Origin of the sequence: Actinoplanes derwentensis (assembly GCF_900104725.1) — a bacterium.
GTDB classification, from domain to species: domain Bacteria; phylum Actinomycetota; class Actinomycetes; order Mycobacteriales; family Micromonosporaceae; genus Actinoplanes; species Actinoplanes derwentensis.
On the sequence record NZ_LT629758.1, the window covers coordinates 229,387 to 286,743 of the forward strand.

Annotated in this window: 52 protein-coding genes and 1 pseudogene (1 of these 53 only partly in view); 26 read left to right on the forward strand and 27 right to left on the reverse strand. The window is 70.3% G+C overall.

What is annotated here, in order from left to right; genetic code table 11:
* The first annotated feature begins 31 nt into the window (after positions 1-31).
* Positions 32-685 (forward strand): HAD family hydrolase, encoded by a 654-nt coding sequence (locus BLU81_RS00990; protein ID WP_269460975.1) that lies wholly within the window; start codon positions 32-34, stop codon positions 683-685.
* 32 nt (positions 686-717) lie between these two features.
* On the opposite strand, the gene BLU81_RS00995 is transcribed toward BLU81_RS00990, so the two are convergent.
* From BLU81_RS00995 to BLU81_RS51905, 4 genes and pseudogenes are all read right to left on the reverse strand, one after another.
* The gene (locus BLU81_RS00995) at positions 718-1,353 is read right to left on the reverse strand and encodes an HAD family hydrolase (protein ID WP_197686092.1); all 636 of its coding nucleotides are present in this window, start codon (positions 1,351-1,353) and stop codon (positions 718-720) included.
* 88 nt (positions 1,354-1,441) lie between these two features.
* Positions 1,442-2,251: a LuxR C-terminal-related transcriptional regulator gene (locus tag BLU81_RS01000; protein ID WP_092540735.1), complete on the reverse strand. Its 810-nt coding sequence runs from the start codon at positions 2,249-2,251 to the stop codon at positions 1,442-1,444.
* A 217-nt stretch (positions 2,252-2,468) separates the two neighbouring features.
* A complete protein-coding gene (locus BLU81_RS51900) occupies positions 2,469-3,254 on the reverse strand; it encodes a RecB family exonuclease (RefSeq protein ID WP_373873261.1) in 786 nt (261 codons plus the stop codon).
* Positions 3,255-3,437: 183 nt separating this feature from the next.
* Positions 3,438-3,680, reverse strand: a pseudogene (locus BLU81_RS51905) (RecB family exonuclease); the annotation flags it as partial.
* A gap of 386 nt (positions 3,681-4,066) precedes the next feature.
* Between BLU81_RS51905 and BLU81_RS01010 the strand changes: the two are divergent.
* The 12 genes from BLU81_RS01010 (at position 4,067) to BLU81_RS01065 (ending at position 16,367) form a co-directional block, all read left to right on the forward strand.
* A complete protein-coding gene (locus BLU81_RS01010) occupies positions 4,067-5,200 on the forward strand; it encodes a site-2 protease family protein (protein WP_092556406.1) in 1,134 nt (377 codons plus the stop codon).
* A gap of 21 nt (positions 5,201-5,221) precedes the next feature.
* A complete protein-coding gene (locus BLU81_RS01015; protein WP_092540737.1) occupies positions 5,222-6,193 on the forward strand; it encodes a tRNA (adenine-N1)-methyltransferase in 972 nt (323 codons plus the stop codon).
* Positions 6,194-6,256: 63 nt separating this feature from the next.
* Positions 6,257-6,847 (forward strand): hypothetical protein, encoded by a 591-nt coding sequence (locus tag BLU81_RS01020; protein WP_092540739.1) that lies wholly within the window; start codon positions 6,257-6,259, stop codon positions 6,845-6,847.
* A 338-nt stretch (positions 6,848-7,185) separates the two neighbouring features.
* Complete coding sequence (gene arc / locus BLU81_RS01025; RefSeq protein WP_092540741.1) at positions 7,186-8,967, forward strand: proteasome ATPase; 1,782 nt, start codon at positions 7,186-7,188, stop codon at positions 8,965-8,967.
* A 98-nt stretch (positions 8,968-9,065) separates the two neighbouring features.
* Positions 9,066-10,301 (forward strand): acyltransferase family protein, encoded by a 1,236-nt coding sequence (locus BLU81_RS01030; protein WP_157751073.1) that lies wholly within the window; start codon positions 9,066-9,068, stop codon positions 10,299-10,301.
* Between the two features lie 47 nt (positions 10,302-10,348).
* Positions 10,349-11,866 (forward strand): depupylase/deamidase Dop, encoded by a 1,518-nt coding sequence (dop, locus tag BLU81_RS01035; protein WP_092540745.1) that lies wholly within the window; start codon positions 10,349-10,351, stop codon positions 11,864-11,866.
* Between the two features lie 101 nt (positions 11,867-11,967).
* Complete coding sequence (locus BLU81_RS01040) at positions 11,968-12,183, forward strand: ubiquitin-like protein Pup (RefSeq protein WP_092540747.1); 216 nt, start codon at positions 11,968-11,970, stop codon at positions 12,181-12,183.
* Between the two features lie 143 nt (positions 12,184-12,326).
* Positions 12,327-13,166 (forward strand): proteasome subunit beta, encoded by an 840-nt coding sequence (gene prcB / locus BLU81_RS01045; RefSeq protein ID WP_092540749.1) that lies wholly within the window; start codon positions 12,327-12,329, stop codon positions 13,164-13,166.
* A 40-nt stretch (positions 13,167-13,206) separates the two neighbouring features.
* Positions 13,207-14,013: a proteasome subunit alpha gene (gene prcA, locus BLU81_RS01050; protein ID WP_092540751.1), complete on the forward strand. Its 807-nt coding sequence runs from the start codon at positions 13,207-13,209 to the stop codon at positions 14,011-14,013.
* A 77-nt stretch (positions 14,014-14,090) separates the two neighbouring features.
* A complete protein-coding gene (gene pafA, locus BLU81_RS01055; protein ID WP_092540753.1) occupies positions 14,091-15,449 on the forward strand; it encodes a Pup--protein ligase in 1,359 nt (452 codons plus the stop codon).
* 24 nt (positions 15,450-15,473) lie between these two features.
* Positions 15,474-15,674, forward strand: a complete 201-nt coding sequence (locus BLU81_RS01060) for a hypothetical protein (RefSeq protein WP_092540755.1) — start codon at positions 15,474-15,476, stop codon at positions 15,672-15,674.
* 45 nt (positions 15,675-15,719) lie between these two features.
* Positions 15,720-16,367, forward strand: coding sequence for an O-methyltransferase (locus BLU81_RS01065; RefSeq protein WP_092540757.1), 648 nt, complete (start codon positions 15,720-15,722; stop codon positions 16,365-16,367).
* Between the two features lie 262 nt (positions 16,368-16,629).
* Here the strand turns inward: BLU81_RS01065 and BLU81_RS01070 are convergent, their stop codons facing one another.
* On the reverse strand, positions 16,630-17,712 hold the full coding sequence (locus BLU81_RS01070; RefSeq protein WP_092540759.1) for a DUF3866 family protein: 1,083 nt from the start codon (positions 17,710-17,712) through the stop codon (positions 16,630-16,632).
* Positions 17,713-17,799: 87 nt separating this feature from the next.
* Here BLU81_RS01070 and BLU81_RS01075 point away from each other — a divergent pair, with 87 nt between their 5' ends.
* The 5 genes from BLU81_RS01075 (at position 17,800) to tatC (ending at position 21,484) form a co-directional block, all read left to right on the forward strand.
* The gene (locus BLU81_RS01075) at positions 17,800-18,789 is read left to right on the forward strand and encodes a helix-turn-helix transcriptional regulator (protein WP_092556408.1); all 990 of its coding nucleotides are present in this window, start codon (positions 17,800-17,802) and stop codon (positions 18,787-18,789) included.
* A complete protein-coding gene (locus BLU81_RS01080; protein WP_092540761.1) occupies positions 18,786-19,751 on the forward strand; it encodes a helix-turn-helix transcriptional regulator in 966 nt (321 codons plus the stop codon). Before BLU81_RS01075 ends, BLU81_RS01080 begins: the two co-directional genes overlap by 4 nt.
* Before the next feature lie 15 nt (positions 19,752-19,766).
* Positions 19,767-20,009, forward strand: coding sequence for a hypothetical protein (locus BLU81_RS01085; RefSeq protein ID WP_092556410.1), 243 nt, complete (start codon positions 19,767-19,769; stop codon positions 20,007-20,009).
* Positions 20,010-20,143: 134 nt separating this feature from the next.
* Positions 20,144-20,521, forward strand: a complete 378-nt coding sequence (gene tatA / locus BLU81_RS01090; protein WP_092540763.1) for a Sec-independent protein translocase subunit TatA — start codon at positions 20,144-20,146, stop codon at positions 20,519-20,521.
* A 9-nt stretch (positions 20,522-20,530) separates the two neighbouring features.
* Positions 20,531-21,484, forward strand: coding sequence for a twin-arginine translocase subunit TatC (tatC, locus tag BLU81_RS01095; protein WP_092540765.1), 954 nt, complete (start codon positions 20,531-20,533; stop codon positions 21,482-21,484).
* 157 nt (positions 21,485-21,641) lie between these two features.
* Here tatC and BLU81_RS01100 read toward each other — a convergent pair whose 3' ends face one another.
* Positions 21,642-22,034: a hypothetical protein gene (locus BLU81_RS01100; protein ID WP_092540767.1), complete on the reverse strand. Its 393-nt coding sequence runs from the start codon at positions 22,032-22,034 to the stop codon at positions 21,642-21,644.
* A 152-nt stretch (positions 22,035-22,186) separates the two neighbouring features.
* Between BLU81_RS01100 and BLU81_RS01105 the strand changes: the two genes are divergently transcribed.
* Together BLU81_RS01105 and BLU81_RS01110 are read left to right on the forward strand one after the other, a co-directional pair.
* Positions 22,187-23,134 carry a diacylglycerol kinase family protein gene (locus BLU81_RS01105; RefSeq protein WP_092540769.1) on the forward strand — a complete coding sequence of 316 codons (948 nt, stop codon included), beginning with the start codon at positions 22,187-22,189 and terminating at the stop codon, positions 23,132-23,134.
* 31 nt (positions 23,135-23,165) lie between these two features.
* Complete coding sequence (locus BLU81_RS01110; protein WP_092540771.1) at positions 23,166-23,354, forward strand: hypothetical protein; 189 nt, start codon at positions 23,166-23,168, stop codon at positions 23,352-23,354.
* Here the strand turns inward: BLU81_RS01110 and BLU81_RS01115 are convergent.
* Positions 23,345-24,088: an HAD family hydrolase gene (locus BLU81_RS01115; RefSeq protein ID WP_373873260.1), complete on the reverse strand. Its 744-nt coding sequence runs from the start codon at positions 24,086-24,088 to the stop codon at positions 23,345-23,347. The genes BLU81_RS01110 and BLU81_RS01115 overlap by 10 nt on opposite strands.
* Positions 24,089-24,168: 80 nt before the next feature.
* On the opposite strand from BLU81_RS01115, the gene BLU81_RS01120 reads away from it, so the two are divergent.
* The 3 genes from BLU81_RS01120 (at position 24,169) to BLU81_RS01130 (ending at position 28,708) form a co-directional block, all read left to right on the forward strand.
* Positions 24,169-26,913 carry a DEAD/DEAH box helicase gene (locus tag BLU81_RS01120; RefSeq protein ID WP_092540775.1) on the forward strand — a complete coding sequence of 915 codons (2,745 nt, stop codon included), beginning with the start codon at positions 24,169-24,171 and terminating at the stop codon, positions 26,911-26,913.
* A 407-nt stretch (positions 26,914-27,320) separates the two neighbouring features.
* The gene (locus tag BLU81_RS01125) at positions 27,321-28,151 is read left to right on the forward strand and encodes an ATP-binding protein (protein WP_092540777.1); all 831 of its coding nucleotides are present in this window, start codon (positions 27,321-27,323) and stop codon (positions 28,149-28,151) included.
* Positions 28,152-28,312: 161 nt separating this feature from the next.
* Entirely contained in the window at positions 28,313-28,708 is a 396-nt protein-coding gene (locus tag BLU81_RS01130) for an STAS domain-containing protein (RefSeq protein WP_231953946.1), read from the forward strand.
* Between the two features lie 128 nt (positions 28,709-28,836).
* Here BLU81_RS01130 and BLU81_RS01135 read toward each other — a convergent pair whose 3' ends face one another.
* The 3 genes from BLU81_RS01135 to BLU81_RS01145 are packed head-to-tail and all read right to left on the reverse strand — an operon-like array spanning position 28,837 to position 31,773.
* Positions 28,837-29,631, reverse strand: a complete 795-nt coding sequence (locus tag BLU81_RS01135; protein ID WP_092540778.1) for a hypothetical protein — start codon at positions 29,629-29,631, stop codon at positions 28,837-28,839.
* 56 nt (positions 29,632-29,687) lie between these two features.
* Positions 29,688-30,071 (reverse strand): VOC family protein, encoded by a 384-nt coding sequence (locus BLU81_RS01140; RefSeq protein WP_092540780.1) that lies wholly within the window; start codon positions 30,069-30,071, stop codon positions 29,688-29,690.
* A gap of 10 nt (positions 30,072-30,081) precedes the next feature.
* The gene (locus tag BLU81_RS01145) at positions 30,082-31,773 is read right to left on the reverse strand and encodes an AMP-dependent synthetase/ligase (RefSeq protein ID WP_231953948.1); all 1,692 of its coding nucleotides are present in this window, start codon (positions 31,771-31,773) and stop codon (positions 30,082-30,084) included.
* A gap of 178 nt (positions 31,774-31,951) precedes the next feature.
* Between BLU81_RS01145 and BLU81_RS01150 the strand changes: the two genes are divergently transcribed.
* Positions 31,952-32,725, forward strand: coding sequence for an inositol monophosphatase family protein (locus tag BLU81_RS01150; protein ID WP_373873257.1), 774 nt, complete (start codon positions 31,952-31,954; stop codon positions 32,723-32,725).
* On the opposite strand, the gene BLU81_RS01155 is transcribed toward BLU81_RS01150, so the two are convergent.
* The 8 genes from BLU81_RS01155 to BLU81_RS01190 form a co-directional block, all read right to left on the reverse strand.
* A complete protein-coding gene (locus BLU81_RS01155) occupies positions 32,722-33,375 on the reverse strand; it encodes an FHA domain-containing protein (RefSeq protein ID WP_092540784.1) in 654 nt (217 codons plus the stop codon). The two genes, BLU81_RS01150 and BLU81_RS01155, sit on opposite strands and share 4 nt — an antisense overlap.
* A complete protein-coding gene (locus BLU81_RS01160) occupies positions 33,372-34,637 on the reverse strand; it encodes a vWA domain-containing protein (RefSeq protein WP_092540786.1) in 1,266 nt (421 codons plus the stop codon). Before BLU81_RS01160 ends, BLU81_RS01155 begins: the two co-directional genes overlap by 4 nt.
* 12 nt (positions 34,638-34,649) lie before the next feature.
* Positions 34,650-35,564 carry a PP2C family protein-serine/threonine phosphatase gene (locus BLU81_RS01165; protein WP_231953950.1) on the reverse strand — a complete coding sequence of 305 codons (915 nt, stop codon included), beginning with the start codon at positions 35,562-35,564 and terminating at the stop codon, positions 34,650-34,652.
* A 215-nt stretch (positions 35,565-35,779) separates the two neighbouring features.
* Positions 35,780-38,068, reverse strand: coding sequence for a serine/threonine-protein kinase (locus BLU81_RS01170; protein ID WP_092540790.1), 2,289 nt, complete (start codon positions 38,066-38,068; stop codon positions 35,780-35,782).
* Positions 38,065-39,255: a hypothetical protein gene (locus BLU81_RS01175; RefSeq protein ID WP_157751075.1), complete on the reverse strand. Its 1,191-nt coding sequence runs from the start codon at positions 39,253-39,255 to the stop codon at positions 38,065-38,067. The genes BLU81_RS01170 and BLU81_RS01175 overlap by 4 nt, the downstream gene beginning before the upstream one ends.
* Positions 39,252-40,178, reverse strand: coding sequence for a glutamate ABC transporter substrate-binding protein (locus BLU81_RS01180; protein ID WP_231953952.1), 927 nt, complete (start codon positions 40,176-40,178; stop codon positions 39,252-39,254). Before BLU81_RS01180 ends, BLU81_RS01175 begins: the two co-directional genes overlap by 4 nt.
* Positions 40,175-41,452 (reverse strand): hypothetical protein, encoded by a 1,278-nt coding sequence (locus BLU81_RS01185; protein WP_092540794.1) that lies wholly within the window; start codon positions 41,450-41,452, stop codon positions 40,175-40,177. The genes BLU81_RS01180 and BLU81_RS01185 overlap by 4 nt, the downstream gene beginning before the upstream one ends.
* Positions 41,453-41,550: 98 nt before the next feature.
* Entirely contained in the window at positions 41,551-43,104 is a 1,554-nt protein-coding gene (locus BLU81_RS01190; protein WP_092540796.1) for a long-chain-fatty-acid--CoA ligase, read from the reverse strand.
* A 142-nt stretch (positions 43,105-43,246) separates the two neighbouring features.
* Here BLU81_RS01190 and BLU81_RS01195 point away from each other — a divergent pair, with 142 nt between their 5' ends.
* Positions 43,247-44,494, forward strand: a complete 1,248-nt coding sequence (locus tag BLU81_RS01195) for an EAL and HDOD domain-containing protein (RefSeq protein ID WP_231953954.1) — start codon at positions 43,247-43,249, stop codon at positions 44,492-44,494.
* 10 nt (positions 44,495-44,504) lie between these two features.
* On the opposite strand, the gene BLU81_RS01200 is transcribed toward BLU81_RS01195, so the two are convergent.
* On the reverse strand, positions 44,505-44,954 hold the full coding sequence (locus BLU81_RS01200; RefSeq protein ID WP_092540798.1) for a hypothetical protein: 450 nt from the start codon (positions 44,952-44,954) through the stop codon (positions 44,505-44,507).
* Positions 44,955-45,094: 140 nt separating this feature from the next.
* On the reverse strand, positions 45,095-45,682 hold the full coding sequence (locus BLU81_RS01205; RefSeq protein ID WP_092540800.1) for a peptidase associated/transthyretin-like domain-containing protein: 588 nt from the start codon (positions 45,680-45,682) through the stop codon (positions 45,095-45,097).
* A 134-nt stretch (positions 45,683-45,816) separates the two neighbouring features.
* Between BLU81_RS01205 and BLU81_RS01210 the strand changes: the two genes are divergently transcribed.
* Complete coding sequence (locus BLU81_RS01210; protein ID WP_092540802.1) at positions 45,817-46,974, forward strand: Rieske 2Fe-2S domain-containing protein; 1,158 nt, start codon at positions 45,817-45,819, stop codon at positions 46,972-46,974.
* Between the two features lie 118 nt (positions 46,975-47,092).
* Here BLU81_RS01210 and BLU81_RS01215 read toward each other — a convergent pair whose 3' ends face one another.
* The 7 genes from BLU81_RS01215 to BLU81_RS01245 all read right to left on the reverse strand — a co-directional run.
* Positions 47,093-47,878, reverse strand: a complete 786-nt coding sequence (locus BLU81_RS01215) for an ABC transporter permease (protein ID WP_092540804.1) — start codon at positions 47,876-47,878, stop codon at positions 47,093-47,095.
* Positions 47,875-48,825 (reverse strand): ATP-binding cassette domain-containing protein, encoded by a 951-nt coding sequence (locus BLU81_RS01220; RefSeq protein WP_092540806.1) that lies wholly within the window; start codon positions 48,823-48,825, stop codon positions 47,875-47,877. Before BLU81_RS01220 ends, BLU81_RS01215 begins: the two co-directional genes overlap by 4 nt.
* Positions 48,826-48,957: 132 nt before the next feature.
* The gene (locus BLU81_RS49415; protein WP_092540808.1) at positions 48,958-52,698 is read right to left on the reverse strand and encodes an AfsR/SARP family transcriptional regulator; all 3,741 of its coding nucleotides are present in this window, start codon (positions 52,696-52,698) and stop codon (positions 48,958-48,960) included.
* Positions 52,699-52,888: 190 nt separating this feature from the next.
* Entirely contained in the window at positions 52,889-53,965 is a 1,077-nt protein-coding gene (locus BLU81_RS01230; protein WP_231953956.1) for a bifunctional glycosyltransferase family 2/GtrA family protein, read from the reverse strand.
* Positions 53,962-54,900, reverse strand: coding sequence for a phosphodiester glycosidase family protein (locus BLU81_RS01235; protein ID WP_092540810.1), 939 nt, complete (start codon positions 54,898-54,900; stop codon positions 53,962-53,964). The genes BLU81_RS01230 and BLU81_RS01235 overlap by 4 nt, the downstream gene beginning before the upstream one ends.
* A gap of 63 nt (positions 54,901-54,963) precedes the next feature.
* The gene (locus BLU81_RS01240) at positions 54,964-55,878 is read right to left on the reverse strand and encodes a helix-turn-helix domain-containing protein (RefSeq protein WP_231953958.1); all 915 of its coding nucleotides are present in this window, start codon (positions 55,876-55,878) and stop codon (positions 54,964-54,966) included.
* A gap of 170 nt (positions 55,879-56,048) precedes the next feature.
* Positions 56,049-57,357, reverse strand: partial view of a carbohydrate-binding domain-containing protein gene (locus BLU81_RS01245; protein WP_092540812.1) — the 3' portion only. Its footprint extends 497 nt past the window's final position; the window shows 1,309 of its 1,806 coding nt (coding positions 498-1,806); its start codon lies off the right edge, out of view; the stop codon is at positions 56,049-56,051.

Genomic DNA, 57,357 nt, shown 5'->3' on the forward strand with positions numbered 1-57,357 from the left:
GTGCGGCCCGGTCGCCGCCCAGAATGGGCCGGTGAAACCTGCCGCGGTCCTCTTCGACATGGACGGGACACTGGTCGACAGCGAGCGCGTCTGGGGCCTGGCTCTGGCCGAACTCGCCGTCCACGCCGGTGGCGTCCTCTCCGACCGTGCCCGCCTCGCCATGGTGGGCACCAGCATGGGCACCAGCATGCAGCTCTTCCGTGACGATCTCGGCCTGCCGGACCGGCCCGAGGAGCCGGACGTGCGATGGCTGACCGAGCGGGTCCGCGCACTGTTCGCCGAGGGGCTGGTCTGGCGACCAGGGGCGATGGAGCTTCTTGCGGCCGTACGGGCGGCAGGGATCCCGACGGCCCTGGTCACCTCCACGGGGCGCAGCCTCGTCGAAGTGGCGCTGAAGACCCTCGGCCCGGCGAACTTCGACGTCGTGGTGTGCGGCGACGAGGTTCAGAGACCCAAACCCGACCCCGAGCCGTACGTGACGGCCGCAGCCCTGCTCGGCGTCCCCATCACCGCCTGTGTAGCCGTCGAGGACTCACCCAGCGGCGTGGCCAGCGCAGTAGCGGCGGGCGCCCGGGTGCTGGCGGTACCGGCCGAACTGGAGCTGGCCCCCGTCGACGGCGTACACCTGCGCACGACCCTGACCGGCGTCGACCCGGTCTTCCTGGCCACCCTGCTGACCGTCTGACCCCGACCGGTCACGGCCTGGACGGGCTCGCGTCAGGAAGTGGGGACGAGGCGCAGCGCGGTGACGATGTCCTCGGCGACGTGTGCGGGCTGGTAGCCGGACTCGGTCCATCGGCGGCCGTTGGCGACCCAGATACTGGTCAGCCCCAGACCCGCAGCGCCGGCGATGTCGGCGTGGGCGCTGTCACCGATCATCCAGGCGCCGTCCAGAGAAGCTCCGACCGTTGCCGCGGCAGCGCGGAAGATCTCCGGTTCGGGCTTGCGGTGGCCGGCCTGTTCGGAGATCACCCAACCGTCCACGAGCCGGTCCAGCCCGGTGTTGACGATCTTCGCCCGCTGCTGGGCGGTGCGACCATTCGTGACGATGACCGTGGTCCAGCCGGTCAATCGCCGCAGCTCGTCGGCGACCTGCGGGGCGAGGACCACCCGATTCGCGGCACCGGTGTCCAGGAGCCCCCGGATCGCGGTCGACGAGACATGCGGGAAACGGGCGTTCATCGCGGCAGCGACCGCAGCCCGCGAGGTGAAGCCCCCGCCGTCGGCCGCCATCACCCAAGGCAGATCCCCGGCGGGCAGACCGCGCTCATCCAGGAACCCGGCCACGGCGTCACCGAAGGCCGCATCCCGGTCGATCAGCGTGTTGTCCAGATCCATCAGCAGCAGTCCCACAAGCCCAGTCTGGCGGGTCGAGCCTGGCCGAGGGGATCCCGGGCCTTGATGAAGGGGCGGGCGGTTCCGGCTTTCGCCCGGTCGGTGGTCAGTGTTGCGGGCGGACCAGGCCGGTCTCGTAGGCCAGGATCACGGCCTGGGTGCGATCCCGGAGACGTAGTTTGGTGAGGACGTGGCCGACATGCGTCTTCACCGTGGTCTCGCTGACACCCAGGGCTTCGGCTATCTCACTGTTGCTGCGGCCTCGTGCGACGTGGACCAGAACCTCGCGTTCACGGCCGGTGAGCGGGGCCAGACGAGACAGAGCGTTCGTGTCCGGCACTGCGGAAAGCGCGGTGGCCAGCCGGTCCAGCACCCGGGCGAGCACCTGCGGGGCGATGACCGCGCCACCGGAGGCGACGGCGTGAACGGCTGCCACCAGTTCGTCCGGTGGGGAATCCCTGCAGAGGTAACCGGCGGCACCGGCCGACACCGCGGCGACCACCTCGTCATCGGTGTCGGCGCTGCTCAGGACCAGCACCCGAACCGCGAGCCGAGCCTCGGCGATCGCCCTGGTGACGGCCAGACCGTCCATCCGGGGCAGGGCCACATCGGTGATCAGTACGTCCGGCAGCAACCGCCGGGCCAGATCGACCGCCTCCACGCCATCACCGGCCTCCCCGGCGACGACGATCTCCCGCCGTCCGCCGACCGGGCTGTCCGCTTCCCCGGTGGTGGCATTCTGCTGGTTGTTCACCTGATCGCCGGTTTCGTCGGGGAGTGGGAACGCCCGGCGATCGGCTGTCCGGACACCGCGGGGGTGAGCCGGTGACCGGTGACCCTCGGTGAGTACCGCCCGCAGGCCGGCCCGTTGCAGGGGCGTGGCATCCGCGATCAGAACCCGCAGCGGCCCTGTCATCGGGTGCTGCCTGAGAAGCGATCAGTTGGCGATGGTCCATGAACCGCCGACACTGCGGCACCAGGATTCCGTCGGACGCGGTGAGTGACCGCCGGAGTGCTCATAATGCCGCATATTCCCATATCTTTACCCATACGGGACGGTCTTCCGGTACGTAGCAAGGGCGGCGGACAGGACGCCCCCACCGAGGGAGCGGACAGTCGGTGGCCGGGTGGGGTCAGCCAAGGGGGTCGTCCCGGAGGAGGGTGCCGGGACGGGCTGGTTCGGTATCGGGGGTGAACGGGGCGATGGTGATCGTCTGGGGGTAGGGGGGTGGGGTGCCGCCGAACTCGGGGCACCGGGACTGGTGGCTGCACCAGCCGCACAGGCGGCTCGGCTTCGGGCGGAAGTCCTCGTTCTGCTTCGCTCGTTCGATGGCCTGGGAGAGGGCCAGCAGGGTGCGCTCGAAACGCTCCAGCTCGCCCTGGTCGGGGCTGTAGTCGAGGGCCTCGGCGTCCTTCAGGTAGAGCAGTCGCAGGGCGCGGGGGACCACGCCGCGGGTGCGCCACAGGACGAGGGCGTAGAACTTCAGCTGGAACAAGGCCCGGCCCTCGAACGCCTCTCGAGGGGCGCCTCCGGTCTTGTAGTCGACCACCCGGAGGTCTCCGGCGGGGGAGATGTCGAGGCGGTCGATGTAGCCGCGCAGCAGCAGTTCGCCGTCGCCGATCATCGTGGAGATCAGGGTCTCCCGCTCGGCGGGCTCCAGGCGGCGCGGGTCCTCCACCGCGAAATAGCCGCCCAGCAGGTCACGGGCGCTCGTCAGGAACGCGGCGATCCGGGCTGCCTCGGCCTCACCGTCGGGAATGTCGATCAGCGTGGCCTGGCCGGTCGCGTCGGCCTCCGCGGCGTCGGCCGCCGGATCGCGGACCAGCTCACCGCCAGCGGGGGCGTTGTCCGCGCCGGTGCCGGAAAGCGGGACGCTGGAGGGCGAGGTGTCGGCAGAAGCGGTCCGGGACGGCGACATGCTGGGAGACGAAGCGTCGGCGATGGGCAGGCCGGAGGGCGATACGTCAGCGGCGGAGACGCTGAGAGGTGAGGTGTCGGCCGGGGGCGGGCCGGTGACGGCTGGGCCGGTGGCCGGGGAAGTGCCGTCGGTGGTGCGGGCGCGGGGGGACGGGGCCGGGCGGCCCCGGGGTGTTGGCTCGGTGGCGAACAGGCCGGACAGGCCGGGCTCCTCGACGAGCAGGCGCTCCCAGGAGGGGGTGACCAGGGCGACGGCTGCCTCCGGGGTGCGGTCGGCGGCGGGCAGGTCGAAGAGCCGCTCCAGGACGGCATGGACCAGCGTGCCGCGGACCTGGTCGGCTGACGGGATTTCGGGCAGCTTGTCGATGCTGCGGAAACGGAACAGCAACGGGCAGGTCTTGAAGTCGGCGGCCCGGGACGGCGACAGCGACGGGCCGGACGGTGCCTCGGGCCGCGGCCCACGTCCGGCGGGAGCGGTCGCGGCGCCGGTGACGGCCTGGCCTGAGCCGGGGACCGGGGGGAGCGCCTGGGCTGAGCCGGAAGGCGCGGGGGTGAGCTGGGCCGAGGTGGAAGGCGCGGGGGTGGGCTGGGCTGGGGCGGAGGGGGTCTCGGGTGCGGCAGTGGCGGCCGGGCCCGGAACGGGGGCGGTGGCCGCCGGGTCGGCGGGCTGCGGGGGCGGAGACACCGGCTGAGCCGCCGTGGGGGAGAGCGCCGTCATGGGAAAGAGGCTAGGCCAGGGGTATGACGAAAAACGCGGGGTGGGTCCCGCGCCCGGTGGTCCGTAGCATCGAACGTGTGGACGACAGCCGGGCGATGACGCCGCTGCCACCGGGGCGGGGGCGGCCGGTGGGGCGGGTCGCGGGCATTCCGGTGTATGCGAGCGCGTCGATGCTGCTGCTCGCGGTGCTGGTCACGATCGTGTACGGCGACTACGCCCGGGAGGAGCTGGGCCTGGCGCAGCCGTGGGCGTACCTGCTGGGATCGGGTTTTGTGGTGTGTCTGATCGGTTCGGTGTTGTTGCACGAGCTGGGGCACGCGCTGATCGCCCGCCGGTTCGGCATCGGGGTGCGCCGGATCACTCTGGAGTTGCTGAGCGGGTGGACGGAGATGGACCGGGACGCGCCGACGCCGCGGGTGGACGCGCTGGTGTCGCTGGCGGGGCCAGCGGTCTCGCTGCTGCTGGGCGGGGCGGCCACGGCGGTGATGCTGGTGCTGCCGGAGCGGGCGCTGACTCGGGAGGTGGCGTTCCAGTTGGCGTTGAGCAACGTGCTGGTGGCGTTCTTCAACGTGTTGCCGGGGCTGCCGCTGGACGGTGGCCGGGCGTTGCGGGCGCTGTTGTGGGCGGTGCTGCGGGACCGGAACCGGGCTACCGTGGTGGCCGGCTGGGCGGGCCGGGGGCTGGCGGTGGTCACCGCGGCGGTGGTGCTGCTCCTGCAGCAGCTGGGTGTCGTCACCATGTTGGGGCTGATCTTCGTGCTGCTGGTGGTGCTGACCCTGTGGCAGGGCGCGGGGCAGTCGATCCGGCTGGGCCGGATGACCGGGCGTTTCCCACTGATCGATCTCGGCGCGCTGGCCCGGCCGCTGTTGACGGTGCCGGCCGGCACGCCGTTGGGGGAGGCGCAGCGGCGCCGGGCGCAGGATCCGCGGCCGGACGTGGTGCTGGCGGTCGCCGACGCGGCGGGTAGCCTCACGGCACTGGTCGATCCGGTCGCCGCCGAGCGGGTGCCGGTCGGCCGGCGTCCCTGGGTGAGTGTGGAGAGCGTGGCCCGGTCCCGTGACGCGCTGACCGTGCTGCCTCTCGGGCTGACCGGTGAGCAGGTGGTCCGGGCGCTGCAGGCGCACCCGGGTGTGCAGTACCTGGTGACCGCAGGCGAGGATGTCGTGGGCGTCCTGCGGGTCGCCGACGTGGCCGCCGTGCTGGAACCCCGGCGCGCGAGCCGGAATTAGCAGCCTCCTGAGAGAAGATCAGTGACCACAACCCCAGCCCCCGTCGTCGACGACGTTCCCGCGCACCGCGGGCCGTTCCGGACGGGCGACCGCGTTCAGCTCACCGACCCGAAGGGCCGGATGCACACGATCGTGCTGGAGCCCGGTAAGGCGTTCCACACGCACCGCGGCGCCCTGTCGCACGACGAGCTGATCGGCCTGCCCGACGGCAGCGTGATCACCGCGGCCAGCGGCACCGCGTACCTGGCGCTGCGTCCCCTGCTCAGCGACTACGTGCTGTCGATGCCGCGCGGCGCGCAGGTGATCTACCCGAAGGACGCGGCGCAGATCGTCGCCATGGGTGACGTCTTCCCCGGTGCGAAGGTTCTGGAGGCGGGCGCCGGGTCGGGTGCGCTGACGTGTTCGCTGCTGCGGGCCGTCGGCAGCTCCGGCGAGGTGCACAGTTACGAGCTGCGGGAGGACTTCGCGGCGGTCGCCCGCAAGAACGTGGAGGCGTTCTTCGGTGGCCCGCACCCGGCCTGGCACCTGCACGACGGTGACGTGGCCGGCAACGACATCACCGGTTTCGACCGGATCATCCTGGACATGCTGACTCCGTGGGAGACCCTCGACATGGTCGAGAAGTCGATCATCCCGGGCGGGGTGTTCATCGGCTACGTGGCGACCACGCCGCAGCTGTCGGAACTGGTGGAGGCGCTGCGCGAGCGCGGCGGCTGGACCGAGCCGCGGGCCTGGGAGTCGCTGGTCCGGGACTGGCACGCCGATGGTCTCGCGGTCCGCCCGGACCACCGGATGATCGCGCACACCGCCTTCCTGGTGTCGGCCCGCAAGCTGGCTCCGGGGGTCACCGCGCCGCCGCGGCGCCGCAAACCGAGCAAGGGCGCCGAGGCGTATGCCGCCAAGAAGGCGACCCGGGCCGCACTCGCCGCGCAGCAGAGCGAAGCGCCGCAGATCGACATCGCCGCGCCGCAGAGCGACGCCCCCGGGGAGTGACGCTCGCCTCTGGGTTCCGGTAGGTTCCCTCGAGGGTCAGCGATCGGAGACAGGAGTGGCGCGATGAGTTCTCCGCCGTTCGGCGGCAGCAACGAGATGCCGGCGGTCTTCCCGGACTGGTCGCCCTATCCGGATCTGGACTCGGCGGCCCGTGCCTACCTGCGTGATCCGGAGGTTGCTCTGGAGGCGCTGTTCGGGGTGTTGCGCGGGGCCTCGGTGCTGTGTTTCACCCTGGAGCGGTTCGTCAACGAGGTGAACGGGGTGTGGCAGGAGGTCGTCGTCTGTGACGGCAGCCGCCTGGTGCTCTGGCATGGCGAGGACGTGGCGCCCGGTGACGGTCCGGTCGGTGCGATGACCTCGTCGTTGCGGGTGGTGCCGTTGTCCACGGTGACCGAGGTGGGCTGCCGGCGGCGGCTCACCCGCACCCCGAACGGGCAGGCCCGGGTCGACAGCATCGACGTCTACCTGCTGCTCAGTTCGGTCGACGACGCGGTGCCGCCGCCCGGTGTGGGCGAGGAGGAGGGCCGGGCGCCGCTGCGGCACGACGCGCTGCGGTTCGGCAAGACCCTCGACGACGGCGGTCCGGGACAGATCGCCCGTCTGGAGGAGTTCTCCCGGGTGGTGGCGTCTCTGGTGGGCCGTCCCACCCTCTGAGCTCACTCCGATTCACTCCGAGTACTTCCGGCCGACTCGCCCGTGTGGTCTTTCGCATAGGCGGGCCGGCCGGTGGCCGTTCGGCCCGGCTCCAGCTCTCCGAAAGAACCGGCGCAGTGGTCGCCGTCGATGCGTTTGCGCAGCTCACCAGTGTCAGTGCTGACGCCCGCCTCGCACAACCCGCCAGGACCGCCAGGGCCCGAACTCTGTCCGACCGGCTCATCGGTGGTCGCACCAATCGATCAAGAGTCGGTGACGAGGGTGTTGCATGGGTCGAAAACCGCTTCGCAACGGTTAGTGTTATCCCAAGACGTTCGAGCCCCCCGGGGAGGTGGGACGTGGCACGTAGCGACGAAGCGGACTCCCGCGCCGCGCGAGCGGAGAAGGAAGTCAACGATCTCTCGAGTCAGGTCGCGTTTCTGCAAGAGGAACTCGCTCTGGTCCGGCGGAAGTTGACCGAGAGCCCCCGACACGTCCGGCAGCTTGAGGAACGGCTCGCGGCAACGCAGGCGCAGCTATCCCGAGTGACCGAGAACAACGAGCGGCTCGTGGCGACCCTCAAGGAAGCCCGCGCCCAGATCGTCACTCTCAAAGAAGAGATTGACCGGCTCGCCCAGCCGCCCAGCGGTTACGGCGTTTTCCTGGCAGCCCACGAGGACGGCACGGTGGACGTGTTCACCGGCGGCCGCAAGCTGCGGGTGGCGGTCTCGCCGTCTCTCGCGGCCGACGAGCTCCAGCGGGGCCAGGAGGTCCTGCTGAACGACGCGCTCAACGTCGTCGACGCGTTCGGGTTCGAGCGCACCGGCGAGGTCGTCTCGCTCAAGGAGGTCCTGGACAACCCGTCCGGCGGCCCTCGCGACCGGGCACTGGTGACGTCGCACTCCGACGAGGAGCGCATCGTCTTCCTCGCCGACTCGCTCGACGTCAGCAAGCTGCGCGCCGGCGACTCGCTGATGATCGAACCCCGTTCGGCGTACGCCTACGAGCGGATCCCGAAGAGCGAGGTCGAGGAACTCGTCCTCGAGGAGGTCCCCGACGTCGACTACACCGACATCGGTGGTCTGCACTCCCAGATCGAGCAGATCCGCGACGCGGTGGAGCTGCCCTTCCTGCACGCCGACCTGTTCCGGGAGCACCAGCTGCGCCCGCCGAAGGGGATCCTGCTCTACGGCCCGCCCGGCTGCGGTAAGACCCTGATCGCCAAGGCGGTGGCCAACTCGCTGGCCAAGAAGATCGCCGAGCGGCGTGGCGAGGAGAAGCACACCAGCTACTTCCTCAACATCAAGGGCCCGGAGCTGCTGAACAAGTACGTGGGCGAGACCGAGCGGCACATCCGCCTGGTCTTCCAGCGGGCCCGTGAGAAGGCCAGCGAGGGCACCCCGGTCATCGTGTTCTTCGACGAGATGGACTCGATCTTCCGGACCCGTGGGTCAGGCGTCTCCAGCGACGTCGAGAACACCATCGTCCCGCAGCTCCTGAGCGAGATCGACGGTGTCGAGGGCCTGGAGAACGTGATCGTCATCGGCGCCTCCAACCGGGAAGACATGATCGACCCGGCCATCCTGCGCCCCGGCCGTCTCGACGTGAAGATCAAGATCGAGCGCCCGGACGCCGAGGCGGCGAAGGACATCTTCGCCAAGTACATCCTCTCGGAACTGCCGTTGAGCTCGGACGATCTGACCGAGCACGACGAAAACCGGGCCGCTACGGTCGCCGCGATGATCGAGGCGGTCGTGCTGCGGATGTACACCGAGACGGAGGAGAACCGCTTCCTGGAGGTCACCTACGCCAACGGTGACAAGGAGGTCCTGTACTTCAAGGACTTCAACTCCGGCGCGATGATCCAGAACATCGTCGACCGCGGCAAGAAGATGGCGATCAAGGAGTTCCTCACCTCCGGCAAGAAGGGCCTCCGGCTGCAGCACCTGCTCGACAGCTGCGTCGACGAGTTCCGGGAGAACGAGGACCTGCCGAACACCACCAACCCCGACGACTGGGCCCGCATCTCCGGTAAGAAGGGTGAACGGATCGTCTACATCCGTACGCTCGTCTCCGGCGGTAAGGGTGCCGAGGCCGGCCGGTCCATCGAGACCGCGAACAACACCGGTCAGTACCTGTAACGACATCACGGCACACGGGCGCGGGAGATCATCTCCCGCGCCCGTTGTCGTCCCGAGGCAGGCCGGGTCCCCGCCGGACCCGGCCTCGTTCAACCCGTGTGACAGCAACCCGCCTCGCTTGGCTCGACGCCCTCCGCGGCTGGGCCGCAGCCGTCGTCGCGCTCTTCCACCTCAGCCCGGTGGTCCTCGGCTCCGAACTGCACCTGCGGATCTTCCACGTCATCGACCTCGGCAAGTACGGCGTCCTGCTCTTCTTCCTGGTCAGCGGTTACGTCATCCCGATGTCCCTGGAACGGCACGGCGACCTGCGCCGGTTCTGGGCCGGGCGGCTGCTGCGGATCTACCCCGCCTACCTGCTCGCGATCGCCGTCAGTCTGGCCCTCGGTGCCGCCGGAGTGCTGCGCCTGCCCGGCCAGCTCGCCGAGGAGACCACCACCAGCGTTCTCGGGCACCTGACCATGCTCCAGGACCTGCTCGGCACCCAGGGCGCGCTCCGGCCCTTCTGGACACTCACCTACGAGATGATCTTCTACCTGGTGGTGGCCGGGATCTTCGTCTGGGGACGGCACCTGCGGCGCCCCACCGCACCGGGGACACCACGGCGCCGCCCGGCGGTGGCGTGGTGGGCCACCGGGCTGACCGCCGTGGCCATCCTGGACCTGCCCGGCGACCTGCTGGGTGCCACCGCCGCCGAACGCCGGATCAGCGCGATCGTGGTGACCGCGCTGATGGTGACCGCGCTCGGTGCGTACACAATCGGCTCGAAGGTCGTCGTTCTGACCGCCGGGGCCGCCAGCCTCGCCCTTCTCGCCCTGCCGCTGGTCAACGGCCATGCCACCGAACAGGTGACCAGCGCGTCGTCGGCCCAGGCCACCCAGATGCTCGCGGTGATGTTCGCCGGCACCGTGATCCACCGCGCCCAGCACCGGCGGATCGGCCGGCCCGCCGCCCTCGTCGTCCTGCTGATCGTCCTCGGCGGAACCGCCGTCACGATCGGACCCGTCGTCGGGGCGGCCGTCGCCGGCACCTGCACACTCGGCCTGGCCCTGCGCGCTCGGCGGATCCCGGTGGCCCTCACCTGGCTCGGCACCGTCAGCTATTCGCTCTATCTGCTTCACATCCCGGTCCTGGTCCTGGTCCGGCAGGTCACGGGGCAACCGCTGCTCGTCGCCGCCGCCTTCGTGACCGGCTCTCTCACCGCAGCGTGGGCGTGTCACCGATGGGTGGAACGGCCCGCACAAGCCCTGGCCCGGCGCGTCCCGGTGAGAAAAGTCGCCACGGAAGGTACGGGCGCGTGCACGGGCAGCTTCGGAAAGCGCTACGAGAGCGTCTAGGCTCGATACATGAGCAGGCGCAGCTTCGTGGCGGACAGGGTGGTCGCATGAGCGTTCGCAGGATTATGGGTACTGAGGTCGAGTACGGCATTTCGGTCCCCGGTCAGCCCGGTGCCAATCCGATGGTCACGTCCTCCCAGGTGGTCAACGCCTACGGCGCCCGCCCCGAGCTCAACCGCAACGGCCGTGCCCGCTGGGACTACGAGGAGGAGTCGCCACTGCGCGACGCCCGCGGGTTCACCTACTCCGGAGCCGCCTACGACCCCGCCGAAGCCCTCGCCGACGAAGACCTCGGTCTGGCCAACGTGATACTGACCAACGGCGCCCGGCTGTACGTCGACCACGCCCACCCCGAGTTCAGCACCCCCGAGGTCACCAACCCGCTCGACATCGTCAAGTGGGACAAGGCCGGCGAGCGGGTGATGGCCGAGGCGTCGCGCCGGGCCGCCACGATTCCGGGCACCCACCGCATTCAGCTTTACAAGAACAACACCGACAACAAGGGCGCGTCGTACGGTGCCCATGAGAACTATCAGATGCGGCGGCAGACCCCGTTCGCCGACATCGTCGCTCACCTGACCCCGTTCTTCGTCACCCGGCAGATCTTCTGCGGAGCCGGCCGGGTCGGCATCGGGCAGGACGGCAGCGGCGCCGGTTTCCAGATCTCGTCCCGGGCCGACTTCTTCGAGGTCGAGGTCGGGCTGGAGACCACGCTCAAGCGGCCGATCATCAACACCCGCGACGAGCCGCACGCCGACGCCGACAAGTACCGCCGGCTGCACGTGATCATCGGCGACGCCAACCTGTCGGAGATCTCCACCTACCTCAAGGTGGGCACCACCGCCATGATCCTCAACATGATCGAGGAGAAGGTGTTCACCGGCGAGCTGGGCATCGCCGACCCGGTCAGCGAGCTGAAGAACGTCAGCCACGACCCGTCGCTCAAACACCTGATGCGGCTGCGTGACGGCCGCCGGCTGACCGCGCTCGACCTGCAGTGGGCGTACTTCGAGCGGGCCCGCCAGTTCGCCGACGACCGGTACGGCGCCGACATCGACGAGCAGACCGCCGACGTGCTGGACCGTTGGGAGGACGTCCTCGACAAGCTGGGGCGCGACCCGATGATGCTCTCCGACAGTCTCGACTGGGTCGCCAAGTTGCGACTGCTGGAAGGCTACCGGGACCGGGAGAACCTCGGCTGGTCCTCACCGAAACTCCAGCTCGTCGACCTGCAGTACTCCGACGTGCGCCCGGACAAGGGCCTCTACCACCGGCTGGTCGCCCGCGGCTCGATGAAGACGCTGCTCGACCCGGAGCAGACCCAGGCCGCGATGTACGACCCGCCGGAGGACACCCGGGCCTACTTCCGGGGCCGTTGCCTCGCGCAGTACGCGTCCGAGGTGGTCGCCGCCAGCTGGGATTCGGTGATCTTCGACGTGGGCCGGGAGTCGCTGGTCCGGGTGCCCATGATGGAGCCGGAGCGAGGTACCAGGAAGCATGTCGGGGCGCTGTTCGACAAGTGTGAGAGCGCCAAGGACCTGCTCGAGGTGATCACGAGCCGGTAATAAAACACCCGTTCCGGCGGGCCGTTTCGTCATAGGTGCGAGGTAGGTTTTTCCCAACCCGATGTTGCAGGACTTCGGGTGGCTTCTGAAGGGGGACATCCATGGCAACCCGAGACACCGGTGGTCAGTCGCAGAGCAGCAAGGGCTCCAGCGACCAGGAGATCGAGGACGTCACCGTCGAGGCCAATCCCGAGGTCGCCGAAAGGCATGCGGAGATCACCGAGGACGTCGACGACCTGCTGGACGAAATCGACAGCGTCCTCGAAGAGAACGCCGAAGAGTTCGTGAGAGGGTACGTGCAAAAAGGCGGAGAGTAGACCTTTTGTCCGTTTTTGGGTGACCGGGCGCTGCCGATGGGCGGCGTCCGGCATTTCTTCAAGACATGTCGATGGCATTGATCGCACCCGCAGGCATCGGCGGGATAATGTGCTTCAACTGCACGTACCTTGAAAGGAACCACGTGGCGACGGGCTTTGATTCATCCGGGCGTCTACCGGATTTCTTCACCACTACGGGGACGTCCTCCTTCACGCAGTTCCTGAGTCAGGCCGCGCCGGAGTTGCTTCCGGGCCGGCGGCCGCTGCCGCCGGGGCTGTCCGCGGACATCGCACCGCACGGGACCACGATCGTCGCCATCGCGACGGCTGAGGGTGTGGTGATGGCCGGTGACCGCCGGGCGACCATGGGAAACCTCATCGCCAGCCGGGACATCAAGAAGGTCCACCCCGCTGACTCCTACTCGCTGATCGGCATCGCCGGCACCGCCGGCATCGGCATCGAGCTGATCCGCCTGTTCCAGGTCGAACTGGAGCACTACGAGAAGATCGAGGGGACGATGCTCTCCCTCGACGGTAAGGCCAACCGCCTCGCCGCGATGGTGCGCGGCAACCTCGGCGCGGCGATGCAGGGCCTGGCCGTGGTCCCGCTGTTCGCCGGGTTCGACCTGGCTCCGGTCGACGGGGCGCGGGCCGGCCGGATCTTCAGCTTCGACGTCGCCGGTGGTCTCTACGAGGAGACCGGCTACGAGGCGATCGGTTCGGGTTCGCTGTTCGCCAAGTCGGCGCTGAAGAAGCGGTACCGGACGGGTGTGAGCACCGAGGACGCGATCAACCTGGCGGTCGAGGCGCTGTACGACGCGGCTGACGACGACACCGCGACCGGTGGCCCGGACGTCATCCGCAAGATCTACCCGGTGGTGATGTCGGCTACCGCGAACGGTACCCACCGGCTGAGCGACGAAGAGATCACCACGGTGGCCGAGCGGGTCGTCGCGGGCCGCGCGGAGAACCCGGGCGGTTGATCCGCATGACCCGCATCCCTCAGGAACAGGAGTAGTCACCGTGGCCATGCAGTTCTACGCATCACCGGAGCAGGTTCAGCGGGATCGCTCCGAGTACGCCCGCAAGGGCATCGCCCGCGGGCGCTCGGCCGTGGTGCTGACGTACGAGGGCGGCATTCTGCTCGTCGCCGAGAACATCACCACCCTTCGCAAGATCAGCGAGATCTACGACAAGATCGCGTTCGCCGCGGTGGGGCGGTACAACGAATTCGAGGCGCTGCGGCGCGGCGGTGTGCGGATGGCCGACATGATCGGTCTCAGCTACGACCGCCGGGACGTGACGGCCCGGGCGCTGGCCAACACGTACACGCAGACGCTGGGTGCGATCTTCTCCGAGACGCAGAAGCCGTACGAGGTGGAGATCTGTGTCGCGCAGGTCGGGGCGACACCGGAGGCCGACGAGTTGTACCGGATCACCTATGACGGTTCGGTCATGGACGAGCCGGGGTTCATGGCGATGGGCGGCCAGTCCGAGGCGATCGCGACGGTCCTGCGGGACCGGCACGACGGGTCCGCCGAGCTGACCGCAGCCCTGACGCTGGCGGCGGAGGCCCTGGGTAGTGTCGGCGGGGAGAACGGGCAGCCCCGGGTCCTGACGCCGAAGCAGCTCGAGGTGGCGGTCCTGGACCGGCGGCGGCCGGGCCGGGCGTTCCGGCGGCTCGCCGGAGCAGCGCTGACCACCCTGCTGGGGCACGAGTCGGTGCCGGAGGCCGAGCTGGGCGATGTGGACGCGGCTCCGCCGTCGCAGGCGGAGGGCAAGCCGGTCGTCTCGGCAGCGCCGGAGACCGACGAGGACCCACAGAAGTAAATGATTGCGGGGCGTGGTCGATGGATTCACGCCCCGCAATCATGGAAACCCTCAGTTCTAGCCAGTAGTGTTCGGACATGGAACGGCGAATTTTCGGCCTCGAGACCGAGTACGGAGTCACGTGCACCTATCGGGGGCAGCGGCGGCTGTCTCCGGACGAGGTGGCCCGCTACCTGTTCCGCCGAGTGGTGTCCTGGGGACGCAGCAGCAACGTTTTCCTCCGTAACGGCGCCCGTCTCTACCTCGACGTCGGTTCCCACCCCGAGTACGCGACCCCCGAGTGTGACTCCGTCACCGATCTGGTCGCTCACGACCGGGCCGGCGAGCGGATCCTGGAAGGCCTGCTCGTCGACGCGGAGAAGCGTCTGCACGACGAGGGCATCGCGGGGGAGATCTACCTCTTCAAGAACAACACCGACTCGGCCGGCAACTCGTACGGGTGTCACGAGAACTACCTCGTGTCGCGACATGGGGAGTTCGGGCGTCTCGCCGACATCCTCATCCCGTTCCTGGTGACCCGGCAGCTGATCTGCGGTGCCGGCAAGGTGCTGCAGACCCCGCGCGGCGCGGTCTTCTGCCTCTCGCAGCGGGCCGAGCACATCTGGGAGGGTGTCTCCAGCGCCACCACCCGGTCCCGGCCGATCATCAACACCCGGGACGAGCCGCACGCCGACGCCGAGCGTTACCGGCGTCTGCACGTGATCGTCGGTGACTCGAACATGAACGAGGTCACCACCCTGCTCAAGGTGGGCAGCGCCGACATCGTGCTCCGGATGATCGAGGCCGGGGTGGTGATGCGCGACCTGACTCTGGAGAACCCGATCCGGGCGATCCGTGAGGTCAGCCATGACATCACCGGCCGCCGCAAGATCCGGCTGGCCAACAACAAGGAGGTCTCCGCGCTGGAGATCCAGCAGGAGTACCTGTCGAAGGCCACCGAGTTCGTCGAGCGCCACGGTGGTGACCCGGTGTCGAAACGGGTGATCGAGCTGTGGGGCCGGGTGCTCAACGCGATCGAGTCGGAGAACCTCGACCCGGTCGCGCGCGAGATCGACTGGGTGTCGAAGTACAAGCTGATCGACCGTTACCAGGCCAAACACGAGATCCCGATGTCGCACCCGAGGATCGCGCAGCTCGACCTGGCGTACCACGACGTGCGCCGTGGCCGTGGGCTGTACGCCTTGATGGAGAAGCGCAAGACGGTCGACCGGATCGCCAACGACCTGCAGATCTTCGAAGCGAAGGAGACGCCACCGCAGACCACCCGGGCGCGGTTGCGAGGTGAGTTCATCCGGCACGCGCAGGAGAAACGGCGCGACTTCACCGTCGACTGGGTGCATCTGAAGCTCAACGACCAGGCGCAGCGCACGGTCCTGTGCAAGGACCCGTTCCGTGCTTACGACGAGCGGGTGGAACGCCTGATCGCCAGCATGTGACCGACCGGTTAGGCTGGCCGGATCATGAGTGATCCTGGCCAGCCTGAACCGCTTGAGCGTTCCGAGTACGAGGTCCGTAACGGGCGGATGGACCGCCGCCGTGAGCGGATCTATCAGCAGATCCAGCGGGACCGGGCCGGTGGCCACAAGGTGCCGACCTGGGTGCTGGCCGCGATCCTCGTCCTGATGCTGGCCGGCTGGGGCTATCTGATCTTCGTCGCCTGACCGCCGGGGCAGACGTGAGCGCTGGTTCTGGGGCAGGGTGGTGGGATGGCTGACATCATCGATCCCGCGGTGGGCGACTATCTGCTCGACCATTGCACACCCGCCGACGACGTGTTGCGTGACCTCGCGGCCGAGACCCGGGCGACGTTCTCCGGGGCCGCCGGGATGCAGGTATCGCACGACGAGGGTGCGCTGCTCACCATGCTGGTGCGGCTGACCGGGGCGGAGTTCGCGGTCGAGGTCGGGACCTTCACCGGCTACTCGTCGATCTGCATCGCGCGCGGGCTGGGCAAAGGCGGCCGGCTGCTGGCCTGTGACGTGTCCGAGGAGTGGACGTCGGTGGCGCGCCGTTACTGGGAGCGGGCCGGGCTCACCGACCGGATCGAACTGCGGATCGCCCCGGCGATCGAGACGGTTCGCGCCCTGAGCCCGGAGCCGGTGATCGACTTCGCGTTCGTGGACGCTGACAAGACCGGCTATCCGGACTACTACGCCGAGCTGGTGCCCCGGTTGCGGCCCGGTGGGCTGCTGGTCCTGGACAACGTGCTGCGCGGCGGACGGGTCCTGGCGCCGGGCGATGCCGCGGACCGGGCGGTGGCCGGGCTCAACGACCTGATCGTGACCGACGACCGGGTGGAGTCGGTGATGCTGCCGGTCCGCGACGGGGTCACGCTGGTCCGGCGCAAGGGCTGAACGACCTTTCCGCAACCGTACGGGAACTCGCCCTGTCCCTGAGATGGGGTGTCCTGGACGTGTGTCGGAACAGGGGCGGTCCATGCGACGGTGGCCGTGCTCGCCGTCATCGGGTACGAGTTCCTCCCACCGGGGCTGGTGGCAGACGGCCGGCCAGGTGGCGATCGGCTGGTCCGGCGTCGCGGCGATCCTGATCGGTGCCCATCGGATGCCACGCCGGGAGCAGCCGCCCTGGTGGCTACTGGTGGCCGGTCGCCGCGGATCAGGTCAGCAGCGTGGCCGCGTGACGGCCGGCCGCGGCGGCGGCCAGGAAATACCCATGATCCTGGTCCAGTTTGCGGCCCATGGTGGACAGCGGGACCGGGCTGTCGCGCAGCGCCCGGTCCAGGCCGTCAGTGGCGACGCGGACGATGCGGTGCCGCGCGGCGAGCGGGGCGAGCGCGGCGTCGACGGCGGCGGCCAGGCGGGGCTCCAGGCCGTCCGGCACGGGCAGGTCGGCGCGGGCGAGAGCGACTTTCCCGTACGCGGTCAGGCTGTGATGTGACACTCCACGATGCCGGTCGCGGCCGTCCGCGTCGGAGATCCGCAACGACCCGACCGGGCGGCCACCGAGCACCGCCACCGCGTTGACCGCCTCGCCGAGGGCCACGCCGGAGAATCCCCAGGGTGTGCCGGTACCCAGGTTGCCGGGTCCCTGCGCGACGATCGTCACGTCGGCGCCGAGCACGTGCCGGGCGGCCAGCAGCCCGGTGTGCACGGTACTGGCCTCCAGGTCGCCGCCGAACGCCTGCCCGGTGGTGACCGTTCCGGCCAGGTGGTCGCGCAGGCCGTCGAGAGTGCGGGAGAACCAGGCCGGCAGCGCCCCGCCGTCGGTCATCAGATAGGCGACCCGCACTCCGGGACGGCCGTCCCGGATCCCGGCCAGGATCGCGGGCAGTGCCGAATGCAGGTCGGCGGTCACCACCGGCATCCCGTCGAGCGACTCGGCCGACTCCATCACCGCACGGTGCGGGGAGGCCTCCTCGTCGACACCGAGCAGGATCGCCTGCAGCGGGGTGTAGCGGGCTTTGACCAGGTGGCCGCCGTCGCGGGAGGTCCCGTCGTCGGCGGGGTCGGCGGGCAGCCGGTCGGGCAAGGCCACGACCAGTGCGTACCCTCCGGTGCCCAGGCCCATCACCAGTGCGCCCACGTTCAGCAGCACCCGGTCGCCGGGCTCCGGCACCCCGACCAGTTCGGGGTAGGCGAGGGCCCGCAGCGGGCCGTCGCCGGTGGTCACGTCGAGTTCGACGGCACCGTGCCAGCTCCGCCGTACCGCCTGAACCGTTCCCGACCGCCAGCGCACCATGCGGCGAACCCTACAAGCCGCCACCGGCGTCCCCCGTGGCAGTGACGGATGACGGTCCTCGCGGGCGGGCTGCTAGCGTTGCGTCTCGTGTCGCGCACTCGCACCGAGCGCCTGGTAAACCTGGTCATCTGTCTCCTGTCCACGCGACGGTTCCTCACCGCCGCGCAGATCGCCCTGACCGTGCCCGGTTACGAGCACGACCCCTCCGATCCACGTGATCACGAGGCGTTCCAGCGGAAGTTCGAGCGGGACAAGGCGGAGCTGAGGGAACTCGGCGTGCCGCTGGAGACGGGCACGGCGAGCATCTTCGACCAGGAGCCCGGTTACCGCATCGCCCAGCGGGAGTACGCGCTTCCCGACATCCTGCTCGAACCGGACGAGGCCGCCGCCGTGGGCATCGCCGCCCGGTTGTGGCAGCACGCCGGACTGGCCGCCGCCGCCTCGTCCGGGCTGGCAAAACTGCGGGCCGCCGGAGTCGAGGTGGACCCGCAGGCCACCCTCGGGGTGGAACCGGTCGTCACGGTCGACCCGTCGTTCGGCCCGCTCACCTCGGCCGCCCGCGAGCGTCGCGCGGTCACCTTCAAGTACCGGGTTCCCGAAGTCGACGAGCCCAGCACCCGCCGCCTGGAGCCGTGGGGTGTGGTCTGCTGGCGCGGCCGGTGGTACGTGGTCGGTCACGACCGGGACCGGGACGCCACCCGCTGTTTCCGGCTGTCCCGCATCGTCGGTGACGTGCGTGCCGGTGGTCCCCTCGGTGCTTTCGAACCGCCCGCCGGGGCCGACCTGATCAGTCACGTCGCCCGTTCGTCCGGTCCGGTCGCGCGGACCGGCCGGGCCACCGTCATGGTTCGTCCCGGCCGGGCCGCCGGGCTGCGCCGGATGGCCGCCGAGGTGACTCCCGGGCCCGACGGCGACCGCTTGACCATCAACTTCGGTGACGTCGACTGGCTGGCCGCACGGATCGCCGGGTACGGGCCGGACGCTCGCGCCGACGGCCCGCCGGAGCTGCGCGAAGCCGTGATCCAGCATCTCAAGGAGCTGATCGTGCGCCACGACAGTCCGGCGGTGACGGCATGAGTGTTCCGCGTACGCCGTCCGGGGATCGCCTCGGCCGGCTGCTCAACCTGGTGCCGTACCTGCTGGCCCGTCCGGGGATCTTGATCTCCGAGGCCGCCACCGATCTGGGTGTCACCGGCAAGCAACTGCGCGAGGACCTGGAACTGCTCTGGGTCTGTGGCCTGCCCGGGTACGGTCCCGGTGACCTGATCGACATGGCCATCGACGGTGACCATGTCACGATCAGTCACGACGCCGGCATGGACAAGCCGCTGCGGCTCAACCCCGACGAGGCGCTCGCCCTGATCGTGGCGTTGCGGATGCTCGCCGAGACCCCCGGCATCGGCACCCGCGACGCGATCGAACGGGCCCTCGCGAAGATCGAGAACGCGGCGGGTGAACTGGCCGGGACGCCGGTCGCGGTGCGGCTGCCGGCCAACCAGAAGCGGCTCACCGCGGTCCGGACCGCTGTCGAATCCGGGCACGCGCTCCAGCTCACCTACTACACGCCGTCGCGGGACGAGTCCACCGACCGGGTGGTCGACCCGATGCGGATGCTGATGGTCGGCGGTTTCAACTACCTGGAGGCGTGGTGCCGCCGGGCCGAGGCGACCCGGCTGTTCCGGATCGACCGGATCGACGCGTTCACCGAACTGGACGAGCCGTCCGCGCCGCCGGCCGCCGCTGTGCCGCACGACATGAGCACCGGAGTCTTCCGGCCCGGACCTGAACTTCCGCTGGTCACATTGCGGGTCGGCCGGGGTGGCCGGTGGATCACCGAGTACTACCCGGTCGAGCAGGTGGTCCGGGACGGCGCCGAGTGGCAGGTCACCATGCGGGTCACCGATCTGGGCTGGGCGCAGCGTTTCCTCGCCGGTCAGGGCCGCGACGTGACGGTGGTCGGCCCGCCGGAACTGCTGGAACGGATCCGGGCCCAGGCCGTCGCGGCCCTCGACCAGTACGCCTCGCCGGCCGCCGGTTAGGGTTACCGGGTGCTGATGTGGGTCTGGATCGCTGTCGTGGCGATCGCGCTGATCGTGCTGTCCGCCGTCGCCATGAAGGTTCTCGGCCGCCTGCACGGCCTGGAACGTGCCGCCCGCAAGCTTCAGCACCGGCAGGAGGAGGCACTCGAACTGCAGGCCGGTGCCGAGCGCCTGCAGGTGACTCTCGAAGCCCTTCAGGAACGGGCTGAGCTGGCCCACGACCAGGTGGAGCAGATCAAGGCCGGCCGCGGCCGCTGAGCCGGGTGGTTCCCGACCTGTTGTCCCGACCTTCGCGAAGATCATAAGAAACCGGAAGGTTCCGAAGGCCGACTTCGGCGGGATCCGCACGTACGATGGACCCCGCAACCGATCCGACCGACTGGAGTCTTTCCATGGGCGTCCTCAAGCCATGGCACATCATCGTCCTCGTTGTTGTGCTGATCCTGCTCTTCGGCGCCAAGCGACTTCCCGACGCGGCGCGTTCTCTCGGACGCTCGTTGCGCATCATCAAGGCGGAGACCAAGGGCCTCGTCGACGACGACAAGGACAACCTCGCGGACAAGGCGGACGCCAATCATGGCTACTCGCCGTTGCAGGGTGAGGTTCAGCAGCCTTACCAGCAGCCCGGCTACCAGCAGGCGCCGCCGCCCGGTTACCAGCAGCCGCAGCCCGGTTTCCAGCAGGCGCCGCCGCCCGGTTACCAGCAGCCGGCCGCCCCGCAGTCCCAGCCGTTCGTGGACCCGGTGCAGCACCGCACCAACGACCGCTGATCCGGGCCGATGGCACTGAGCCTGCGTAAGAAAAAGGGGCCCACCAAGTTCGAGCAGGCGTCCGACGGCTCGATGACGCTGATCGAGCACGTCCGGGAGCTGCGTAACCGGCTCTTCATCGCGTCGATTGGCGTGGTCGCCGGTCTGATCGTCGGTTTCATCGTTTCCACCTGGGTCTTCGGGATCCTGAAGGCTCCGTATTGTGAGCTGCCCAGTTCAGTCGACCAGACCGGCAGTTGTGAGTTCATCACGCTCGCCGTCACTGACCAGCTGATGCTGCGCCTCAAGATCGCCCTGTGGGTGGGCCTGATTCTCGGTGCGCCGGTCTGGCTCTTCCAGCTGTGGGCGTTTGTCGCGCCGGGCCTGCACCGGCACGAGCGCAAGTGGGCTTACGTCTTCGTCGCCCTCGCCACGCCGCTGTTCGTCGGCGGCGCGACTCTCGCCTACTTCGTGATCGGTCACAGCTTGGCCTTCATCATGCAGGCCGGTGTCATCGGCGAGGCGACGAAACTGGAGGTCACCTCGTACGTTGGCTTCGTCATGAACATGCTGCTGCTGTTCGGAGCCGCCTTCGAGTTCCCTCTGCTGCTGCTGATGCTCAACTTCACCGGTGTGGTCAGCGCTCGGCGGCTGCTGAGCTGGTGGCGGGCAGTTGTCTTCCTGTCGTTCGTGTTCGCCGCGATCGCCACTCCCGACCCTGGTCCGTTCGGCATGAGCCTGCTCGCGGCCTGCATCTCACTGTTGTACTTCATTGCGGTCGGGGTCGCGTTCATCAACGACAAGCGCAAGGGCCGGGGCAAGGAGATCTACGAGGGCCTTGACGACGATGCCATCTCCGAGCTTCCGGAGGAACGGGTTCCGGTCGGCGCGTCCGATCCGGTCGAGGCGCCGACCGCTGTCGAAGCCCCGTCACCGGTCCAGCAGCCGAGACCGATCGAGCGCCGCTTCGATGACATGACCTGAGGTCAGCCGATTCCGATTGAACGATGAGTGGGTTGTGCCGCCCATATGGGCGGCACAACCCACTCATCGTTTTGTAGGAGCGCTGAGAAGTACGATATTCCGTCAGGTATTCCGGCGGATCTCGATGGCCTGGCGGCGGCCGACGGAACGAGCGGGGTCAGGCGATCTTGATGCCGCTGCAGACGTTAAGGCTGCCGCCGCCTTGGTTGGAGCAGACCCGGTATGAATACACGGGGTTGGCCGTGGTGCCGACTCGCTTGATGCCGCAACCGGAGGCCGCGCCGTTACCGTCGTTGACGGAGCCTTTCGTGCCGTTCTGCAGCGTGTATTCGACGAAGTAGCCGCGCCCGTCCTCTCGTGTGTCGCAAGCGTCGACAATTTGGTGGCTGTCGCGGACTTGACCGTAACCGCAGCTCTGTACCTCGGTGATGCCGCATGCGTAGGGGCCGTCGTATCGGGTGTCGTGAGCCAGCGCTGGCGACGCCAGCCCGATAGCGGAAATGAGGCCTGCGGTGGTTGCGAGTGCGAGCCGAGTGGACTTCTTTGCCATGAAATGGGGCCCCGATTCGTGTGAGAGACATTGGGATCGATGAATTACTCTACTTAGTTGTTTTTCGTTTACAAGTTCGAATGCGGGTTGGATATAGCTCCGCCTCGCAGTGCAATCTGATTGCCGAAATTGGTCAAATGTGTCAAATATGAATGTGGCCGTGCTCGTTCAGGTCTGTTGTCGGGGTAACGTCGGCGGCTGTGACGGGTGACTTCATCGCGGTGCTGGCCAATCCCTCGGCCGGGCGGGGCAGACGCAGCGGGCTGCTTTCTGGAGTGGTGGAGGCGCTCGAGGGTGGGGGGTTCCCGGTGCGGCTGCTCGTCGCCGGCAGTGGCGGCGAGGCGGAGGACGCCTGCCATCGGGCGGTGGCCGACGGGGCGGTGGCCGTCGTCGCCGTCGGTGGGGACGGGACGGTGCACCGGGCCCTGCAAGCGGTGGCCGGGACCGGGGTCGGGTTCGGGGTGGTGCCGGTCGGGACCGGGAACGACTTCGCGGCCTCGGTAGGCGTACCCAGGCAGCCGTTGCGGGCCGCGGAAGGGATCGGCCTGGCCCTGCGGGAGGGGCGGGACCACCGGTTCGATCTCGCCCGGACCGAGGATGACCACGGTGAGCGACGCTGGTTCTGTGCCGTGCTGGCCGCCGGGTTCGACGCGCTGATCAACGAGCGGGCCAACCGGATGCGCTGGCCGGCCGGGCCGCTCCGGTACGACCTGGCGATCCTGCTCGAACTGGCGCGGGCTCGGGCGCGGCCCTACACCCTGCACCTGGACGGGGTGGCACACCGGTTCACCGCTGAGGTCGTCGCGGTGGGTAACTGTCCGAGTTACGGCGGTGGGATGCGGATCGTGCCGGGCGCGGATCCGGCTGACGGCCTGCTCGACGTGATCTTCACGTCTCCGCTGGGGCGCGGTGGCCTGGCCCGGCTCAAGCCACGGCTGCGTGCGGGCACCCACGTCGAGGATCCGCGGGTGACCGTGCTGCGGGCGCGGACGGTGCGGATCGAGGCCGAGGGGATCGTCGGGTACACCGACGGCGAACGACTCGGCCCGTTTCCCCTCCAGGTGAGTTGTGTGCCGGGTGCGATTCGGTTGCTGCTCTGAAACGGCGGCCGGACTCGCCGAACGGTAAGGCATGACGAACCCGATCGGCCCCCGTGCCACCTCGCTCCTCGGTAACGCGTCCTCGCTGCTGGGCAGCGCCAAGGAAGCGGTCAAAGCGATGGCCGACGCCGCCACCGCCCCGACAGCCGACAAACCGGACGAGAAGAAGGCAGCCCCTGCCAAGGGCCGCCTCGGCGTGGAACTGGACCGTTACGCCTGATTCGGCAGGGCCAGCGACAGCACCGAGGTCAGACCGTTCGGCTTGCCGGGGTCGGCGGCCGGCACGATGAACGCGGCACAGCCCGCCTTGACCGCCCCCGCGTCGGCCGGGGTGTCGCCCACCATCAGCGCGCGCTCCGGGTCCACTCCGAGCAGCCCGCAGGCACGATAGAAGATCATCGGGTCGGGTTTGATCCGCCCGATCTCATAACTCAGCGCGAATCCGTCGATCAGGCCGTCCAGCCCCCACGAGGCGAACAGCGGGCGGATGTCGAACGCGACGTTGCTGACCACCGCGACCTTCACCCCGGCCTCGTGCAGTTTGCGCAACGTCGGCTCGGTGTCCGGGTAGGGGATCCAGCCGGTCGGCTGCAGCAGCCGGTCGTAGAGCGCGTCGGCGAGACCCTCCACGTCGGTGTGCACGGTCGCGGCCAGCCCGGTGTAGGCGGCCCGGTGGCTGTGTGCGTAGAGATCACGATCGGCCCAGTGCTCGGCCAGATGCGGCGGCACCCGGTGCGGCAGTGGGCCCCCGGCCCGGCCCGCGGTCAGCAGCCGGTCGGCCAGGATCGTCGCCTTTCCCCGGTCCAGCGTGGCCCCGCACGCGGCAGCCGCGGCGAGCACCCAGGTCAGCGGGTCCTCCACTTGGGCGAGGGTGCCGTGGAAGTCGAACAGCACGGCCTCCACGGGCCGTGCCGGGTGAGGGGAGAGATTCGAGGCATCCGGCACGTGGTGCACCTTACCGACCCGGATCTCACGCTCGGACGGCCCCATAACCGTGCTGCAATTTGTCATACCCACGAACTAGCCTGGTGCCCATGACGAGTCCAGCCGAGAAATATGCGGCATCCAAGCGGCGGGCGGCGTACCCGGCCCTTGAAGATTTCATGCTGGACGTGGGCTTCGACCTGGACGACTTCCAGCGCGCGTCCTGCGAGGTCCTGGAACGCGGCAACGGCGTGCTGGTCTGTGCCCCGACCGGCGCCGGCAAGACGGTGGTCGGCGAGTTCGCGGTGCACCTGGCGCTGCGCGCGGGCGAGCGCAAATGCTTCTACACCACGCCGATCAAGGCGCTGTCCAACCAGAAATACCACGACCTGGTGGCGCGGTACGGGGCGGACAAGGTCGGTCTGCTCACCGGTGACAACGCGATCAACGCCGATGCCCCGGTGGTGGTGATGACCACCGAGGTGCTGCGCAACATGCTCTACTCGGGCTCCGGTCAGCTGCGCAACCTGGCCTATGTGGTGATGGACGAGGTGCACTACCTCGCCGACCGGTTCCGTGGCGCCGTCTGGGAAGAGGTGATCATCCACCTCCCGCAGTCGGTGACGCTCGTCTCACTGTCCGCGACGGTCAGTAACTACGAGGAGTTCGCCGACTGGCTGGTCACGGTCCGCGGCGAGACCGAGGTGGTGGTCAGCGAGCACCGGCCGGTCCCGCTCTGGCAGCACATGCTCGTCGGCAAACGCATGTTCGACCTGTTCCACGACGCCGACGCGGCGCGCAAACACGACGTCCACCCCGAGCTGCTGCGGTACACGCGGGAGATGGACCGGCGGCAGGAGTTCTCCGACCGGGCCGACGCCGGCTGGCGTGGCGGCCGGACCCGGCGCTGGCAGCCGCCGCCGCGCGCCGAGGTCGTCGAGCGGTTGCAGCGCGCCGACCTGCTCCCGGCGATCCTGTTCATCTTCAGCCGGGCCGGTTGCGCCGCCGCGGTGAAACAGTGTCTCGACGCCGGGCTGCGGCTCACCCTTCCCGAGGAACGGGCCGAGATCCGGCGCATCGCCACGGCCAAGGTCGCCAACATCCCCGACGAGGACCTGTCGGTGCTGGGCTACTGGGACTGGCTCGACGGCCTGGAGCGCGGGGTCGCCTCCCACCACGCCGGCATGCTGCCCGCCTTCAAGGAGGCGGTCGAGGAGTGCTTCGTCAAGGGTCTGGTCAAGGCGGTCTTCGCCACCGAGACCCTGGCCCTGGGCATCAACATGCCGGCCCGGTGCGTCGTCCTGGAGCGGCTGGTCAAGTTCAACGGCGAAGCGCACGTCGACCTCACCCCGGGGGAGTACACCCAGCTCACCGGCCGGGCCGGCCGTCGCGGCATCGACGTCGAGGGCCACGCCGTGGTGCTGTGGAGCCCTGACGTCGACCCGCGGCAGGTGGCCGGTCTCGCCTCCACCCGCACCTATCCGCTGCGCTCCTCGTTCCGGCCGTCCTACAACATGGCCGTCAACCTGGTCGGCAGTGTCGGCGCGGAGAAGTCACGCGAGCTGCTGGAATCGTCGTTCGCCCAGTTCCAGGCGGACCGTTCGGTGGTCGGCCTGGCCCGTCAGGTGCAGCGCAACGTCGAGACCATGGAGTCGTACGGGTCGGATGCCGCCTGCCACCACGGCGACTTCGACGAGTACTTCGGTCTGCGGGTCGCCATCGCCGACCGGGAGAAGTCGCTGTCCCGTCAGGGTGTGCAGCAGCGTCGTTCGGCGGCTGTCTCCTCGCTGGAGAAACTGCGGGCCGGTGACGTGGTCCGGGTGCCGAACGGGCGCCGGGCCGGTCTCGCCGTCGTGCTGGAGCCGGCCGTCGGCGGATTCGGCGAGCCCCGCCCACTCGTGCTCACCCAGGACCGCTGGGCCGGCCGGGTCGGCCCCGGCGACTTCGGTGGCCAGGCCGAGGTGCTGGCCCGGCTGCGGGTGCCGAAGAACTTCAACCACCGGTCGCCGGGCGCACGCCGTGACCTGGCCGCTCAGGTCTCGGCGACCGGGCTGGACCGGCATCCGGACCGTCGGCGCGGTGGCCGCAGCCGGGCCAACCCCGGTGAGGACGCCGAGGTCGCCCTGCTCAAGGTGCAGCTGCGGCAGCATCCGTGCCACGCCTGCCCGGAGCGGGAGGATCACGCCCGCTCGGCGGAGCGCCGGCACCGGCTGTCACGGGACACCGACGCGCTCCGGGACAAGGTGGCCGGGCGGACCGGGTCGCTGGCCCGCACCTTCGACCAGGTGTGCGCGGTGCTCACCACCCGCGGCTACCTGTCGTCCGACGGTGAGGTGACCCAGGCCGGGCGGATGCTGGGCCGGATCTGGTCCGAAGCCGACCTGCTGGTCGCCGAGTGCCTGCGCCAGGGCGTGTGGGACGGGCTGTCCCCCGACGAACTGGCCGCCGCGGTGTCGATGGTGCTCTACGAGTCGCGCCGTGAGGGCGAGGACCGGGCGTCGGTGCCGAACGGCCCGATCAGTGCCGCGGTCGACGCCTGCGCCAAGCTGTGGGGCGAGATCGCCGCCGACGAGGCCGAACACAGCCTGTCGCTGACCCGCGAACCCGACCCCGGTTTCGTCTGGCCGATGTATCGGTGGGCTCGCGGTGAACCACTCGCCCGGGTGCTGTCCAGCGGCCATCACGACGCTGACATGCCGGCCGGTGACTTCGTCCGCTGGGCCCGTCAGGTTCTCGACCTGCTCAGCCAGGTCCGGGAGGCGTCGGCGGCGTCGCCGAGTGTGAAGGACACCGCCCGCAAGGCGATCGCCGCGGTCAACCGGGGGGTGCTGGCCCTGCAGCAGAGCGTCGCCTGACGGCCGCCGGGCGGCTTGTCGGCGCTGCCCGGTGCCTTGAGCGACCACTGTCGTCGGGTGCCGGGCGAGGCCCGATGACAGTGGGGCCAGGTGAGGGTTGCCGACGGGCGAACGGGCGTTGCCGGTGTGCGAACAGCGGCGGCGATCGTCGCGGATGGTGAATCTTCATTGACGGTGTCATTCGGATAAATCAAGAATTGCGACGGCGGCAGGTTCTGTCTCGCGGATCGAGGCGGGAGCCGGTCGAGGTCCCCGTGATGCCTGGCGGGGCTTCACGAGAGGGAACCTGGCGGGTTCGTGAGGTTCGTAAAGCGGGCCTGGTGGGGCCACGAGATGGGAACCAGGGGAATCGTTGTCGCGGCTGGGCGGTGAACCTCGAGTCGCCGGAAAGCCCGGGAGAAGGGGATATGAGCGCGGGCTCACCGCATCTGATCGGGTGGTCCGGTGACGCGGTGGCGGATTCCGTGCTGGCCGTCATCGACGCGGACACCGCGGTCATCGAGTTGTCGGTGTGGGGTGGCTGGGATCGTACGCTCTCCGCGCAGGCCCGGACGGTGCTGGACAAGTGCCTCGCCGAACATCCCGCCGGGCTGATCATCGACCTGCACCGGCTCCGGGATCCGCAAGCGGTCAGTGCTCCACTCTGGCTGACCGCGTGCGCGCAGGGTGCGGCCCTGGAGCCGCCGATCGCGGTGGCGGTCTGCCTGCCGGCGAGGGAAGCTCTGGCCCGGCGGCTGCGGCGGCTGGGGGCGCGGGACTGGCTGGTGCTCTACGCGACGGTGCCGCAGGCTCGGGCGGCGCTGACCGGGCCGCATCCGCTGCCGGACCGGCTGCACCTGGCACTGCCGCCGGACCCGGGTGCGGCGGTGCAGGCCCGGTCGCTGGTGACCGAGGCGTGTGCCGGCTGGGGCCTGGACCATCTGGGGGAGCGCTCCCGGCTGATCATCTCCGAGTTGGTGGTGAACGCGGCCGAGCACGCGGGTACCGACATCGAAGTGGTGGTGTCCGTCCGCGGAGGCAGCGCCGTGGCCGCTCTTCATCTCGCCGTCTACGACGGTGACCCGGTGCTGCCGAGAATGCGTGACCCGGTGACGGGCCCGCTCGGTCCGTCCCTGACCGATCGAGGCCTGGGCCTGCGGATCGTCGGGGCGGCGGCGTCGGCGTGGGGCGCCCTTCCGGCCCGTTCCGGGAAGCTGGTGTGGGCCATCGTCCGGGCCCGCCCGGCGGAACCGCTGTGACGACGAGCGGAACGTTGTCCCGTGCCGAGGGTCATGCGGAGCGGGTGCGGGACGTCGGTCCGTTCGGAGGGCCATGCGGAGCGGGAACGGGACGTGGGCCCAGACGAAGGGGCCGACCGGGACGCGGGGACGTGGTTCCGGTCGGGGATGTCGATGTGCGGGTGAGTGGGACGCCGGCCCGGTTGGTGGTCCGGGCCGGAGCGGAGGAGCCGATGGTGAACGCGAGCGGGACCAGGATCGACGGGGAACGGGCGGGCGACCGCCTGCTGATCACGCTGCGCGGGAGCCTCGACGCGATGTCGGTGGAGGCGTTGCAGACCCAGCTCTACGACATGACCCGGGTGTATGACCTGATCGGCCTGTCCGTGCCGGTCCGGCAGATCCACATCGATGTGGCCGGGGTCGACTTCTGCGACGCGGCCGGCCTGCGGATGCTGGTGGCGGCACACCGGGTGGCGGAATCCCGGCAGGCCACCTGTCATCTGCTGGCGCCACAGCCGCATCTGCGCTGGCTGCTGAGGGCCACCCGGGCAGCCGATCTGTTCGACGGCCTTTGAGGGAAGCGGCCTCCTGGTGGAAGCGGCCTCTGAAATATGGTGGCGTGGCGTGTGGTGGGTCCGGGTGTGAGTTGCACCCGGACCCGGCGCACAGGAAGGCTGACCGCGGTGGTGGGCCGGGGCGCCGGCTATTTGTCGTAGTAGAAGTCCATCGCCTCGCCGTAGCCGGACGGCTTCTTGATGCCCTGGCTGCGGCCGTGGTTGCTGAGCTTCGTGGTCATCTTCAGCGTCTTCTTGTCGTCCAGGATGTCGACGTTGATGGCGGTCACCCAGCCGGCGGCGTTCGTGGTCGCGGTGAACTGGGCGCTGCCGCCGAGCCACACCGAGATGGCCGGGGTGCCGACCGGCAGGAAGCCCTCGTTGAACTTGTCGCCTTCGATGTCGAGGCGACCGGCGAACGAGTTGGCGCCGGTGCTGCGGACCGTGTCGACGGACTGGGTGAAGCGGGTGAGACCGGTCGGGTCGGTCATGTCGTAGTAGTAGAGCGAAGTCTTCTTGACCCGTTTCAGATTGAGCCGGACCCAGGTCTCGCCGTTCTTGGTGCGGGAGAACAGGTCGGTGCCGACGACGATGCGCTGGCCCTGCTCGGTCTTCTTGCCGCCGCCGCTGAGTTTCTGGGTGACGCTGATCTTCTTGGCTTTCGGGTCGTACGAGCCCGAGCCGGTGACCTTCTGGCTGTCGACGGCGTCACCGCTGACCGCGAACCGGTAGCCGGTGGCCCGCGTCTTCTCCAGCGCGGCCACGAACTGCTGCTTCGCGTCGGGGCCGGACGGCGACGGCGCGGCGGAGGCAACCGCGGCGGGCGAGGAGCCCGACCCGGACCCGGACCCCGGCGCGGGCAGCGGCGGCAGCAACGGTGTCGTGCAGCCGCCGGCCAGCAGAACGACGGATATGGCGAGCAGAACAGGACGGTACGGCTTCATGGCTTCTCCCCGTGGATCGACGCATCGACGATCCTAGAGGGGGACGCAAGCCGGGTTCACGCAGGCCAGGGCCGTGCTGAGGTGTCGAACAGCCGCTGATCGCTCTGGATCGGGACCACACACAGCAGGTGACCGCCGGGTGCACGCAGCGTCTTGTGCCCGCCGTGGTCGGCGACGACCGCCGCGCCGAGCCCGAGTAGCCGGGCGGTCTCGGCTTCGACGTCGTCGGTCTCGATGTCGAGGTGGTAGCGGGGCGCGTCATCGACCGACTGCACGTCCACGGCCAGGCCCGGGAAGGCTTCGTGGAGGGCGATGAACTCCTCCTCGCCGGGGACCGGCTGGGCGGTGGTGCCGAACGCTCCGGCCCAGAACGTCGCCGCGGCGGGCGTGTCGGCGGCCGGAGTGTCGATGAAGAGCCCGAACAGGCGGCTGCGATGCATGATCGAGACCTTACGCGTAGAGAGCGTTCAATTGCGACTGGTAACGTTCCTCGGCCGCTCGCCGGCGCAGCTTCATCGAGGGGGTCAGCAGTCCACTCTCGACATCGAAGTGTTCATCGACGATCACGTACTTCTTGATCGTCTCCCACGGGTTGAGGCCGGTGTTCAGCTCCTTCACGCAGCGGGCGATCTCGGCCTCCACCTCGGGCGTCCGGGTCACCGTTTCGTCCAGGTCGATCAGCGCGGAGACGAACTTGCGCCGGTCGCCGTGCACCAGGACCTGGCCGACGGCGGGGCAGAGCGCCTTGAGTTTCGCCTCGATCGCCGACGGGGCCACGTACTTCCCGGTCGAGGTCTTGATCAGGTCCTTCTTGCGATCGGTGATCTTCAGAGAGCCGCGTGCGGTGATCTCGCCGATGTCGCCGGTCGGCAGCCAGCCGTCGACCAGGATCGACTCCAGGCCGTGGTAGCCGCTCATCATGCCGGGCCCGCGCAGCAGAACCTCACCGTCGTCGGCGATCCGCACGTCGGTGCCGGGCAACGGGCGGCCGACCGTGCCGTACTCCGGAGCGTCCGGCCGGTTGAAGACGGTGGTGGCGCAGGACTCGGTCAGCCCGTACCCCTCTGCGATCGGCAGGCCCAGCGCGCCGAACCAGGCCGCGATGCCCGGATCGAGGGCGCTGGCGCCGGAGATGAAGTAGCGCATCCGGCCACCGAACCGGGCCCGCACCTTCGCCAGCAGCACGTCGGCGAGCGGGTTGGTGTGCCCGGCCTTGACCGCGAGCGCGAACAGCCGCCCCTTCAGACCCCCGCCGACCTGGGCGTGCACGCCGGCGTACACCTTCTCGAAGATCCGCGGCACGGCCGGCATGATGGTCGGGCGCACCTCGGCGAGCCGGTCCACGATCCGCGTGGTGTCACCGTCCACCGCGAACTCGAAACCGATCGAGATCTGACAGGACAGCAGCGCCTTGCCGAACGCGTGCGACAACGGCAGCCACAGGTAGCCGACGTCGTCCGGCCGCACGATCCCCATCGCCTCGATGGCCAGTCCCTGATAGACCCAGGCACTGTGGTTGATCCGGACGCCTTTCGGCAGCCCGGTAGTGCCGGACGTGTAGATCAGCGTGGCCAGGTGGTCCGGCCCGACCGCCGCGGTGGTCCGGTCCACCAGCTCCGGATCCTCGTCCAGGGCGGCCCGGCCGCGAGCACGCAGCTCGTCCAGTTCGGTGAAGAGGAACACCTGCTCCACATAGGGGGCCACCTTGTCGCGCTGAGCGGCGTCCTCGGCGAACGCGAACCGGCTGCCCGAGTCGGTGAGGATGTGCTCGACCTCCGCCGGCGCCGACGACGGGTAGACCGTGGTGGTCGCCCCGCCGGCGCACATCACGCCGAAGTCCGCCTCGATCCAGGTGACGCTGGTGGCGGCGGCGATCGCCACCCGCTGTTCGGGGCGCAGGCCGTGCGCGATCAGGCCGGCCGCGATCTCCCGGACCGCTGCCGCGGCCTCACCCCAGGTGTGCGCGATCCACTCGCTGCCGGTCCCGGGGCTGCGATAGGCGACAGCGGCGGGGGTACGGGTGGCGCGCCCCAGGAACATGGCACCGAACGAGGCGGGGGTGTCCTTGCTCAGTTCGGCCAGCAGCCGCTGCTCGTGTTCGGGAGCGGCGCAGGAGAGGGCGGGGGCGGTGCTGGATGTCATATGGCCTCCTATGGCGGGGCTTCGCTCACCCGTACCGGCAAATCGCCGTTGTCGTTGATCTTGCCCGAAGCCCGCACCGGGCGTCAGGGCCGCGTGGCGACGCTCACGAGCCATGTTCCGGTGAATTTCTAGGGTCACCGGGCAACCTGGAGTGCCCGGCGAGGGCAGGATGGGAAACGTGGCAGACGACCTGAACCTGGCCCTGGAAGCCGCTCTCGCGGGTTCCGCCGTCGCACTGCGGCACTTCGCGGCCCTCGCGGAGCTGCCCCGGGAGCTCAAGAAGGACGGCTCGGTGGTGACCGCCGCCGACCGCGCCGTCGAGGACCGGATCCGCGAGGTGCTCACCGAGGCCCGCCCCGGCGACGCCATCCTCGGTGAGGAGCACGGCGAGACCCTCGGCACCGAGGGCCGCCGCTGGATCATCGACCCGATCGACGGCACCCACCTGTTCGTCGAGGGTGACGACCGCTGGCTGGTTCTGATCGCACTGGAGGACCACGGCGAGATCACCGTCGGGGTGGCGGCGGTTCCGGCGCAGGGCCGCATCTGGTGGGCGGTGCGCGGCGGAGGAGCCTTCGAAGCGGTCGTACGGGGTACCGAGATCGTGGACGAGCAGCGCATCCACGTCGCGGACGGCCCCACTCCGGCGCTCGCCGACACCCGGCTCGGGGTGGTGCCGCACTGGGGCCGGGAACCCTTCACCGCCCTCTTCGAGGCCGCCGACGAGCGGGAATGGCCGCTGCAGCCGGCCCTGCTGGTGGCCCGCGGCGACCTGGACCTGTCGTTGCAGACCGGCGGCCAGATCTGGGACTTCGCCGCCACCTCGCTGATCGTCACCGAGGCCGGCGGCTACTACCGGGGGCTGGACGGCCGGACCGTGCCCGGCCCGGGCGCGGCGCTGTCCGGCCGCGACGCCGACGTGGTCGCCGCGGCCTTCGGAGCCCTGGCCTAAGGGGCGTGCAGGGTGATCGTGGTCCACGCGCCGACGTGGACCTGGTCACCGTCTTTCAAGGTGCGGGACCGGCCTGCGCCCAGCGGCTGGTCCTCGTCGTTGATCCAGGTGCCGTTCGACGAGCCGACGTCGGAGACCAGCCACGCGCCGTCGATGCTCAGCGTCAGCAGCGCGTGGCTGTGCGACACGCCCGGGTCGGAGGGTTCGGCGGCCAGGTCGATCTCCGGGTCGGTGCCCTTCGACGTGCTCTTGCGCCCGATCCGCACCTGCGGCGGCACCAGCGTGACGATCTGCGGCAGGGTGCCCGCCGGGAAGACGACACCCTCGATGTCGTTGAGCGCGAAGAACTCCTGATCCGGCACCACCGTCGCGGTCCACGGCCCGGCCGGGGCCGCGACCGGCGTGGGCGCGTCGATCTGCGGGACCCGGCCGGTGTTGTGGTCGAACCCGCAGTCCTCACAGAACCGGAACGGCCCGCTGCGGGGATAACCGCAGTTCGGGCACTTCTCCTTCGGCGGGGCGGTGACCAGCGAGGGCGGCGCCTGGATGAGGATGGTGGCCGGGGCCGAACCCTCGATCCGGGTGCCGCAGGTGTCGCAGAAGTCGGGCTCGCCGGAGGCGTGACCCTTCGGGCAGGGGTACGTGCTCACTGCCCCCGCCCCACGCGCACGGTCTTGGTCGACCGGGTGTCCAGGGCCATCTCGTCCTCGACGGCCACCTTGCGGCGCAGCCGGACCGTACCGGTCACCGGGTCCTCGATGTCCACCACCTTGGCCAGCAACTCCTCGGTGGCCTTGTTGCCGCTGGCGTGCGCGAGCTGCGCGGCCCGGCCGAACTTGATGGTCGCGGTCCGGTCGTCTCCGGCTTCCCGCGCGGCGATGCCCTCCTGGATCGCGTCGGCCAGCTCGGCCTGCCCGGTGTAGTGGGCGACCTGCCGGTTGATCCGGGTGGACAGCGCGGTGTCGTCGGTCCACACCGCCCGGATCAGGCCACGGGCGTGCTCGGTGTCGCCCTCCATCACGTGCACCCGGGCGGCGAGCATCTCGTCACCGGCGCCACCGGCCGGCACGTCGACGCAGATGTGGTAGTCGCGGCTCTCCTGGCCCCACGAGCCGAGCGGGTAACGGCCGGCCCGCGGCCCGTCCTCGGCGCGCTTGCCGGTCAGGTCGGCGACCACCGGTTCCACCTGCTTGACGAACCGGACCGTGGCGTTCACCGGCGTCCACACCTTGAGCTGCACATCGGCGCTGGTCTTGCCCATCGCCGCGGTGATCATCTGCTGGAACGAGGCGGTCAGCTCGGCCGGTTTGGCGACGATGTCGACCGTACCCAGCATCTTGTCGGCGATCTTGCGCAGTTCGGCGACCTTCCAGCTGGCGCCGACCCCCCGGCAGTCGCAGACGAACGACTCCTTGATCTGTTCGAGGACCGTCTCCAGGTAACCCTGCCGCTCGCCGTTGTCGCCGTCGGTCAGCAGGATGGCGTGTTTGATATCGCCCGGCCGCTGCGCGAACAGCTGACCGGCCAGCAGCAGCCAGGCGCCCATCGCTGTGCCGCCGTTGGCCTGCAGCCGGTCGATCGCGTGTTCGGCCTGCGCCCGGGTCTGCGGCGAGGAGACCGCCAGTTCACCCGGACCGGGGAAGAGCTGCTGGGCGGTACTGACCCCGGCGATGATCGCGAAGTGGACACCGTCGTCGATGCACTCGACGGCGGCTTTCGCGGCCTGCCGGGCAGCGGCGATCCGGCCCTCGGCCTGCATCGATCCGGACGCGTCGACAATGATGATCTCGGTCGCGCCACCGGTCCGGCGGCCGCCCTCGCCACCGGTCGACGTCACCGTCACGATCGCGTTGACTTCACGGGCGCCCAGGGCGAGGTATTCGTTCTGGAAGGCCTCGGCGGTGTAACTCACGGTCGGGACTCCTTACGGCAGTTCGGTGGTCTCGGGATCCGGCGTCTTCGGTTCAACCGGCCGCACCGGGATCAGCGCGACCGTGATGTTGTCCCCGCCGCCCGCCGCGTTGGCGTAGGCGACCAGCGCCCGGGTCGCCCCGAGCAGGGAGTTCGCGGTGTCCAGGCAGTCCCGGACGACCGAGCCGAACTCGGCCGCGTCGGGCAGGTAGTTCCACAGACCGTCGCTGCACAGGACCAGATGACCCGGCTCGGCGGCGGTGAACGACCGCACCCGCGGCGCCACCGGCCCGGCGTCGGCGCCCAGCCAGGCGGTGATCGCGTGCGCTTTCGGGTCGTTCATCGCGGTCACCGGGTCGACGCCCAGCGAGATCACGTGGGCGGCCCACGAGTCGTCCTCGGTGAGCTGCTGTGCCGGGCCGTCCGGGCCGAGCCAGTAGATCCGGCTGTCGCCGACCCAGCCGTAGCCCACGTGCGGGCCACGGACCGCGGCGGCGATGATCGTGCAGGCCGGGTTCGCGGCGGCCCGGCGCGGATCGCCGGTGTGCGCCAGCGACGCCACCGCGGCCGCCGCACCGGCGATCGCGTGCGACACCGCACCGGCCAGGCCCAGCGCGCCGAGCGGGCGCTCCAGCCCTTCCAACTCGGCGGTCTGGTCCGGGTTGCCGTCGTCACCGGGCAGCGGCTCGTCCGGGTGGCGGGCACCGGCCAGCAGCTCGCCGGCGGCGCGGACGGCGATGTCCGACGCGGCGTCCGGGTCGAACGAGGCCGAGACCCCGTCACAGACCACCACGTCGGCGGCCTCCACCCCGACGGCCAGCCACATCGCGTCCTCGTTGCGATGGTGGCGGCGGCCGCGGTCGCTCACCGCGGCGCCCGAGGGGCCGCCGTCGGCCTCCAGATGATCACGCGATCGGCCGGCCATCATGCCGCATTCCTCGCAATACCCGTCGTCGCCCACGGAACCGGCCGCCCCACAGCGCGCACAGTCCTTTTTAGCCGCCGGCGGCTCGGGTTCGGAAGTGGGTTCGGAGGTTTCGGCGAGTTTACGCCCGCACGCCTCGCAGAAGGACGCGCCGCCGGCACGCTCCTCGTCGCACGAGGTGCATTCGGTCACGATCATCGGTGCGGGTCCCGCCTCTCTCACGTCCGCGTCCGCGGGCGTACCGCGTTCGCCAGGTCTACCAGGCGGATCTTCTCCGCGCCGTGTGTGGCCCGGGCCATCTCTCGGTATGCCGACTCCAGCGCGAACCGCACGTCACGTTCCGGCGCCTTCTCCGCCGGGGTACCACCGATCACCGTGGCCAGCACCGGTGTGTCGATGGCCGCACCCCCGCCGATGGTCCGCAGGGTCTGTTCCAGCAACTCGGCCCGCAGTGCCGCGAGCTGAGCCGCCTCCACCTCGAGGCGGGCGATCAGCCCGGCCGCGGTGGCGAGCGAGTCCACGTCCACGACCGCCGACTGATGGGCCCGGACCAGGGCCCGGATCGCGCCGATCTGCGAACTCGAGTAGGCCGACGAGGTGCCCGGCACCCGGCTGTACGCCTCGACCGCCCCGGCCCGGTCGCCGCCGGCCAGCCGGCAGCGGGCCAGTCCGGCGGCGGCCGTCGTGTAGGCCGGGTCGGTGCGGCTGACCACGTCGTAGTGGGCGCACGCCGCTGCCGCGTCGCCGGCCAGCTCGGCGGTCATGCCGAGAGCCAGCTGCGGGGCCAGTTCGCCGGGCAGCGCCGACCACACCGCGTCGAACCTCTGCCGAGCCCGCGGGAAGTCACCGGTGGACAGGGCGAGCAGGCCGTCGTACCAGTCGATCCGCCAGTCCGCGGACTCCCGGCCCAGTTCGTCGCGGACCTCGGCCGCCTTCGCCGCGTCACCCTGATCGACGAACGCCCGCAGCCGCCGCAGCAGCACCTCCACCGAATCCTGCGGGGCGCTGGCCAGCTGCGCCAGGACCGTCTTCGGGTCGGCGGCGGTGATCGACGCGAGCAGGCCCGCCGCCGGGTCGCTGAGATCGACGAGCGGTGTCGGCAGGTCCTGCCAGCGGGCCCGGTCGTCGCGCAGGTCGGTGCGCAGCTCCCCGGTGAACCAGCGGGACACCGCCGGATGCGGGGTGCCACTGGCCGCGAGGACCTGCCGCAGTACTCCGAGCATCTGTTCGGCCATCTCGGCCGCGTCACCGAACCGCTCGTCCCGGTCGGTGCGGGTGGCCCGCCGCAGCAGCCGGTAGAAAGACTCGTGCCGGGAGTACGCCTCGAAGTCGCCACGGTCCGGCAGGCTGTCGGCGAACGTGCTCTGGTACCCGCGGAAGTCGGTGGTGAGCACCGCCAGGGTCCGGCCGATGGTGTAGAGGTCGGACTGCGGCGACGGCCCCTGCGCGGCCATCTCCGGCGCCTGGTAGCCGACGGTGCCGTAGATCGCCGCGTCCTCGTCGTCGATGTGCACGACACCGCCGAGGTCGATCAGTTTCATCTGGTCGCCGGACTGGATCACGTTGTCCGGCTTGAAGTCGCAGAAGATCAGCCCACGGTCGTGCAGGTAACCGAACGCGGGCATGATCTCCAGCACGTACGCCAGGGCCTGCTCCACCGGCAGCGGGCTGACCACACCGTTGACCCGGCGCTCCTTGAGCACGTCCTTGAGCGACTTGCCGCCGACGAACTCCATCACGATGTAACCGGCGCCGTCGTGCTCGACGAAGTTGTAGATCTTGACGATGTTCGGGTGCTCGACCTCGGCCAGGAACCGCTGTTCGGCCACCGCCGCCGCCAGAGCGTCCTCGTCACGTGAGTTGAGCAGGCCCTTGAGTACCACCCAGCGGTCCGAGACGTTCTTGTCGGCGGCCAGGTAGATCCAGCCCAGGCCGCCGTGCGCGAGCGCGCCGACCACCTCGTACTGCCCGGCGACCAGGTCACCCTTGGTCAGCTTTGGGGTGAAGTTGAACGCCTCGCCGCAGCTCGGGCAGTACCCCGACGGGCGGGCCTCCCGATCGCCGCGGGCCCGGCCGACCGCGTTGCCGCACTTGGCGCAGTACCGTTTCGACTCCGGCACCTCGGCCACCGCCATCACCGCGGTCGCCGGGTCCGCCTGCCGGATCGGTGCGATGTCCACCAGGCCGCCGCCGAAGCGGCGGGCCGATCCGGTGCGAGAGGTTCCGGTGCGAGAGGACCCCCTGCTGGTACGACTGGACAGAGCACTGCTCCGAGCCGAACCCTTGGTGGCCTTCGTCGCGGTGGCGGCGGGCGCCAGCCCACACGTGTCGCAGTAGCCGTCCTCGATCGCCCCGTCACAGCCCGGCCGGCGGCACTTACCGTCGTCCGCCTTCACTACCGGCTTTACCGCCGGTGTGCTGGGTTCGGCCACCGGCGCCAGTCCGCAGTAGTCGCAGTAGCCGTCCTCGATCGTGCCGGAGCAGTCGTCACGCTGGCAGTTGGTCATCGGGCCTCCCGGGCGGCGATCGTGGCGGAGAGCGCGTCCTGGTACGCGTCGACGGCGGACCGTGCCGCCGGCAGATCACACGGAGCCTGGTGCAGACGGTCACGGGCGGCCTCGGCGAGCGGGCCGAGAACCGGATCCTCACCGAGACCACGGCGCAGAGCCTTGGCCCGGTACGCGTCGAGCCGCCCGCGCAGCTCGTTACGCTCGGTCAACAGGGCGGCGTTGCGCGCCGACGCGTCCCGCAGTGCGGCCAGCCGGTCGGTGGCCTGCCGGCGCCACGCCGACAACCGGGGGCTGATCAGCGCCCAGTGCCCGGCGGCGGCCAGCGCGTCGATCGCGGCCAGCTCCGGACGCGGATCCGTCATGCGTACCGCGATGATCTGGTCGTCGGGGAACCGCCCGGCCGCGGCGTCGCTCGTTTCGCCGGCCGCCCGCTGCGCCGCGTCCAAGTCGGCCAGCAGCACCCGCGCGTCCCGCAGCCGCTGGGCCAGCGACGCCTGCAACTCGGCCGCCGACGTCCGCTCCGCGTCCGCCCGGTCCACCAGGCTCCTGACGTCGGCCAGCCCGGTCAGGTCGGCGCCCAGCGGATCGGACAACAGGACCCGGGTGATGCCGCCGAGCAGCCGGTCGGCCTCGTCGAGCAGGCGGTCCGCCGCACCCGCCCCGGCCTGCCGGGTCAGGTCCCGGACCCGCTGCAGCGTGTCGGCGGCCTCGGCGGCGGCCGGCACCCCCCGGCGCCACGCCTCCCCGGCACCGGACACCACGGCGACCGCGGTCCGGAACGACGACTCCATCGCCGACAACAGCTCGGCCGGTGTGCAGGTGGCGACGACCTGTCCCGCGCCGAGCAGCCCGCGCTGCGCCAGCGGCACCGTCGCGGTGGACAGCGTGATCGACGGGCCGAGCACCTGATGCCGGTAGGCGTCCCGGTCGGCGTCGTTCATCCGCCGCTGCCCGCGCAGCGCCTCGGCCCGGGTGATCACCTCGGTCAGCTGCCGGTGCCCCTGCCAGAGGCGTTCCAGAGCGTCCGAGGCGTCGGCCCAGGCGGTCGCGGTGCGCCCGGTCAGCGTGATCCGGCCCAGCTCCTGACGGTCCGGGTTCTGGTCCAGCTCCACCAGGTTGGTGGCGATGGCGGCGACGGCACTGGTCAGCCGGGCCAGTTCGGTGTCGGCGGTCGTCGTACTCATCGGTACTTCGCCGCCGGTGGCTGCGGGGCCGGCGTGGTCAGCCACTTGTCGTAGATCTTCTGCCAGGTGCCGTCGCTGCGCAGCCGCTCGAACACGGCGTTGACGAACTCGGTGAACTCGGGATGCCCCTTGGCGACCGCCGCCGCGTACGGCTCGGAGGTGAACTTCGGGCCGACCACCTTGGCGTACGGGTCCTGGGTCGCCAGCCCGGCCAGGATCGTGTCGTCGGTGGAGATCGCGTCCACCTCACCCAGCTGGAAGGCGACCAGGCACTCACCGAAGTCGGCGCGCGCCACCGGGACCGGCCCGGTGCTGACCTTCGCGATGTTCTCCAGCGAGGTGGAGCCGGTGGCCGCGCAGACCGGGCGTTTCCCCAGGTCCTCGATCTTCGTCACGGCCGAGTCCTTGCCGACCAGCACCCGCTGGCCCGCCTCGAAGTAGACCGTGGAGAAGTCGACCAGCTCCCAGCGGGCGCAGTTGGTGGTCATCGTGCTGATGGCCAGGTCGACATCGCCGTCGACGACCGCGTTCACCCGGTTCGACCGGGGAACGACCCGGATCTCCAGCTTGTCCGGATCACCGAAGATCGCCTCGGCGATCTCGCGGCCCATGTCGACGTCGAAGCCCTCGATCCGGCCGGTGAACGGGTCCCGCGAGCTGAACAGCAGGGTGTCCTGGGTGGTGCCGAGAACCAGCCGGCCCCGCTTGCGGATCTCCTGCATGTAGCTGCCGGCCGGCATCCGCACCCCCTGGGTGGGCCGGAAGCTGGCGCGGGCGTCACAGGTCTCCGGTGCCTTCGGGGCCGCACTGGTGGCTGCCGCTGACGGATCGGTTCGCGCCGTCGTCTCCTTGATGGGGGAGTCCGTGCACGCGGTCAATCCGGCGAGCAGGAGGGCGGAGCAGACCAGAGCAAGTCGTCTCACCGGTACTCCTCCAGCCGGGCCCGCAGGCCGATCACCGCGAACAGACAGATCACCAGGGCCAGCAACGGCCCCAGCACGGTCAGCGAGCCCAGTCCCCGCCCGGCCGACTCGATCCGGCCGTCGAAGGCCGCGCGCCGGTCCGCCGAGGCTTCGTCCAGGGTCTTCGTGAGCTGGTCGAACGCGTTCGTCGTCTCGTCGCCGACGGCCAGCCGCACCGCACCCTCGTAGTCGCCGCCGTCGTCCAGCGAGCGGATCTTCTCATGCAGGCTCACGTACGTGTCGTGCTGCCCCGTCGCGGTGCCCATCAGGTCACGCACACCGTCGAGTTCCGGGCCGCCGAACGTCACCCGGCCGCGGATCGACGTGAACTCCGCCTCCAGCGCGCCACTGCCGGCCCGGGCGGCCAGGGTGAGTGCCTCGTCGGCCCGCTCGCGCAGCACCAGGATCCGTATCTCGGCCAGCGTGTCGACCGGCGCCGACCCCTCCCGGCCGGCGGCGGTGAGCTGGGACCGCTGGTGCGCGAAGACCACGGCGGCCCCCGCCAGCAGCAGCAGCGTGAGCGCGGACGCGGTCACCAGCGGCAGGTTGAACGTGCGGTGCGTGCTGCGGCTCAGGTGGGTCTGCGTCACGATCAGCGTCACCGCCAGGGCCGCGATCAGCACCCCCAGCAGGGTCAGCCACCAGCTGCTGCGGGAGCTGGTGTAACCCGCCTCGGCCTCGTGCCGGGCCTGCCGGAACAGGACCTCGGCCTGCGGCTGGAGCGTCTCCCGGTTGAGCTTGGAGGCGGTCGACAGGTAGGCGGCACCGACCGGTTTGCCCTGCCGGTTGAGGGCCCGGGCGGTCGCGACCAGCGCGGCGTAGTCGGTGAGGCCGGTCGACACGGCCCGGATCGCCGCGGCGGCCGGCCCGTCGCCGGGCACCCGGCCGGCGGCCGAGGTCAGAGCGGTGGCGGCGTCGGCCAGATCCTTGTCGTACCGGGCGGTGAGCGCCGGGGGCTCCAGGCCGCCGGTGAGGAACGCCAGCGCGGCGGTGGTGTCCGCGTCGGCCAGCGACGAGTGGATCGTCTCGGCCTCGGCCAGCAGCGGCTGGGCCCGGTCCCGCAGATCGGCGGTGCCGGTGCCGGCCGACCATGCGGTGAGACCGGTCACCAGCCCGGCCAAGCAGGCCAGGGCCAGCAGGACGGCCAGCATCAGTTGCAGCCGGCCGGGCGAGGTGTGCCGCAGGCCGGCGAGCCGTCGTAACGCCACCTGAGGTGGCGCCTGTACCGCAGTCACTAGGGTGCCCTCTCGCTCTGGGATCGCACGTCCACTGTGCGTCACTGGCGCAAGCGATCGAGCAGGAGTGTACGACTGCCGTCCGACAGTTCCGCGGGTCAGCTGAGTTCGCGCTTGAGCAGCTTCCCGGTAGCCGTCATCGGCAGCGATGCGACGATCGTGACGATACGCGGGTACTTGTAGGAGGCCATCTGATCCTTACCCCAGGCGATCAGTTCGTCCTCGGTGGCCGAGGCACCCGGCGCGAGGATCACGAACGCCTTGACCTCCTCACCGTGGCTCTGGTGCGGCACGCCGATCACCGCCGCGAGCGAGACCGCCGGGTGGGTGATCAGGACCTCCTCGATCTCCCGCGGGTAGACGTTGAAACCACCCCGGATGATCATGTCCTTGGCCCGGTCGACGATGTAGTAGAAGCCGTCGGAGTCGCGGCGGGCCAGGTCGCCGGTCTTGAACCAGCCGTCCCGCATCACTTCGGCGGTCGCCTCGGGCCGGCCGATGTAGCCGCGGAAGATGTTGTGCCCGCGGATCGCGATCTCGCCGATCTCGTCCGGATCGTCGATGCTGTTCCACTCCGGGTCGATCAGCTTGACCTCGACACCCCAGACCGGCACACCGATCGAACCCGGCCGGGGCTCACTGTGCGGGTCACTGAAGGTCGCCACCGGCGAGGTCTCGGAGAGGCCGTACCCCTCCAGGATGGTGACGCCGAACCGTTCCCGGACCGCCCGGATGATCTCCACCGGCAGGCTGGAGCCACCGGAGACGGCGACCCGCATGTTGGCCGCGATCCGTTCGACGTCCACGCCCTCGGTCTCGGTCAGCGCGTTGAGCAGCCCCCAGTACATGGTCGGGACGCCGGCGAAGAACGTCACGTCCTCACTCTGCAGCAGCTGGACCGCTGCCTTCGCCTCGAACCGGGGGAGCAGCACCAGGGTCGCGGCGGTGGCGAAACCAGCGTTCATGTTGACCGTGCTGCCGAACGAGTGGAACAGCGGCAGCACCAGCAGATGGGTGTCGGTGGCCGGTTGGCTGCCGAAGAGCCGGTTGCAGGTCAGCGCGTTGAGGATCAGGTTCGAGTGGGACAGCTCGGCGCCCTTGGCCTGGCCGGTCGTGCCACTGGTGTAGAGGATCACCGCCGCGTCGGACTCGTCCCGCAGCACCGTCGAGAAGGCCGCAGGCTGTCCGGCCAGCGCCGCGCCCAGAGTCTCCACACCCTCGATCGGCGACGGGGCCGCCGGGTCCGCGGTGATCATCAGGAAGTGCTCGGTGCCCGGAGTCTCACTGAACCCGGCGAAGCCCTCGGCGCCCATCGGCAGCTCCGGGGTGCCCTGGAAACAGAGGTAGGCGATCGCGCCGGAGTCCTTCAGGTGGTAGGCGATCTCCCGGCCCTTGAGCAGGACGTTCAGTGGTACGACCACCGCGCCCGCCTTCAGGATGCCGTAGTAGACGATCGGGAAGTACGGCAGGTTCGGGCAGGTCAGCGCCACCTTGTCGCCGGGCCGGATGCCACGCGACACGAGCAGGGCGGCCACCTGGTTCGCCGCGGCGTCCACCTGGGCGTAGGTCAGCCGCTGCGGGCCGAGCACCACGGCCGCGCGCTCCGGGTGCCGGCGGGCGCTGTCCTCCAGCAGAACGGAGAGGTTGAGCATGCGGTGGAACCCTTCTTACCGATGATCTGTGACGGTAGTCTCATCCCAACACGGGGACCCGCCCCGGGGAAGCCTCCGTTTCGGTCGTGTTTCGCGGGCCCGATTAGTTAAGTCGGGCATTTCTCATGCCGATGGCACCAGCGTGGGAATCCCGGTGCTGGACGCGGTGCACGTCGGCCGTCAGCCGATCTTCGATGCGAACGGCGACGTGGTGGCGTACGAGCTGCTCTTCCGCGGCCGGATGGACGCCGTCGAGTCGGGCCGGCAGGACACCTATGCCACCAGCACCGTCATGGTGAACGCGTTCACCGAGTTCGGCATCGCTGAAGTGGCCGGCAACCGGCCGTGTTTCATCAACCTCACCCGCGAGTTCGTGACCGGGCAGCTCCCGCTGCCGTTCGGTCCCGAACAGGTGGTCCTCGAAGTCCTGGAGACCGTCGACGTCGACGACGAGGTGATCGCCGGGATCACCGCCCTGGCCGAGGCCGGTTACAAGATCGCGCTCGACGACTTCGTCTGGGGATCCGGCCACGAACGGCTGCTCGGCCTCGCCTCCTACGTGAAACTGGACCTCCTCGACGGCGACCTGAGCCGCCTCGGTGAGATCGTCGCCGCCTGCCGCGAGCACCCCGGCATCCAGTTGGTCGCCGAACGGCTGGAGACGGCCGCCGAGGTCGCCATCGCCGACCGCTACGGCATGGAACTGCGCCAGGGGTACGCGCTGAGCCGCCCCCAGGTCCTCAGTGCCCCCAGCCTGTCCCCGTCCCGGATGCGCCGGCTGGAACTCGTCGCCGCACTGATGTCGCCCGACGTGCCGATGGACAAGGTCACCTCGATCATCGTCAGCGACCCCGCTCTGGCGCTGCGGGTGCTGCGGGTCAGCAACTCGGTCGCCGCCGGGGTGGTCAGCCGGATCTCCTCGGTCCGGCAGGCGGTCATGCTCGTCGGCCTGAACCGGATCCGCCGCTGGGCCACCCTGATGGTCGTCGACGACGCCGCCGAGGCCTCCGAGCAACAACTGCTCACCGCCCTGACCCAGGCCCGGCTGTGCGAGAACCTGGCCCCGCGGTTCCGGGCCGACCCGGGCGCGGCCTTCGTGGCCGGCCTGGTCACCGGGATGGCCGGGCTGATGAGCATGACCCCCGCCGCGATGGCCGAACAGCTGCCGCTCACCACCGAGGTGTCGGACGCGCTCACCCGCGGCACCGGCCGGCTGGGGGAGATCCTGACAGCGGTCCGGGCCTACGAGGACGGCGAATGGGGCAGCGGTGACCTGGCCGGCCTGTCCCTGGATGCGATGCGCTGGTCCACCCGCACCCTGTCCGCGGCGTCCCAGCTCACGCCCGCCTCGGCGGCGGGACGGCGCCGCAACCGCGACGCGGCCGGCTGATCCGGCGGGGTCAGGGCTTCGTCTCGGACTCGGCCGGGTCCTCGATCTCGACCTCGTCCGCGTCGAGGACCCGCCATTCGGTCTCCTCGACCGGATGGCGCCCGGTCCACCAGACGCCGAACGACGTGAGCGCCATGTTGAGCACCGCCGGGCCGATGACGAAGAGGTCGCGGGCACCGCTGTCGAAGAGCCCGTACCGGTTGTCCAGCAGACAGACGAACACCGACCACGGCAGCCCGAGCACCATCAGGGCCATGCCGACGAGCCCTGCACCGAGGTTCGGCCTCGGGTCGGTCGCTGCGGCGGCACTGGCCGGCCCGATCCACAGATAGATCAGCGGAAGCAGGACCACGGCCTGCGCCGCGACCAGCGCCCAGAGCTTCCGGCGCCGGGCGCGTCCCGCGTCGTCCTGCCACCGGCCGTCATCGGCGATGGCGTCCTGCCGCGAGTCGTGCTGCATGTCTGGCGACCCCCTGAGAGTGATCGCGTCAGCCTAGATCGTTCCAGGTCGGCGCAGGAGTACCCCCTGGTGAACAGTGTTCGAGGCGGTGACCGGCGAGATCATGAAAAATCATGCCGCCCGGCGAGCAACCGGACGGCTCAATCTCCGACCGTGACCGTGACGGTGGCCAGCAGGCCGGCCGTCAGGTCGAAACGGTCCCGGGGGACGACGGTCAGCGGGCCACCGGCGGCCGGGCACGGATCGGGGGTGCCGGCCGGCCCGGGGACGATCTCGGCGGCGATCTGTTCCGGGACGAACAGCGGGCCGGCGTAGGTGACCGCCCGGCCACCCGCCAGGATGCCTCCGACGTGGACGGAGGCGTCGATCCGGACCGCCGCGCCGTCGATCCGGCCGGGGTGGACCGTGCGGAACTCGGCGTACCCCTCGGCATCGGTGACCTGGGCGCCGCGCAGTTCCGTCGGAGGCCCGGTGGGGGCCGGATGGCGGAGGTCGACGACGGCGGCGGTGACCGGGAGGTAGGAGGCGGCGTTCAGGACCCGGATCCGGAGCATCAGCGGTACGCCGGGACGGTCCCCGGCGATGTCGCGGCGGACCAGTTCGAGGGGCAGGTCCGCGGCTGATCCGGACGGCGCGGGCGGCAGATGGGCCGGCTGTGGGCCCCGATGCGCGGGCCGGGGAACCGGCCTGCTGATGACCGGCGTTCCGCCGCTGTCCTCGATCCGCACTGCCCACCCCCGCTGTAGTTCACTTCAACGGAGTTGATCTTCGCAAGGAAAACGCCCTGAAGTGCGGTTTTGGGTGATTTGTCTGCTGTGCAAAAGACAGCTCGCCGTAACACTGCGGGCGCACACTGCCCCCCATGACATGGCTGCCGATCGCGGCGGAACACGAGGTCGGTACCCGTCCGACGGCGGTCACCGCGAACGGCGTACCGCTGGTGATCCTCCGGCCCGAACCCGGCGCCGACCCGGTCGTCTTCGCCGACCGCTGCCCGCACCGCCTGGTTCCGCTCTCCGCCGCGACCCTCGACGGCGGCCGGTTGCGCTGCGCCTACCACGGCTGGGAGTTCGACAGCTCCGGCGCCTGCGTCGCCCTGCCGTCCCAGGAGGGCGCCGCGCCGCCGCGGGCCCGGCTCAGTGGACCGGCGGTCCGGATCGACGGCGGGACGATCTACGTCGACACCGCCGGGCTCCCCGGCCCCGACCCCGGCGACCTGCTCACCAACGAGGACCCCGGGCTGCGGAAAGCCTGGCATCCGGTCGGTCTCGCCGCCGATCCGCCGGACCAGGTCCTGCTGCTGGGCCGGACCCACCGGCTGCGCGACGAACGGGTCCAAGAGCGCTGGGGCATGCTGTGGCTGGCCCCCGACGAGCCGCTGACCAGCCTGTTCGAGGACCCCGACAGTGACGACCAGGACTACGTCGGCGCCTGGCTGGAACCGGCCCGCACCCCGGTCGCCGCGGGCGTCGTCGCCGACAACTTCCTGGATGTCGCCCACTTCCCGTTCGTGCACGCCAAGACCTTCGGCGTCGCCGAGGAGAAGACCGTCGCCCGGTACGAGGTGACCACCGAGCCGTTCGGCTGCCGCAGCGTGCAGGACCAGTGGTTCGACAACCCGGAGGACCCCGGGGTGATCGCCGGGATCCGGCCGGTCCGCCAGCGCCGCCGGGCCACCTACGTCTACCGGGCACCGTTCCAGCTCATGCTCCGCCTCGAGGAACTGGACGCCGGCGCGGTCAAGACGATCCTGTTCTTCGCCCAGCCCGAATCGAACGACAGCACCCGCGTCTACACCAAGATGCTGTTCCACGGTATCGGCGGCGTCCCCGACCCGGCACCCGACGTGGTGGCCCGGGAAGTCGCGTTCGAGGAGGCCGTCCTCGCCGAGGACCTGGTGCTGCAGCACCAGATGCGGATCACCGGCCTGCCGATGCGGATGCGCGACGAACTGCACGTGCGGGCCGACCTGCTCGGCGTACACCTGCGCCGGATCCTCGCGGAGTTCCGGTCCGCGTGACCCTGAACCGGCCGTGCTCACCGCCCTGAGTGCGGCCAGCTGGACCGCCCGGCCGGAGCGCGGTCCCCGGAGTCGCGGGCGGGCGGGCGTTGCCGCGACACGCCCGCCCGCGACACCGTCAACTACCGAGGTTCCGGTACTGACGTACGGCTAGCGGTCCGAAAATCATGATCAGCGCGAGTGGCCACCCCACCGCCAGCAGCAGCGCGTGCTCGGCCGGCCACGAGTCCGAACCGATGCCCGGGTTGCCGAACAGCTCCCGGATCGCCGTCGTGGTCGCCGACACCGGATTCCACTCGGAGACCACACCCAGCCAGCCCGGCATCAGTTCCGGTGCCACGAACACATTGGAGACCGCACTCAACGGGAAAGCCAGCGGGAACACGATCGTCGCCACCGTGTCCGGGTTCTTCGCGACCATCCCGAGCGCCATCCCGACGCAGCTCAGAGCCAGCCGCAGCAGCAGGAGCAGCCCGATCCCGGCGAGCAGCCTCGGAACCCCGAGATGCCAGCGCCAGCCGACCAGCAGACCGCAGACGATCAGCACCGTCGTCTCCAGCAGTGCCCGCGCCTGATCGGTCGCCATCCGTCCGGTGATCAGCGCGGACCGGGCGATCGGCATCGACCGGAACCGGTCCACCACACCCCGGTTCAGATCGACCGCGATACTCGTCCCGGTGGCCCCGATCCCGTAGAACATGGTCATCACGAACACGCCCGGGATCAGGAACTCCCGGTAGTGCCCACCACCCGGAACCGACATCCCGCTGCCGAACACGTACCCGAAGACCAGCACGAACATGATCGGCAGCGCGAAGTAGATGACGATCTCCTCGGGCGCCCGCACCACATGCCGCAGATACCGCCCCGCCATCACCCGGCCGTCAGCGAACGCCGCCGTCATGCCGCCACCCCCACGTTGCTGGTCAGGTGCAGGAACGCCTCGTCCAAGGTGGGCCGGTGCACACCGATGTCGGCGATGGTGATCCCGGCCTCCGACAGCCCGTGCAGCACCGCGGTCAGCGCGCCCATCCGGTCGGCGACCGGCACCCGCAGCAACCGCCGATCGACGTCGACGTCCGGCGCCGCACCGGCCACCCCGGCGATCAGAGCCGCCGCGTCACCGAGCCGATCCGCCTCCCGGACCACGACTTCGAGGCGATCCGCGCCCATCGCCGACTTCAGCTCGTCCGGGGTGCCCTCGGCCACCACCCGGCCGGCGTCCACCACCGAGATCCGCCCGGCAAGCTGATCGGCCTCCTCCAGATACTGCGTGGTCAACAGCACCGTCGTCCCCTCGGCGACCAGCCCCCGCACCGCCTGCCACACCTGGTTACGGCTCCGCGGATCCAGTCCGGTGGTCGGCTCGTCCAGAAACAGCACCCGCGGGCGCCGGATCAGGCTGGCCGCCAGGTCGAGCCGCCGCCGCATGCCGCCCGAATACTCCTTCGCCGACCGGCCGGCCGCCTCGGTCAACCCGAAACGGTCCAGCAACTCGTCGGCCCGCAGCCGGGCCTCCCGCGGGCGCAGCCGGTGCAGCCGCCCGAACAGCACCAGGTTCTGCCGGCCACTGAGCAGGTCGTCGACGGCGGCGTACTGACCGGTCAGAGCGATCCGCTCGCGTACCGTCCGCGGCTCGCGCCGCACATCGGCCCCGGCCACCTCCGCCCGGCCGGCGTCGAACCCTAGCAGCGTGGACAACACCCGCACGGCAGTGGTCTTCCCGGCACCGTTCGGCCCGAGCAGGCCGTGCACGATGCCCTCCGGAACGGTCAGCTCGAACCCGTCGAGCGCGACCGCACCCCCGCGATATCTCTTGCGCAGCCCTTCGGCCACGATCGTCGATGTCATGCGGCCAGGCTGGTCACCGGCCCTGACCGGCCGCTGACCGTACGCTGACCGTGCTAGCCCTCTCGCCCTCTGTGCCCTTTGTCAGGCCAGTAGCGCCCGATTGCTGTCATGACCCGGCTCGCTGTCGCGGCCTCAGGTCGTGGCCAGGACCAGGGTCGTCGTCTCCTCCAGGGAGAGCCGTTCGCCCTCGGCCAGGGCTGCCGCGAAGCGCTCTCCGCCCAGCAGCGCCCGCGCCGCCCCGGCCACCGGCGATTCCACTCCGGCGCGCAAGCCCAGAGCGCGGACCGCGCCGAGCAGCCGGCCCGCTCGTTCCGGATCGCCGCCGGCCACCGCCAGCCCGGCCAGCCGTTCCAGAGCCTCGGCCATCACCTGGAAGCCGATCATGCCGCTGCGGACCGTGAACACCTCCCGATACCGGCCCGCCGCCGTCACCGGATCACCGGACAACTCGGCGATCCGGCCCAGCACCATCAGGATCGTCATCCGGGTGCCGTCCGCGCTGTACCAGCCGGCCGGGCAGGCGGCCAGGGCCTCCGAGCAGTACCGGAACGCCTCCGCCAGCGCGTCCCCAGCCTGTTCCCGCGCTGCTCCGGTGCTGTCGGCCGGTTCCTTCACCGGACCGCCTGGCTCGCCCGGACCGCCTGGCTCGCCCGGACCGCCTGGCTCGCCCGGACCGCCTGGCTCGCCCGGACCGCCTGGCTCGCCCGGACCGTCTGGCTCGCCCGGACCGCCTGACTCGCCCGGGTCGTCGCATGGAGAGGTCTGCTGGGCCCGGGACAGAGCTAGTGATCCCAGTCCTAGGAGCGCGGACGCGACCAGTTCCGGGGCGCCGGCCTCGCGGGCCAGTACGGCTGCCCGGGAGAAGTCGTCCGCCGCTCCGGTCAGGTCACCGGTGTCCATTCTGGCCTGGCCCCGGCCGCGCGTCAGGTCGGCCACGTCGATCGTGGAACCCAGTTCGCCCGCCAGCCGCAGCGCCTGGACCGTCGGCGGGATCGCGGCGGCCGGATCGTCGCGCCACACGGCGAGTTCGGCCAGCCCGGCCAGGGCCAGCATGGTGCCCCACCGGTCGCCGATCGCCCGGAATCCGGCCAGCGACGACCGGAACTCGGGTTCGGCCAACGCCGGGTCGGCGCCGGAGAACAGCAACACCCAGCCGCCACCGATCCCGCCCAGCGCCCGGCACCACGGATCACCCGCGATCTGTTCGCCGAGCTTCCGGTTCAGTTCGGCGACAGCGGCCGGATCACTGTCCGGCGGCCCCACCGCCATCGCCGACAGGAACAGCAGGAACGGCTGGGCAGGCGCCGCCGTCAGCGTCCGCATGTATCCGGCCCAGCGCGCCGCCGTCCCCGGCGCACTGGTGGTGCCGAGGGCCGCGGTGAAGGCGCTCACCACGTACTCCTCGGTCAGGCCCGGCGGTGGCTCCGGCCCCACGGCCCGCAACGCGAGCTCACTGAGCGCTGTCGCCTCCAGCCGCAGACCACGCAGCCACCAGTAGAAACAGAGCGCCGACACCAGCCGCAACGCGGTCCCGCCCGCGCCTTGAGCCGCGCTGCGCCGCACCGCCGCGTGAAGGTTGCCCCGGTCCGCGTCCAGACGATCCAACCAGAGGATCTGATCAACCGACCGGAGGTACGGGTCAGCCCGCACCGCCAGCGCCAGGAAGTATCCGGCGTGCGCCCGGTGCAGCCGCTCCCGCTCACCGGACTCACTCAGCCGATCCGCACAGAACGCCCGAATCGTCGCCAACATCCGGTAACGATCCCCGTCCCGTTCGATCAGCGACTTCCCGACCAGCCCACCCAGCACCTCGACGACATCCGGCCCGTCCCCACCGAACGCTGCGGCGGCATCCGGCCCGGTTCGGCCCGGTGCTGCTGTGGCGTCCTGCCAGGCACTGCTGTGTGTCTCGGCGACCTCCGGTTCGGTCTCGTCCAGTGCTGTGGGGGTGCCCCGATCGGTTTCGCCGGGGGCTCCGCAGACGTGTTCGATCGCTTCGAGACCGGCACTTCCGGCGAAGACGGTGAAACGGCGGGCCAGTACCTGTTCCGGTTCGGTCAGCAGATCCCAGCTCCAGGCCACGACCGCCTGCAACGTCCGATGACGGGCGACGGTGCGCCGCCCACCGGCCAGCAACCGGAACCGGTCCCCGACCCGCGACGCGATCTCCTCGACCGGAAGAGAGTGCAACCGCGCCGCCGCGAGTTCCACGGCCAGCGGAAGACCGTCGAGGGTGCGGCAGAGCTGCCGGATCGCCGCCGCGTTCGCCCCGGTGAGCGTGAACCCGGGAACGACATCCGCGGCACGATCCAGAAAGAGCCGCACCGCCGCAAAGTCGCCCAGCCCTCGGGCGTCGAGTCCGGCCTCGCCGGACACCGTCGCCCGGCCGATGATCGCCGAGCTGCCGATGATCGCTGGGCTGTCGGGGAACGCCGGGCTGTCGGGGAACGCCGGGCTGCCGGTGTCGTTCGGCGGGATCGGCAGGCCGCCGACCGGGAACAGCATCTCGCCCGCGATTCCGAGCGGCTCCCGGCTGGTGGTGAGGATCCGCAGGCCGGGAGCTCCCGACAACAGGTGGCCGGTCAGATCGGCGGCGGCCTCGATGACGTGTTCGCAGTTGTCCAGCACCAGTAGGAGGGAACGTTCGCGGAGAGCCGCGACCAGGCGTGCCAGGACACCGGGAGTGACCTGGGGCAGCTGTTGGGCGGCGGCGCCCGGATGCGACGGCTGGGCGGCGGCGTGTGGCAGCGGGGTGCTGGGGACGTTCCGGATGACGTCTCGAAGGCCGAGGGCGGTCAGCACCGTCCGGGGAACGTCGTCGGCTCCGGCGGCTGCCAGTTCGGCGAAGCAGACGTCGCCGCCGTAGCGGGCGGCCACCTCGGCGGCCAGCCGCGTCTTCCCGGCGCCTCCCGGCCCGTGCAGGGTGATCAGCCGCCGGGCGTGCAGGGCACCGGTCAGTACAGACAGTTCGTCGTCGCGCCCGACGAAGCTGCTGAGCTGACTCGGCACCCCCAGCCGAACCGGCTCGGCCCCTCGTCGGCCCGCTTCGATGTCCCGCCGGACCGAATCGGTCTCCTGGCGAGGGACCGGTTTGGCGCCATGACGGGCTGGAACGGTGTCCGGACGGGCTGGACCCTGAGCCGGGACGGACTGGCGGAGCAAGGAGGTGTGGAGGGTGGTGAGTTCGGGGGACGGGTCGGTGCCCAGTTCCTCGGCTAGGGCGTGGCGGATCGTCGCGTAGGTGGACAGGGCCTCGGCCCGGCGGCCCGCCGCGGTCAGGGCGCGCATCAGCAGGGCGTGTGGGCGCTCCCGGAGCGGGTGGGCGGCGGTCAGGTCGCGGAGGGCGGGGACCGTACCGGCGGCCGGTGGGGTTGATCGTCGCAGTTGGGCCTCGTGGAGGTCCTCCAAGACGGTCAGACGGGCCTCGGCCAGGCGGGTGACGTGCGGGGCGGCGAAGGGCGCGTGGCGGACGTCGATGAGGGGTTCGCCGGTCCACAGGTCCGTGGCTTCGGTCAGCAGGGTCACCGCCCGGTCCGGGTCGCCGGCCGTGAGTGCCCGCTGCCCGGCCCCGGCCAGGTGCGCGAACCGGTGGGCGTCGACCTCGTCGGGTGGGATCGCCAGGCGGTAACCGGCGGGGCCGAGTTCGACCGGCAGGGCTCGGCGCAGCCGGGACACCTGGGCCTGCAGGGCGTTCGCGGCGCCGGGGGGCGGGTCGTCGCCGTAGAGGCCGTCGATCAGCCGGTCGATCGGGACCGGGCGGCCGGCGTCCAGGAGCAGCATCGCCAGTAGCGCTCGCAGCCGGGGACCGCCGAGCGGGATGGGGATCCCGTCCGGTCGCCGCGCCCGCAAGGGCCCCAGGATGCCGAACCGCATGCCGACGATTGTGCCGTGTGCCGGGGACGGATCCGGAGCGGGCGACGCCGTGGTATCACGACGAGCCGTGTATCAGCGCGTCGAAGTAGTACAGCACGTCGCCGGTGGCTCCGGCCGTCGCCGAGGCAGATCCGCCAGGCGGCCGGCCGGTGAGTGGGGCACCACGGGTTCTTCGGTACGTCGAGCATGCTCACCCGCGGGTGCCGGCGGGCTGTGGCTCCGTGGCGATCCGGGTGCCGGGCGGTCCGGGGCGCCGGCCACCGAAGACGAACGCCCGTTGCACCGCGAAACCGGTCAGGAACAACGTCACCTCGGTGAGGATCTTGCTGACCACCAGGGAGCCGGTGGCGGCACTGAGCACATGCAGCAGAGCGATGTTGGCGGTGAGCATGACCAGGGCGAGAGCGATGTAGCGGGGCGCCGACTGGCGGTGCGGCACCCGGTCGCAGCCGCCGAAGACCGCGGACCGGTTGACCGTGTAGTTGAGGCTGGCGCTGACCAGGCGGGCGCCGATCGCCGAGGCGGTCAGGTTCCCGGTCGCGGTGACCAGCACGGCCAGCAGCAGGGCGTCGACGGCGAAGGCGAGCAGCGACGATCCGGCGAACGCGAGCAGCGGCCCGTAGATCCTCGCCGAGTCGATGACCGGCCGGAAGTGCGACGAGCTGTTGCCGTCCAGATAGACGGTGGCGATGTCGACCTCCTCGATCGGCAGGTGTTCACGGGCCGCGCGCAGCAGTAGACGCAGCTCGTACTCGAAGCGGTCGCCGGGGACCCGGTTCAGCCAGGGCAGGGTGCGGGCCGGATAGCCGCGCAGCCCGGTCTGGGTGTCGGTCACCGCCATCCCGGTGATCATCCGGAAGGCGATCCGGGTGGCGGCGTTGCCGAACCGGCTGCGGGCCGGCACCCGGCCGGTGAACCGGCGCACGCCGAGCACCATGGCGGCCGGCGAGGTGCGGACCCGTTCGGCGACGGCTTCGATGTCCTCGACCCGGTGCTGGCCGTCGCTGTCGGCGCAGACCACGTCGGCACCCGGATAGCGGGCCTGCAGGTGGGCGAAACCGGTCTTCAGGGCGAAACCCTTACCCCGGTTGTGGCTGAGATGGATCACTTCGGCGCCGGCTCGGCGGGCGGCTTCAAACGCGGCTGCGTACGTGGGACCGCTGCCGTCGTCGACCACCAGCACCCGGTACCGGTCGAGTTTCTCGACGAGTGTGGCGAGCCGGGAGTCGGGCTGATAGGCGGGAATCAGGACGATCACGGCGCTCACCCGGCCACGTACAGGATGTCGCTGGTGCCCCGCTCCTGGCCCTTGCCGAGCGGATTGTTCACCAGAGCGTCCTGGAAGATCATCGCCGAGGATCCGCCGCCGTCCAGGTTGTAGGCCGTCCGCGCTCCGAGCCCGACGAAGATCTCCGCGAACTCCGGCATCGTGACGCCCCGGCTGTAACCCTTGCTGCGCCCGTCCACCACCACGAACAGCAGGTGGTTGGGGTCGATCAGGCCGACGCCGGTGCGTGGCTGCTGCCCCTGGATGGAGTGGTTGCCGAAGTTGGTGTCGACCTCGATCTGGTCGATGCCGTCGATGGCCTTGCCGTCGTCGACCAGGCCCGGCCCGAACGACAGCGTGTTCCACACTCCGGCGTCGAGCAGCTTGTCGGCGGTGGTGGTGGTCTCGTCGTACAGCTTCATCGTCCCGTCGGCGTAGAAGGCGAGACCCTGCCGGGCGCCGGAGTCGCGGAACTTCACCCCGTTGCGGATCACGATGCCGGTGTCGCGGAACCCGTAGTAGTCGCCGTTGATCGCCAGGACCGCGCCGGCCGAGGAGGCGATCGCCGACGGGTTGGCGATGATGTTCTCGCCGAACTGGTCGTTGGCGAACGCCGACTTCACGATGGTCGCGTCGGTGACCTGCACGTCCGCCACGAAGTAGGTGATCTTGTCGTCGCCCGAGCCGGTGGAGACCGTCTCGATGGAGATCTTCGCGGTGCTGCTGGAGTAGCTGTTCGCGGTGGCGGTGCCGTCGCCGCTCGCCTCGGCCGCGACCACGTTCTGCGCGGTCAGGGCGGAGGCGCCGCTGACCTCGACATGATCGAGGACGTACCGGTCGAGGGCCCAGGCGCCACCACCGCCGGCGGCAGCGAGCAGGCCGAGACCCCCGGCGAGGAGACCACGGCGGCTGATCTTGCGGGGATTCTCTGTCACGCCTCGAAGTGAAGCCGCGGACCTTGTGGGTCTGCTGTGTCCCGGTTGTCGATGAACCCAGCGTTACGGGCGGGCGTCCATCTCGGCCAGGATGCCCCGCAGGATCTCCGGAGTCCGGTTCGGCCGTTCGGCCTCGATGAACAGCCGGCCGATCGCCGCCGCGTACTGATCGACCTCCTCGCGCCGCTCCAGGTAGAGGCCGTTGGTGAGGTGTTCGATGTAGACCACGTCGGGCAGTTTCTCGTGCGGGAACCGCAGGATGCTGAACGCGCCACCGGCCGCCGCGTGCCCGCCGGAGTCGAACGGCATCACCTGCAACCGCACCCGCGGCGAGTCGCAGATGCCGAGCAGGTACTCGATCTGGCCGCGCAGCACGTCGCGCCCGCCGATCGGGCGGCGCAGCACCGCCTCGTCCAGGACCGCCCACAGCCGGGGCGCCTCAGGCCGTTCCAGGACCTGTTTACGGGCCATCCGTAGCTTGGCCCGGCGGTCGACCTCCTCCGGCCCGTCGTCCTCGTGACCGAGTTTGATCACGGCGCGGGCGTAGGCGTCGGTCTGCAGCAGGCCGGGGACGAACTGGATCTCGTACGTCCGGATCAGCTCGGCCGCCTGCTCCAGGTCCAGATAGTTCTGGAACCAGGTGTCGAGCACGTCCCCGTACGCCTGCCACCAGCTCGGGGCGTTGGCCTCGCGGACCATGGTGAGGACCCGGCGGTGCTCGGCCTGGTCGTCCACGCCGTAGAGTTTGAGCAGGTCGACGACGTCGCGTTCCTTGAACGAGACGCGGCCCAGCTCCATCCGGCTGATCTTGGACTCGGAGCCGCGGATGACGTAACCGGCCTGCTCCCGGGAGATGCCCTTGGACTGCCGCAGGGCACGCAGATGAGCGCCGAGCTGAAGCCGGCGCACGGTCGCCCCGCTGCTGTGACTGCCGATATCGTTGCCGGTGTTGTCGTGCTCATCGCCCGAATCGGACACAGCAGACCTCTTCGACTGTCCCATGTGGATCTCTCGATGAACGGTCGGCAACAGCATACTCGGCAGTTGACTAGTCCCGTGTTCGGTCCGGTTAATGAATGACCACAATAGGTAGCGCCCCCGGACCGGTAGACCGGTTCCAGGGGCGCCACCTCGGGGGAGGGGTCAGGTCATCGCCCGCCGCGGCCCCGCCCGCCACCGGCCGGAGCCGTTCCCGCGGTCACCGTGGCGACCTTGGTGGCCGAACCGAGCGTGCCGGACTCGGCCAGTCCGCCGGTGCTGCTGCCGGTGGCGGTGCCGCCGGTGCTGATCGTGTACTCCTCGCCGGACTTGATCGCCGCGGAGGAATAGGTGATGTTCTGCACGGACTTGCTGGTCACGAAGGTCCCGACGACCGTACCGGAACTGTCGGTGATCTGAACCGTGGTGCCGGCCGCGATCGCGCTGTCCATGGTGGACGAGATCCAGGCCTGCTCCGACTCGGTGGCCGGGGTGACGACCATGCCGGAACTGCCCGCCGCCAGCAGTGTGCCGCCGCTGATCGTGAAGGTGCCGTTGACGTCCAGAGCGCCGTTGCCGTTGCCCTCCGGGCCGTTGACGACCACGGTGCCGCCGGTGATCGACGCGGTGCCGTTGGAGTCCAGACCGTCGCCGTCCGAGTTGATCACCAGGGAACCGCCGTTGACGGTGACCGAGAAGTCGCCGACCTCCTCGCCGCCGCCGGGGCCGCCCCCGAAGCCGCCACCCTGGTCGGTGGTCTCCGCCGAGGTGGTGCCGCCGGCCGCGTTCAGGCCGTCGTCACTGGAGGTCACCTCGACCGTGCCGTCGTTGATCACGATGGCTGCCGCCTCGACACCCTCGACGGCCGAGGTCACGGTGACCGAACCGGCGTCGACGATCAGCTGGCCCTCGGCGTGCACACCGTCGTCGCCGCTGGCCGAGGTCACCTTCGCACCGTTGAAGTGCACCGCGCCGTCACTGTGCACCGCGTCGTCGGCGGAGTCGACCGAGACCGTGCCACCCTCCAGGACGGTGATCACCCCGGACTTCAGGCCCTTCGCGGAGACGTCGTCGGAAGGCTGCACCGAGTGCCCGCCGCCGGAGGCGACAGTGATCGTGCCGCCGGTGACCACGATGTCGGTGGTCGCATCGACCCCGTCACCGGTGCTGGTCACCGCGATCGTGCCGCCGGACACCGACACGTACCCGCGCTCGGCGTCCTCGTCGTTGTCGGCCTTGATGCCGTCGCCGCCGGCGGTCACGGTGATCGTGCCACCGGTGACCACGACGTAGTCCTTGCCGCGGATGCCGTCGTCCTTCGCGGTCACGGTGACCGTGCCGGCCTCGACGAGCAGGCCGTCCTTGGCGGCGATCGCGTCGTTGCCGTTACCGGTGACGGTCAGCTTCCCGTCGCCGTCGACCGTCAGGTCACCGGCACTGAACAGGGCCGCGTTGACGTCCGCGTCCGCGGCGTACGAG

What these genes read in the sequence shown, in the direction of transcription:
- BLU81_RS01000 (WP_092540735.1), bottom strand. Translation starts at nt 2,251, where the DNA reads ATGACAGGGCCGCTGCGGGTTCTGATCGCGGATGCCACGCCCCTGCAA.
- BLU81_RS51900 (WP_373873261.1), bottom strand. Translation starts at nt 3,254, where the DNA reads ATGTCGCCGTCCCGGACCGCTTCTGCCGACACCTCGCCCTCCAGCGTC.
- BLU81_RS01010 (WP_092556406.1), top strand. Translation starts at nt 4,067, where the DNA reads ATGACGCCGCTGCCACCGGGGCGGGGGCGGCCGGTGGGGCGGGTCGCG.
- BLU81_RS01020 (WP_092540739.1), top strand. Translation starts at nt 6,257, where the DNA reads ATGAGTTCTCCGCCGTTCGGCGGCAGCAACGAGATGCCGGCGGTCTTC.
- dop (WP_092540745.1), top strand. Translation starts at nt 10,349, where the DNA reads ATGAGCGTTCGCAGGATTATGGGTACTGAGGTCGAGTACGGCATTTCG.
- BLU81_RS01040 (WP_092540747.1), top strand. Translation starts at nt 11,968, where the DNA reads ATGGCAACCCGAGACACCGGTGGTCAGTCGCAGAGCAGCAAGGGCTCC.
- pafA (WP_092540753.1), top strand. Translation starts at nt 14,091, where the DNA reads ATGGAACGGCGAATTTTCGGCCTCGAGACCGAGTACGGAGTCACGTGC.
- BLU81_RS01060 (WP_092540755.1), top strand. Translation starts at nt 15,474, where the DNA reads ATGAGTGATCCTGGCCAGCCTGAACCGCTTGAGCGTTCCGAGTACGAG.
- BLU81_RS01065 (WP_092540757.1), top strand. Translation starts at nt 15,720, where the DNA reads ATGGCTGACATCATCGATCCCGCGGTGGGCGACTATCTGCTCGACCAT.
- BLU81_RS01070 (WP_092540759.1), bottom strand. Translation starts at nt 17,712, where the DNA reads ATGGTGCGCTGGCGGTCGGGAACGGTTCAGGCGGTACGGCGGAGCTGG.
- BLU81_RS01080 (WP_092540761.1), top strand. Translation starts at nt 18,786, where the DNA reads ATGAGTGTTCCGCGTACGCCGTCCGGGGATCGCCTCGGCCGGCTGCTC.
- BLU81_RS01085 (WP_092556410.1), top strand. Translation starts at nt 19,767, where the DNA reads ATGTGGGTCTGGATCGCTGTCGTGGCGATCGCGCTGATCGTGCTGTCC.
- tatA (WP_092540763.1), top strand. Translation starts at nt 20,144, where the DNA reads ATGGGCGTCCTCAAGCCATGGCACATCATCGTCCTCGTTGTTGTGCTG.
- tatC (WP_092540765.1), top strand. Translation starts at nt 20,531, where the DNA reads ATGGCACTGAGCCTGCGTAAGAAAAAGGGGCCCACCAAGTTCGAGCAG.
- BLU81_RS01100 (WP_092540767.1), bottom strand. Translation starts at nt 22,034, where the DNA reads ATGGCAAAGAAGTCCACTCGGCTCGCACTCGCAACCACCGCAGGCCTC.
- BLU81_RS01105 (WP_092540769.1), top strand. Translation starts at nt 22,187, where the DNA reads ATGTGGCCGTGCTCGTTCAGGTCTGTTGTCGGGGTAACGTCGGCGGCT.
- BLU81_RS01110 (WP_092540771.1), top strand. Translation starts at nt 23,166, where the DNA reads ATGACGAACCCGATCGGCCCCCGTGCCACCTCGCTCCTCGGTAACGCG.
- BLU81_RS01120 (WP_092540775.1), top strand. Translation starts at nt 24,169, where the DNA reads ATGACGAGTCCAGCCGAGAAATATGCGGCATCCAAGCGGCGGGCGGCG.
- BLU81_RS01125 (WP_092540777.1), top strand. Translation starts at nt 27,321, where the DNA reads ATGAGCGCGGGCTCACCGCATCTGATCGGGTGGTCCGGTGACGCGGTG.
- BLU81_RS01135 (WP_092540778.1), bottom strand. Translation starts at nt 29,631, where the DNA reads ATGAAGCCGTACCGTCCTGTTCTGCTCGCCATATCCGTCGTTCTGCTG.
- BLU81_RS01140 (WP_092540780.1), bottom strand. Translation starts at nt 30,071, where the DNA reads ATGCATCGCAGCCGCCTGTTCGGGCTCTTCATCGACACTCCGGCCGCC.
- BLU81_RS01145 (WP_231953948.1), bottom strand. Translation starts at nt 31,773, where the DNA reads ATGACATCCAGCACCGCCCCCGCCCTCTCCTGCGCCGCTCCCGAACAC.
- BLU81_RS01165 (WP_231953950.1), bottom strand. Translation starts at nt 35,564, where the DNA reads ATGATGGCCGGCCGATCGCGTGATCATCTGGAGGCCGACGGCGGCCCC.
- BLU81_RS01170 (WP_092540790.1), bottom strand. Translation starts at nt 38,068, where the DNA reads ATGACCAACTGCCAGCGTGACGACTGCTCCGGCACGATCGAGGACGGC.
- BLU81_RS01175 (WP_157751075.1), bottom strand. Translation starts at nt 39,255, where the DNA reads ATGAGTACGACGACCGCCGACACCGAACTGGCCCGGCTGACCAGTGCC.
- BLU81_RS01190 (WP_092540796.1), bottom strand. Translation starts at nt 43,104, where the DNA reads ATGCTCAACCTCTCCGTTCTGCTGGAGGACAGCGCCCGCCGGCACCCG.
- BLU81_RS01200 (WP_092540798.1), bottom strand. Translation starts at nt 44,954, where the DNA reads ATGCAGCACGACTCGCGGCAGGACGCCATCGCCGATGACGGCCGGTGG.
- BLU81_RS01210 (WP_092540802.1), top strand. Translation starts at nt 45,817, where the DNA reads ATGACATGGCTGCCGATCGCGGCGGAACACGAGGTCGGTACCCGTCCG.
- BLU81_RS01215 (WP_092540804.1), bottom strand. Translation starts at nt 47,878, where the DNA reads ATGACGGCGGCGTTCGCTGACGGCCGGGTGATGGCGGGGCGGTATCTG.
- BLU81_RS01220 (WP_092540806.1), bottom strand. Translation starts at nt 48,825, where the DNA reads ATGACATCGACGATCGTGGCCGAAGGGCTGCGCAAGAGATATCGCGGG.
- BLU81_RS49415 (WP_092540808.1), bottom strand. Translation starts at nt 52,698, where the DNA reads ATGCGGTTCGGCATCCTGGGGCCCTTGCGGGCGCGGCGACCGGACGGG.